We start from the raw sequence: 57,671 nt of genomic DNA, 5'->3' as shown, positions 1-57,671 counted from the left end.
ATGCCCACAAAGTCGGTCAAAAATTCGTAGCTATCTTGCTCATCTATACCAATGCGAGTTTTCACCGTGATGGGCACATCAGTCACTTCACGCATCGCAGCCACACACTGCGCCACCAGCTCAGGCTCCGCCATTAGGCACGCCCCAAACCGCCCGTTTTGCACCCGATCTGACGGGCAACCAACGTTGAGGTTAATTTCATCATAGCCACGCTCGGCCGCCAGCTTGGCGCACGTTGCCAGATCCGCCGGATCCGATCCCCCCAGCTGCAACGCCACCGGATGCTCCTGCTCGTTGTAAGCAAGATAGTCCGCTTTACCATGAATGATCGCACCCGTGGTGACCATCTCGGTAAACAGCAAAGTATGCCCTGATAATAAGCGATGAAAATAACGGCAGTGACGATCGGTCCAATCTAGCATGGGCGCAACAGAGAAACGCTGCATCACCGTTTTTGGCGTCACATCAGGGCTGGCGGCGGTTTTGCTGGGGTTAGTCATGGTCTCGAATCTCTGCAAATTACGTTAAACGACAGTCATTTTCGACAGGCGGTACGCCGATAGTACGCCTCAGAGCAGAGGAATAAACATAGACGAACACCCGCGAATGCCTTAAATACTGAAAGGCACCACCTGTAGATACACGCAACAGGCGGACGCGGATTATACACAGAGTGCCCAATACATTTAAGCAGAATCCACATGCAGTAACTTGAGAAAACAAGCCTCCCAGTCAGTGAGAAACCAACGTCATCGGCTACAAGGTGTCAGCAAAGGTTAGTGGTAACATTGATATGTTCTTGAATAAGCGAAGTGTTTGAGGTCACACAGAGCGTACCAAACAATACTTAATCCGCACGCTGCGAATGCTTCAGCTTGTGTGCAATGCGCTGCCCATTAGAGATTTGCAGCGCGAGGAGGGCCAGCCGATTGTTTGAGAAAGGTCACTCGATCGGGTGAAGTAGCGTAAGTGACAGCCCACAGGAAGTTAAACGCGCTGTGGACGGTGTACACGGAATTGTTTCCGCATAAGTTGCATGATAAGACCTAATTCACACTAAATGTTCTTGTTCGAACAATACTCATAGAAAGCCCAGCTCTTTATACACTAGAATGTACCTTATTTTGAAATGCCCAGTATGTGAATGTATTTATGCAAAAAATTACAGATATAGAGGTGGCAGGCTGGATAAATACTCTGGCAAGAAAGCGAACTGAATGTGCGGCTGCTATCCCTCCCTTTTTAAAGCCATTTCACCTAGCTAGCATGGCGGTACAAGCCAAACGACATAACGAAAGTATCGTTATGCCAGAAGGCTCCGATTTAGCAAGATATGCATCAAGAATGAAGTTGTGGGAAGCAATTGACCAACCGCCCCCAGTATGTACAGGTGAGAGGCCAGCTGCGGGAAGGTTTTCTCCAACTAGAGTTATCAAAAATGATGACCAAGTCCATCAGGCAGCAATAGATATCTCAGAAATGTTCAAGAGCACAGGCGCCAGCGATGAAACTTGTGACTCCTTACACATAATGATTTCAGAGTTATTGGGTAACACTTGCGCTCACTCGGGAGAGCAGTCTGATATTTTTGGAATAGTCGCTGGGCAAGTATGGCAAGGAGGCAGCCTAGCACAGCTATGTATCGCTGATTGCGGACAAGGGATACGTAACTCATTGTCGACCAACCCAGACCTAACAAGTGACTTACGGACGAATAATGCTTGCAGTATTGCTGTTAAATATGGAGTAACCGGCAAACCCCATGGCCCACACCAAGGTTATGGACTAACATTAACAAATGACTTGACATTGCAGAACAACGGATGTCTAGTTATAGCCTCCCATGACGAGTACTACATGGTCAGAGAGAGCGGCATTTCTACTGGGACATTGACCACTCCATGGGAAGGCACAATGATAGTGTTCGAATGGGACATCAATACTCCACTCGATATCAATAGTGTCTACAGAGAGTGGCCGAAAAGCCCGACGGAAGAGGAGGACGATCTATATGACAACCTGTTTGATTAGTCTTCCCAGAGATTTTCAGACCTTAGCAACGAGAAAAACTGGACAGCAAGCCCGCGAACAGCTTTTGAGCCAATTGGACTCAAATAGTGTGGTAACACTAGATTTCGAGAGCTCCTCTGTCAGCCCATCGTTTGCTGATGAGTTTGTAGGTCTTCTGGCTCAAGAACTTGGACTTAAAGAATTTAGAAGCAGAATCAAGATGATCAATGTTTCTGATTCAAGTCAAACTATCATCAAGCACGTTCTGAGAAAGCGCCTAAATTAGGAACAGTCGGCTTACCCGGCTGCACTTTCTAAGGTATGTTAAATTGTTCCCGCACGTACGGTTCTGCCGTAACGATGCTCTAAGACTACACTTGATGGGTGTAGCAAACCCTCGCCCCGGCGGGGGTTTTTGTTTTTCAAAGGAGGTGATTAGGTCAAAGTTATTAGTCACATAAACGCAAATGAAAAAGCATTATAAATAATAAAAAAGACACTCTATTCTTTCTTATCTTTCTTATACAGCATGTTTGCTTGGGCGATCTCTGCGGGGTTCATACCCATACCCGTAAGAAGTGACCCGTTTTCCATAAAATTTTCGTGTCGATATAACTTCATATTATCTAGAGCTATAAAAGCATCATCTTTCTCTTTCTTTACTTCTTTTAAAAGACGCTCGCCATCTTTAACTTGATTCATCAGCTCATTGTTCTTTTTTTCATGACTTTTAATTAACTCTTCTAATTGCTCTACCTTTTTACTAAGGTCTGCCTTTTCCTTTTCGAGATAATCACGTTCCAGACGGATAGCTTCTATATCATTATCATGCTCTTTTTCAATCCTCCTAGGTGCATATTGTTCCCTAGCTTTATTGTCTGCGATTTCTTGCCTAATAGAAGAACGCTCTCGCTGCCGTTCTAACCTTATAGATTCAATCTCACTCTTCTTTTCTTCATATTTCTTTTGCCTATGCGTGTTTTTATAAATAGGGATATATAAAAAAAGAAGAGAAACAACTAAAGGAAAGGCAAAGTCCCAACCAAAATGATACGTTGACTTCACATAGCTAATTTTTGTTACAGCATCCGATTTCGACGCATAAAGATAATAAAAAACGTCCCAGTTACATATAGCTAACGAAAATGTAAAGGCACCAAGGAAAGGTTGCTTCATCCGTTCTGTTGAATGATCTAACATTGATTTTAGAATATCTAACATGGAGTCACCTTGGCCTATTCTATCTCACCGGTTTCTAATAGTTTTTCAAACTCTGGAGGTGTAATAACAAAAGCGCCTTGAGCTTTTGCTTTTTCGAGTTTTGCGGAGCTTGCTCTAACACCATAGCAAATCGCATTGAGGTTCTTAGTGACACTCTTTCGCACGACCATACCTGCCTCTTCTGCCATTTCACTCAATTGCATTTTTTCTGCTTCTGGCAAACCGGTAAACGTAATCTCAAATGCGCCGCTATTCGTACTTCGTTTTTTACGAGGTGGTCTAGATGGTTGAGGCGTTGGAGATGCTATATCTAACCTGAGAAGATTAAAGCACCAGTCTTCAAAACTATACCTCTTACCCGTTGAGAAAACTTTTTCGATACGAGCAACTTTAAAGCTACGTTCTTCACCTTCTGTATGGCAAATACCGAAAAGGTACTGCTCTTTTTTGTCATTCACACATAACTTAGTTGGAGAGATTTCTCTGTGTGACCGCTCCCCTTGACTATCAGTGTAATCGAAAGAAACATCTGCTGTGCTTCCTTCCCATAGCGTACTTAATGTTTTTTCCCAGCGAGCAATTGCCCGAGCTTTCGATTCATCTTTTTCAAAGAGAGGTTTCTCATGATGTATTGAGGAGTCTATATCACGATGAGCCTTCGCAGAATGTTTGCCTTGGGATATTGATGATTTAAGGGATAAAATCTTACTTTTGACTAGGCATGTAAACTTATATATACCAAAGCCGATCGCGCACCATAAAATAAAGCCCACTAACGATTGGACATTACTACTTTCATGGTTACTGCCGGACGGCAGTAAAAGCAAAACACCCAGAAAAGACAGGTACCCGAATCCGATGACTCTTGCCTTCCTTGTGTAAGTACGACCAAGTAAAAACCATACGAAAACAAAGGGGAAAATGATGATACCAAGTATCAGAGCGATACTAGGTCTTCGACTTTCAACAGAGTTAGCCTCATCTACCATGACGATTCCTCCCTAAACCAACTGAAAAAGCGCCTCTTTGGGCGCTAGGACACACTCAACTGTACTATATATCAGTAATCTATGCCTCTATCACTTTCTCACTTCGCATACACGCTCAGTCAAAAAGCATCGTCAGTTCGTTCTCTGACTTGCTGCGAAAGCCGAAAGTATTTCTCTGCCACTAAGTAGCTGATCACTGCTTCTTTTTGTCGGTCGCGGAATTGATTTACCCACTGATGGGCATTGTGAATGATCGCTTGTGCTTCATGCGGATAGGTGAGGTAGTAGTCGATTACTGCCTCTAGGTTGGAAAAGTCTGCGTTGACCTCAGCATAGTGAACCCCGGGGATTAATTGGCCCTCCATAAACCAAGTTTCATACTCCAGCGGCGGTGAGAGGCACAGCGAGTTGGACGACAGTATCCATTTTAAATTGGTCGCAACGTCTTTCCCTTCCACACTGAGAATAAACTTATGCTGTAGCTGCGCCTGCGGTGTTAGCGGGGCTTTTCGGTAAGCTTGGTCAATATCATTCGCGGGGCGGGTATCCCCAACATCAATGATAGGATGCGTGTAAAAGCGGCGAAGAAGTTCGCGACGCTTGTGATTAAAGCAGCGTCCACGCCATACCGCGCTATCGCGTTTTTGCCCAAACGGTACGGGATCATCAATAAATTGAAAATGGCGCACCGCATTGAGCTTGAGTAGTACGGCGTTTTGATTGTCGCCATGAATGGGACGGCTTTTTACAAAGGCTGGCGTAAGTGGCGGTTGCGTGACATCGCCACCTAAGTAATGCAAAAACAAGCCGTTGGGGAACCAGCGCATCACTCGCAATATATCTAAAAAATACACCGAGCCGTGATCTTGTCTCACTCGGCCCGTCTGATGATCGCAATATTGCTCCGACAAACAAAAAGGGGCATTCAAACGGTTGTAATAACTGATACGTTGGTCGATATCAGATTGATGCTGCTGATAAATGGGCAACAGTTGCCGGCACATCCATGTGCGATACCAATCATTAGGGATCGCATTGAGTGCCAAGTTATAACTATAGTAGCGGAGTTTTTTCACCCTCTTGCTCCGTCAATCCGTCTGCGGACATCAATTTACCGTAAAGCCTAGTCGAGCAAGATGACGAACAAATGAAACGGGCGAGAGAGCCTGTTGCTCGCTCTCTCGCGACAAGACTTATTCGATGGTGAATTTGCCTTTCATCACAGTCCAGTGGCCTGGGAAAGAGCAGAAATAGGTTAAGTCTTTGCCTTTCAGTCCTTCGGTTGAGAAGGTAATCGTGGTGCTTTCGCCGCCGCCAATCAATTTGGTATGCGCCAAGATACGATCATCGCCTTGTGGCAGGTAATCGTTATTTGGGCCGGCACCCGCGCCTTTCATGGCAATGTCTTGAAGGTTAGACGTTTCTGACAGCACCCAGTTGTGGCCCATCGAGGTCACAGGCATGGAGCCTTGGTGCTCTAGGGTTAGCGTCACTTCACTGCAGCTTGCTGGTACGGATAGCGATGTTTGATCGTAGGCCATTTTATCACCGGTGGTGACAGTTAACTCACACTCGTTGGCAGCCGCTTGCGTGGAAACAGACGCGAACGCCAGTGCGGCGAGGGCTAACAGTTTTTTCATCGGTACATACTCCTATTATGGATGTAAAGGTATGTTTTTTATGCTTGTGGCACGGTGCCATCATACGGACTCACTACAAGAAAACAGTTAGCCGATTCAAAGATCAGCAGATTGTTAACTGTTTTTATTTTGCTCAATACTGTGAGAGGTCTGATCGCGATCAAGCGATACACGTAAAGGTGTTTACAGGTGTGTGATAACGCATAGGATTAAAGACAGACAGGGTGCGCTGACCAGTGGCTATGATAAGATAACAAACTGACTGTCAGCACTTTGAGGCGCTATGACCAATACCACTGGGTTACTGCACCGCGCACAGCAGCTTTGTGAGCAGCGAGGAGTAAGGCTTACTCCACAACGTACGCGCGTTTACGAAATTATTGCCAACTACTCACGCGCCATCAGTGCCTATGAGTTGCTTGATGTGTTGCGCGAAACAGAACCACAAGCCAAACCCCCAACTGTCTATCGTGCGCTAGACTTTCTATTAGCGCAGGGGTTTGTACATAAAGTGGAGTCAACCAACAGCTACATCGCTTGTTGCCATTTGGGGCACCAAGGACATTGCTCGCAACTGTTGATTTGTGATCAATGCGGTACGGTCGAAGAGTGCCACACCGAGGAGCTGTCGGATGCATTGCGTGAAAAGGCGCAGCAAGTGGGCTTTCACGTACAACACCATGTGATTGAAACGCATGGCACATGTGCACAGTGCTTGGCTCAATAACATTGAATTGATTAGGACGGACATTCTTTATGGAAGCACAATTCGTCAACCCATTCCTGACCTCGCTGATTAACGTGCTGCAAACCATGGCACAGTTAGATATTCAGCCTGAGAAGCCTCACCTAAAGAAATCCGAGATCGCTAAAGGGGATGTTTCTGGGTTAATCGGTATGGTTGGCCCACAAACCAAAGGGTCGTTCTCAGTGACTTTTGACGAAGATATGGCGCTGGAGATCATGTTTCGCATGCTCGGTGAGCGCGCAGACTCGATCAACGAGGAAGTCACTGACATGGTGGGTGAAATCACCAATATGGTGACTGGGGGTGCCAAGCGTATTCTGTCAGAAAAAGGCTTTGAGTTTGAGATGGCCACCCCAGTGGTGGTGTCTGGTAAAGGTCATACCATCAATCACAAAAGCGATGGGCCTGTGATTATTATGCCGTTTAAATCGCCCCACGGTACGGCCTTCATTGAAATCTGCTTTGATCACTAAGACGGCACACCTCGATATAAAAACGCCGCGCAATTGCGCGGCGTTTTCTCGTTTCACCGGTTAAGCGATTACGCTTGGCGCCATTGCTTAAAGGTGTTGATCAAGCCATTGGTTGAGCTGTCATGGCTGTCGATTTCGTTATTATCGTTCAGCTCTGGCAGGATGTTGTTTGCGAGCTGTTTACCTAGCTCAACGCCCCACTGATCAAAGCTGTAGATATTCCAAATCACACCCTGAGTGAAGATTTTGTGCTCATACATCGCAATCAACGCGCCCAAAGTATATGGCGTGATTTGATTGACCAGAATAGAGTTCGTCGGACGGTTGCCCTCAAACACTTTAAACGGTGCGATCGCAGCAATTTCATCGGCTGATTTACCCGCTTTTGCTAGCTCGGCTTCCACTTGCTCTCGACCTTTACCAAATGCCAGTGCTTCGGTCTGAGCGAAGAAGTTAGCCATCAATTTAGCGTGATGATCGCCAATCGCGTTATGACTATGCACTGGAGCAATAAAGTCACATGGGATCAACTTGGTGCCTTGGTGAATCAGCTGATAAAACGCATGCTGACCATTGGTGCCCGGCTCGCCCCAGATGATTGGGCCGGTTTGATAGTCAACCGGATTACCGTTGCGGTCCACATACTTACCGTTTGATTCCATATTGCCTTGTTGGAAATAGGCAGCAAAACGGTGCATGTACTGGTCGTAAGGTAAAATCGCTTCTGATTCTGCGCCGTGGAAGTTGTTGTACCAAATACCAATCAGTGCCAACAACACCGGCATGTTCTGCGCCATCGGTGCGGTTTTGAAGTGGTTATCCATTTGGTGCGCACCGTCAAGCAGTGCAACAAAGTTGTCGTAACCTACGCCCAAACAGATAGAAAGACCAATCGCCGACCACAATGAGTAACGGCCGCCAACCCAGTCCCAGAATTCGAACATGTTGGCCGTATCGATACCAAACTCAGACACCGCTTTTGCGTTGGTAGAAAGTGCGGCAAAGTGCTTAGCCACTTGGCTTTCATCCCCGGCTGCGTTCATAAACCAGTCACGTGCTGTGTGGGCGTTGGTCATGGTTTCTTGGGTGGTGAAGGTTTTTGACGCCACCAAGAACAAGGTAGTTTCTGGATTTAGCTCTTTTAACGTTTCGGCGATATGCGTGCCATCCACGTTAGAGACAAAGTGCAGGTTCAAATGGTTTTTGTAAGCGGCAAGTGCTTCGGTCACCATGTAAGGACCAAGATCTGAGCCACCGATACCAATGTTAACCACATCTGTAATCGCTTTGCCGGTATAGCCTTTCCACTCACCACTGATCACACGCTCGGAAAACGACTGCATCTGCGCCAGTACCGCGTTCACTTTTGGCATCACATCTTCGCCATCCACCATGATAGGTGTATTGCTGCGGTTACGCAGTGCTGTATGGAGCACGGCACGATCTTCGGTGCGGTTGATCTTCTCGCCGTCAAACATCGCGCTGATCGCGTCCGCCACGCCGGTTTCATCCGCCAGTGCCAGCAGCTTGGTCAGTGTTTCTTCACTGATCAGGTTTTTGGAATAATCCAACAGAATGCTGTCTTCGAATTGGGTCGAGAAATGGGCGAATCGCTGTGGGTTGTCGGCAAAAAGATCCGCCAGTGTGTAGTCCTGTGCTTCTTCAAAGTGGGCGGTCAGTGATTGCCACGCCACGGTTTGAGTGGGATTAGTTGTCTTTAGCATCATGGTCATCCAAATCGCGTTGTGAATGCCGCTGTTAGCGTAACAGCCGGCAAGGATCCTGTAGTGTCTCAGCGTCACCACGCTGTTCGCGGTGGCAATTGGAGTAATATTACATAATCACAGCCAGATTCTCACATGCAATTGCTGTGAGAGGGTTGCGATTAATCATAGAATAGTTGGATAAGCCTTGAGCTTTTCGCTCACGACGAGGATCACAACAAGGACTGCTTATGTGGTATCAAACTGAAATTCAATTGCGCCCACGTCCGCGGGGCTTTCACCTGATTACCGACGACATTGTCTCGGCACTGCCTATCCTCGATGAGATTGATATCGGGATGGTACAGGTGTTTATCAAGCATACGTCGGCGAGTTTGACCTTGAATGAAAATGCGGACCCCACGGTGCGCCAAGATATGGAAGCGCACTTTAACCACTCAGTGCCAGAACGCGCGCCCTATTATCAGCATACCTATGAAGGCGATGATGACATGCCGGCGCACCTTAAAGCATCGTTGCTAGGCGCAAGCGTCACGGTTCCCATCAGCCAAGGTCGACTTAATCTCGGTACATGGCAAGGGATTTATCTGGGTGAGCATCGCGATCATGGCGGTACACGCACCTTGGTGGTCACTGTGCAAGGTGCGCCCCGTACCGCTTAACATGAAAAGCTACACCGCGGCGTCATCGGCCGCGTTCAAGGGAAGATATTGACGAGGCACGCGGCCGGTGACTTGGCACACTAATTCATAACCAATGGTATCGACCAAGCGGGCAATGCGCTCAACAGGAAGCTCAGGCCCCCACAGGACCGCTTCATCACCCACTTTATCGGTCGCATCTGGGCCCAGATCAACGGTGATCATATCCATCGATACGCGCCCAGCCAGGGGCACTTCGCGACCATTCAGCCAAACAGGGGTACCGTCAGGTGCAGAGCGTGGGTAGCCATCGCCATAGCCGATCGCAATCACGCCAATCAAGGTATCGCGCGAACTGCGCCAACGCGCACCATAGCCTACCGGCTCGCCCGCTTTCAGTTCGCGAACGGCCATCACCCGGGACGTCAATCGCATTGCCGGTTTTAGGCCCAACTGTTCGCCGGTGAGTTCAATTCGCGACGAAATGCCATATAGACAAATGCCGGGACGCACCCAGTCAAAATGACTTTGCGGCCAAAACAAGGTCCCTGAGGAGGCTGCCAGCGACCGCTCTCCGCTTAGCCCTTCCGTCACCTCTATGAAGGTGTCTATCTGTGCTTGCGTAATCGGATTATCCAGCTCGTCCGCACAGCCAAAGTGACTGAGAAAGCCAATGTCAGCGGCCACATTGTCACAAGCATTAAGAGCGGCGAGTGCTTCCGGCACTTGCTCAGGCTGGAAACCTAAGCGGTGCATGCCTGAGTCAACTTTTAACCACACGGGTAACGGCTCACTTAACGAGGCTTGGGTCAGCATCGCTACTTGCTCTTTACAATGCACGGTTGCCGTCAATTGATGCGTGACCAATAACGGCAGTTCATCCGCTTCATAAAATCCTTCCAGCAAGACGATGGGCAATTGGATCCCGGCACGACGTAACGTCAATGCTTCTTCCACCCGTGCTACACCGAAGGCATCGCTAAACGGGGCCAAGGTGGTGGCAACAGACGCGAGCCCATGCCCGTAACCATCGGACTTCACCACCGTCATCACTTTACTGTTAGGCGCTTTACGGCGCATCACTTGGATGTTGTGCACCATCGCCTCGGGATCAATCAAGGCACGAGCTGCATTGGTCATGGTAGACAGATCACTCATCATCAAACGCGGGTCCTGCATAGTTATCAAATCGCGAATACTGCCCTTGGAAGGTGAGACGCACACTACCAATCGGACCGTTACGCTGTTTACCAATCAGGATTTCCGCAATCCCTTTCATCGCACTTTCTGGGTTGTAGACTTCGTCTCGGTAAATAAACATGATCAAGTCGGCATCCTGCTCAATGGCGCCCGATTCACGTAAGTCCGAGTTAACTGGGCGTTTATCCGCCCGTTGCTCCAACGAGCGGTTCAGCTGCGATAGCGCCACTACAGGCACGTTCAGCTCTTTCGCGAGCGCTTTGAGCGAGCGAGAAATTTCGGCGATTTCAAGGGTTCGGTTTTCTTGTAAACCCGGTACACGCATCAATTGCAGGTAGTCGACCATGATCATGCTCAGACCGCCATGTTCACGTGCAACGCGACGAGCTCGCGAACGCACATCGGTCGGTGTCAGACCGGAGCTGTCATCGATGTACATGTTCTTTTTCTGCATCAAGATCCCCATCGATGAGGAGATGCGCGCCCAGTCCTCATCATCAAGCTGACCGGTCCGGATCTTAGTTTGATCGACGCGCGAGAGCGAGGCCAACATACGCATCATCAGCTGTTCAGCCGGCATCTCGAGCGAGAAGATCAACACGGGTTTTTCTTGGTCCATCGCCGCGTTTTCACACAAGTTCATCGCAAAGGTGGTTTTACCCATCGATGGACGTGCTGCGACAATGATTAAATCAGACGGCTGTAGGCCGGCAGTTTTTTTGTTCAGGTCAGTAAAGCCCGTCGATACGCCCGTGACACCATCTTGCGGTGACTTAAAGAGCTCTTCAATGCGCTCCAGTGTTTTGCTCAGCACCGAGTCAATATGCTGCGGCCCTTCGTTTTCACTGGTTCGAGATTCGGCAATCGCAAACACCTTGCTCTCGGCCATATCGAGCAGATCTTCCGAGCTACGCCCTTGCGTGTCATAGCCCGCATCGGCGATTTCATTGGCGACCCCAATCAGATTACGCACCATGGCACGCTCTCGCACAATATCGGCGTAAGCAATAATGTTGGCCGCACTTGGGGTGTTTTTCGCCAACTCCGCCAAGTAAGCAAAACCGCCCACATCGTCGAGCTTGCCCGCTTTTTCAAGGTGCTCAGAGAGGGTGATCAAATCTAGTGGCTTGCCTTCATCGAGCAAGGTCTTGGTCGCATCGAAAATTAATCGATGGGGGCGACTGTAAAAGTCATGGCTGACGACTTTTTCCGCAACCGCATCCCAGCGCTCGTTATCCAACATCAAGCCACCCAGCACGGACTGCTCGGCTTCAATGGAATGTGGCGGCACTTTGAGGTTAGCGACTTGTTGATCTTTTGCGGGTTTACGATTGTCTGCCATAACGAACTCACCTATTACTGATGGGCGCCATTATACCCGCTGTCCTAGCGAGACGCTGCCCTGTCAGCCATTTTTTTCCAAACGCTGAATAATCACCGCGGATTTTAACCCAAATTTGACCGCTTCAACGCTGACGATCCCTATCATAGCGCGCCTGAGACAGTGTGAGGGTAAAGCCATGAAATCTGTTTATACGCCGCTTTGGATCTCACTATGTGTCGCGTGTATCAGTCCTGCCTATGCAACCGAGCAAGACGACACGCCAAGGTCACCTTGGTCATCCGATATTTCCATCGGTTATCAACGTCTGGGCGGCAATGCCGATTCACAAACGATCAACAGTGAGTTAAACGGCCAATACCAAATCGAACAATACAGTTATCAAGCCAGCGTCAGTCTGCTGCAGGTTGAAAAAGACGGCGAAGAGGACAAACGCAAAACGGAGTTCGAATCCCAAGCCAATATGAAGCTTAGCGCGCAAAGCTATGCGCTGCTGAACGCCACGTACGTCGCTGACCGTTATGGCCCTTACTTTGACGACTTTATGCTCGCAACCGGTCTTGGCTACCAATGGATCGAGCGTGACGCATTAAGTGTCAGCACAGAGATAGGTCCCGGTTTTCGTTACCAACGGCCAAATTTGGACGAAATTGATGACGATGATCTGATCATGCCCTATTCGGTCAGTGAGCCTGTCGTCCGCGCTCAAGCCAAATGGCAGTGGCGTTTTTTAGATAATGCCAGTATCGAGGGACGCACACAGGTGGTGTCTGGGGAAAGCAATACCAGTGTGGAAGGCGTGTTGTCGCTAGCTACCACCATTACCGAAAAGCTTTCAATTAAGCTGACGGGAAAACAAAACTACATGAGTGAAGTGCCACCGGGGCTGAAGCACAAAGACAGTGTGTTTACGGTCGGATTACGGTATCAGTGGCTTTAACGGTTATCTGTTCACAGGCATAAAAAAAGCCAGCCTTATCGGCTGGCTCTTTCACAAACATTGTCTTGGCAATTACGCAGCAACAACGTTCACTTTTACGGTTGCGAATACGTCAGAGTGCAGTTGCACGCTGATTTCGTACTCACCAGTGTTGCGCAGTGCGCCTTCTGGTAGACGAACTTCGCTCTTCGCGATTTCAACGCCTGCTGCAGTTACAGCGTCAGCGATGTCACGAGTACCGATAGAACCGAACAGCTTGCCTTCGTCGCCCGCTTTAGATGCGATCTCAACCGCTTCTAGCGCTTCAACTTTCTCAGCACGCGCTTGAGCAGCAGCCAGTTGCTCAGCAACTTTTGCTTCTAGCTCAGCACGACGTGCTTCGAAGTGTTCGATGTTTGATTTGGTTGCCATAACAGCCTTACCTTGTGGGATAAGGAAGTTACGCGCGTAACCAGACTTAACAGTTACCTGATCACCTAGGCCACCCAGGTTACCGATTTTATCAAGTAGAATAACTTGCATTCTTCAATCCTCTCTAACGTGGACAGTTCCGATTACTGATGCTTGTCAGTGTACGGCAGCAGGGCCAGGTAACGAGCGCGCTTGATAGCACGAGCCAGTTGACGCTGGTACTTAGCACGAGTACCAGTGATACGGCTAGGTACAATCTTACCAGATTCGGTAATGTAGTTTTTTAGAGTCGCTACATCTTTGTAGTCGATCTCTTGTACGCCTTCTGCAGTGAAACGGCAGAATTTACGACGACGGAAGAAACGTGCCATGGGCTTATCTCCTGATCTAAATGTCTATAATGTGGTCGGCATGCAATACCAATTTTCCCTCGCCTTGTCGGCTGGTCTGGTAAGCGAGAAAACCGCTTACCTTGATATGGCTGCCTAAAGCTAAATCGTGAGTCTGTTGTGTTGACCCTTGCCCGCTTACCACCACCGGCAGACGACAATACACCTGACGGGGAAGGTTCGCTTCGAGTTGCGTGGAACGATGCTCTAACACAAAGTGGCAGTGCGGGATCCCTGCAGGGCTCTGGCGGTGGACCGGAGCTTTACTGATAACACCAGCAAGTTCCAATCGATTGGTCATCACAGCAATTACTCAGCAGCGCTCTCGCCTTCAGCTTTCGCTTCTGGTTTCGCTTCTGCACGCTCTTCGCGCTCAGGGCGATCTTCACGCTTAGCAGTACGCTCTTCTTTAGCCTTCATCATGACAGATGGCTCAGTGATAGCGTCTTTGGTACGCATGATCATGTTACGGATCACAGCGTCGTTGAAGCGGAACGTGCTTTCTAGCTCGTCAATCACAGATTGCTCAGCTTCTACGTTCATCAGAACATAGTGTGCTTTGTGCAGTTTGTTGATTGGGTAAGCCAGTTGACGACGGCCCCAGTCTTCTAGACGGTGGATTTGACCACCCGCATCTTTGATAGACGCAGTGTAACGCTCGATCATGCCAGCAACTTGCTCGCTCTGATCAGGGTGCACCATGAATACGATTTCGTAATGACGCATTGAGTTGCTCCTTACGGATTAATCAGCTTCCACAATTGGCCCGGTCGTCCAGCGGAAGCAAGGAACGAAAAATAAAAGACCGAGAATCAGGCGCGAGATAGTACAGAATTGCAGCGCCATTAGCAAACAGATTTTCTCTTCATCGGCTCACCTTGCTGTCATCCTGTCACAACCAAACCAAAACGCCTCGCGACCTGTTCGATTATGGTCACTTCAATTCGTGTTTACTCGCACGACACAACCACTTAATTTGCGAAAAACAACAACTTACTGATAACAATTGGCGTGACATTGCGCCAAAAAACATGACGCATAGCAAAAAAATCAGGAAATCAACCCTGAAAATTGTCAAGTTTGTTTAAGTTTCAACCAACATCACGCTATTGATGCACTTCTTTTTTACCAATAATTAATTTCTGAACCCGCGCTCAAATTATTGCACTTCCGCCTCCATTTCTTGGCATCAATTGCCCAACATAGCGGTTTTATTGCCTATTGTTGATACTTAAGTCACCTATACAGGCAAAAAAGTAAGGAAAGGACACATCAAACGCTACCTGCATTGATGAAATTCGCTTCAAAAATTTTGGGAGCAAAATATGAAACTGATGACGCCATCACGTGCCGTCGCGCTAGGTTTGGCGGGACTCGCGTTAAGTAGCCCCAGCGTACATGCTGCGGTTGATTGCCAGCCCCTGCCCAATTGGCAAAGTGGCAATACCTACACCCAAGGGGATCAAGTTAAAGCGGACGATACCGCCTATGAGGCAAGGTGGTGGACGCAAGCCGATCCTGCCACCCAATCAGGGGAGTGGAAAGCGTGGAAAATCCTCGGCCAGTGCGCGGGCAGCGTCAACCAAGCCCCTACCGCAACCTTAACCGTCTCCCCGTCTGGACCCGTTAAGGTTGGCGACACACTCACCTTCACCCTCGCCGGAACCGACACGGATGGCACAGTAACCTCATTCGTACTCTCACAAGGCGAGACTGTCTTATATGAAGGTGCAGAAGCGACCACCATTGACTGGCAAGCCGAACAAACGGGGCGCTTTACGTTTACGCTCACCGTGACCGACGACAAAGGCGCGACCGATACCCAAACATTGCAACAGGTAGTGGGGGATGACCAAACCGGCGGCGATGAGTATGCCTGTCGCCCTGCTGGTTTATACACCACCCCAGATGTCGACGTGCCGTATTGCTCGGTGTATGACGAAAACGGCCTTGAAGACATGGGCGCCGATCACCCTCGCCGTGTCATTGGCTATTTCACCAGCTGGCGAAACGGTGCCAACGGCCAGCCAGCTTATTTAGTCAGCGATATTCCTTGGGACAAGATCACCCACATTAACTACGCCTTTGCCCATGTTAACGCGGACAACCAATTGTCTATCGGCGATCCCAACGCCCCTGATAACCCAGCGACCCAAATGACCTGGCCAGGCGTGGCCGGCGCAGAGATGGATCCAACCCTGCCGTACAAAGGCCACTTTAACTTGCTCAACAAGTATAAAAAGCAGCACCCCGACGTGAAAACGCTGATCTCCGTGGGTGGCTGGGCCGAAACCGGGGGTTACTTCGGTGAAAACGGCGAGCGCATCGACAGTGGCGGTTTCTACACCATGACCACCAATGCCGATGGCAGCGTCAACCAAGCTGGCATTAAAGCTTTCACCGACAGTGCCGTCGCCTTCTTGCGCCAATATGGCTTTGATGGTCTCGACATTGATTATGAATACCCATCGTCAATGAAAGACTCAGGCCACCCTGACGATTTCGAGTACTCCAACCCACGTCGTGCGCACTTGAATAAATCCTATCAAGTGCTGATGAAGTCGCTGCGTGAAGCGCTCGATAAAGCCAGTGCACAAGATGGCAAGCACTATATGCTGACCATTGCCGCACCGTCGTCGGGTTACTTATTGCGCGGGATGGAAACCTTCCAAACCACCCAATACTTAGATTACGTCAACATTATGAGCTATGACCTGCACGGGGCATGGAACGATCATGTTGGCCATCAGGCGCCGCTGTACGACACCGGCGAAGACTCGGAGCTTAAACAGTGGAATGTCTACCAAACCCCTGAGTTTGGCGGGATTGGTTATTTAAATACCGACTGGGCTGCGACCTACTTTATGGGCGGTATGTCTCCCGGCCGCATCAATATTGGTATCCCGTATTACACCCGTGGCTTTAAAGACGTACAAGGTGGCGATAAAGGCCTTTGGGGACGCGCGCCACTGCCAAACCAAAGTGAGTGCCCAGCCGGCACCGGTGTCGGTGAGAAAAACAAATGCGGCAACGGTGCCGTCGGGATAGATAACCTTTGGCATGATGTGGACGAGCTCGGCAACGAAGTGCCTGCTGGCTCTAACCCATTGTGGCATGTGAAAAACCTGCTCGACGGCAAACTACCGGCCTATGCGGCGGAATACGGACTCGACCCTGAGCAAGACCCCACTGATCGCCTTACTGGTAGTTATCAGCGTTACTACGATGACATCGCCAAAGCGCCATGGGTTTGGAACGAGGAAAAACGTGTATTTCTGTCGATGGAAGACGAAACCTCGATGGCCGAGAAAGTGGACTACGTCGTCAACAAAGGCCTAGGCGGGGTGATGTTCTGGGAGCTGGCGGGGGATTATCGCTATGATGATCAGCGTCAAGCCTATTTTATGGGTGACACCCTGACCTCGCTGGCGTACCAAACCTTTAAGCAATCCGGCAGCGACTACTCGCTACAACGTGGCGACGCCAACTTCCAAGTGCCAAGCGAGCAAGTGGATGTCACGTTTGACGCGCTGAACTTCCCAGTGGGCGATGACAACTACCCTATCCGCCCCACGTTCCGCTTTACCAACCATTCGGATCTGGACTTATCGGGCGCCACCATCAGCTTTGATGTGCCGGTGTCAACCTCGGCCATTTTTAAATCTGACTGGAACTCCCAGAAAAAGCTACGCATGGAAGTCGTGCGTGATAGCAGCAACGCCAGTGGTAACAACATCGGCGGGTTTGATGCCACGCATCATCGCTTTGCCATCACCTTGATCAACGAATGGGGTGGCATAGAGCAAAGCTTTAAGCCGGGTGAAACCTTGGACGCTCAGGTGATGTACTACATGCCGATCACTAACCCGACCAATATCACCATCGAAAAAGATGGCCAGCGCTATGCGGTAAAGCAGGAGTATCCAAGCCTTCCGCCTGCGCTACCCGGTAGCACCGGTCAAAGTGGTGGCGACACTCAGTGTCCCGGCGTCGATGTTGCCAGCCTGAGTACCTACCCCAATTGGCCCAATGGTGGCAACCATGCCAGCGGTGGCGACCAACTTATCTACCAAGAGGCGGTATGGGAAGCCAAATGGTGGACCCAAGCGGCACCCGGTGGTCAAGCTTGGCGCCAAGTCTGCAGCCTCTAATCCATTTCTGATCTTGAATGCGGGGGCTGCGTGCCCCCGTTAAGGAGTCGTTATGTTCAAGTCTTCGCTCACACAGTTTTCCTGCCGCAGCGCCGTGGCCCTTGCGCTGGTCGCAAGCAGTTCACAAGTGATGGCACATGGCTATTTAGAAAGCCCCAAAGCACGCCAAGCGATTTGCCATGAGCAAGGAGGCTATTGGTGGCCTTCAGATGGATCACGTATCCCTAACGCTGCCTGTCGCGCTGCGTTCTTAGAATCGGGGCACTACCCATTTGTGCAACACCACGAATCAGCGCAATTGGTGGCAGATTATCGCAATATGGATGCGGTGAAAGCGGCCGTTACCGATGGCAACTTATGCGGTGCCGGTGATCCCAATAAAGCCGGGATCAGTTTGCCCTCACCGGATTGGCAACGGACCGAAGTCACCCCAGATGGCAATGGGCAAATTGACGTGCGTTTTCGCGCCACCACACCGCACAACCCAAGCTTTTGGGAAATTTATCTGACCAAGCCAGACTACAACGGCGCGACCGATGCGCTGACGTGGGACGATCTCGAAAAGATCGACACCTTTGGCGACCTGCCCATTGTGGTTGGCGATAACGGTAACCGGTATTACGAGATGACCGTGACCCTGCCCGCCGATCGTCAAGGTGATGCCATTCTCTATAGCCGTTGGCAACGTATTGATCCGGCCGGAGAAGGCTTCTACAACTGTGCCGACATCACCATCACCCCTAGTCAGACCGCACCCGCCCAATGGCACGAGCTAGGATACTTTGTCCCACATCCACAAATGGCAGCATTGGGCGATCGCGTGCGGGCCCGCTTGCACAATCGCCAAGGCCAAGAAGTCGTGGATGTCACACTCACCCTGACGGACCAAAATGTGGCGAATTGGCCACACGCACTGGCCAGCCTTATTGAGCAACAGGCTAACGAGCCCTTACGTATCGGGGTGATGCGCCACGGTGAGATCCAGTTTAATGCCGATGACGTGGTGCAAAACCAAGTCTTTAGCCATCACGATAGCTATAGCTTCAATCTGTCGGTGATCCCGGCTACCGACGAACCCACCAGCAACCTGCCCGCTTGGAGTGCATCTGACGTCTATGTGGCCAAGGATCGCGTGCGCTATGGCGACAACATCTACCAAGCAAAATGGTGGACACGCAACGAGCAACCCGGCGCTGCCCTTGTTTGGCAACGCGTGACACAATAAGGAGCAAACATGAAGCCAATGACCCTACTCTCTCTGGCGATTGCTGGGGCACTGGGTGCCAGCCACGCCGTGGCGGCCCCCTCAACCCCAAGTTTGGACTGGAAGCCACAAAACTATTCTTTTGTTGAAGTCGACGAATATGGTCGCGGATCGTACAAAGATCTGGTGCAACGCGTGGATGAAGTCCAAATTGAGATTAAATGGAATGCGTGGTCCGGTGATGGCGGTGACAGCTACAAGGTGTACTTTGACGATCAAGTCGTCAATCAAGGCACCTTACCGGCAGGAACCAAATCCGGCATTGTCACTTTTCCCTATGACAAAGGCGGCCGCCACCAGCTTAAACTCGCCTTGTGTGAAGGCGGCGTGGATGGCCAGTGTGCGACCAGTGCCGCCAAACCCATCGTGATCGCAGACACCGACGGTGTGCATCTTGACCCACTGCCGATGAATGTCGACCCCAATAACAATGACTACCCCAAACAGCCTGATACCGTGGTGGGGGCATACTTTGTCGAATGGGGCATTTATGGCCGTAACTTCGATGTCAGTCAGGTGCCCGCGGGGAATCTCACCCACATCTTATATGGCTTTATCCCTATTTGTGGCCCCAATGAGTCATTGGGCGACATCGAAAATGGCAACAGCTTGCGCGCGCTTGAGCTTGCCTGCCAAGGCTCAAAAGACTATGAAGTGGTGATCCATGACCCTTGGGCTGCGATTCAGAAGAAACTGCCCGGCACACCAGCTCAAGATCCAATTGGTGGCACTTACGCGCAAATGATGGCGCTCAAGCAGCGCTACCCGGATCTGAAAATTCTCCCATCCGTTGGCGGCTGGACCCTATCAGACCCCTTCTATGATTTCACCGACAAAGCCAACCGTGATGTCTTTGTTGCCTCGATGAAAGAGTTCCTACAAACCTGGAAGTTCTATGATGGGGTCGACATTGACTGGGAATACCCAGGCGGTGGCGGTGCCAACCCAGATTTAGGCAATCCCGATAAAGACAGCCAAGCCTACGCGGCCTTAATGCGTGAGCTGCGTGCGATGTTGGATGAGCTCGAAGCCGACACGGGCCGTGAGTACCAACTCACCTCGGCCGTCGGGGCCGGTTATGACAAAATCGCCAACGTCGATTACAGCGCCAGCGCGCCGTACATGGATTACATCTTTGCCATGACCTACGACTTTTTCGGCGCATGGAATAATGTCACCGGTCACCAAACCGCGATTTACTGCGGCAGCCATATGAGCGCCGATGAATGTGATGGTACTGGTGTCGATGATAACGGCGAACCCCGTAAAGGTCCTGCCTACACGCTCGATAATGGCGTGCAATTACTGCTCGAAAGCGGCGTGCCACCGGAGAAAATGGTGATCGGTACCGCGATGTACGGCCGCGGCTGGGAAGGCGTTTTCCCTGCCAATGCAACCGATCCTAACAACCCGATGACCGCCCCCGGTAACGGCCCAATCAAAGGCAGTACCGCTGATGGTATTTGGGAAGCGGGCGTGATTGACTACAAAGGCGTCGTCAAATCAATGCTCGGTAGCGCGGGGAACGGTATCAATGGCTTCCAACCCGGTTATGATGAGCAAGCTGAAGCGGCCTACGTTTGGAACCCAGACAACGGCAAGCTAGTCACTTATGACAACCCACGCTCGGTCAAAGCCAAAGGCCAGTATGTACGCAACCACAACTTCGCCGGTTTGTTTGCTTGGGAAATCGATGCCGACAATGGCGATATCCTTAATGCGATGCACGAGGGCTTAGCACAGGATGGTCAACCACCTGTCAATAGTGCTCCTAGCGTCACCCTTGCGCAGCAAAGCTATACGCTGGCACCCGGATCGTCGTTAACCATTGCCGCCAATGGGCGTGATCGGGATGGCGATACCCTGACCTATCGCTGGCAAGGCGATACGGCGCTGACCCTGACTAATAGCGACACGGATTCGGTTACCGTGACCGCCCCCGATGTGAGCACCAGCACCGACTATTCCCTGTCGGTGACGGTATCGGATGGTCAAGCCAATGCCGAGGCCAGCACGACTATTAAGGTGGTGGTACCGGGTGAAAACCAAGCCCCTACTGTGGCACCTATCGCCCCTGTTAGCCTGAAAAGCGGTGAGCAAACCCGCGTGACGATTGAGGCAAACGACCCAAATGGCGATACACTCAGCTACACCTACCGTGCATCCGGCGATCTGGCCGTTGCTGGCAGCGGTGATCAGGTGACGCTGACCGCGCCCACCGTGACGGAGAATCGCGACTATGTGGTCACGGTCGAGGTCAGCGATGGCGACAAAACCACGCAAGCGCAATTCACGGTAACCGTGACGGCGGCCAGTGGCTTACCAACGTGGGATGAAAACACCGTGTATGTCGGCGGCGATCGCGTCCTGTATCAAGGGGTTGAGTATCGCGCCAAGTGGTGGACCAAAGGCCAGCGCCCAGACCAAGGCGAGCCATGGGAGCGCGTCGGGGATAGCCAAGCCAACCAAAGCAGTGAATGGCAAGCGACCGTTGCTTATTCCGGTGGCGATGAAGTTGAATATAACAACCAACGCTACCAAGCCAAGTGGTGGACGCAAGGCGAAAAGCCGGGCAGCGCCGCGGTCTGGCAATTGCTGTAACAGTTTTTCACTTCCCTCAATGACAAAACGCCCCAACAGGGGCGTTTTTCTTCAACGGTGGACAAAAGGCAAGGCACTTAACGACGCTGACGCACCGCTTCATACAAACAGACGCCAGTCGCCACGGACACGTTCAAGCTCGACACGCTACCCGCCATTGGGATCCGAATCAGCTCATCACAGGTTTCACGCGTCAAACGGCGCATGCCATCTCCTTCTGCGCCCATCACTAAGGCGAGCGGCCCCACCAATTTGGTATCGTAAACATCATGATCGGCCTCACCCGCCGTGCCCACAAACCACACGCCCTGCTCTTTGAGCGCACGCATGGTTCGCGCTAAGTTGGTGACGCGTACTAAAGGCACGACTTCAGCGGCGCCACAGGCGACTTTTCGCGCCGTAGCATTGAGCTGAGCGGATTTGTCTTTCGGGACAATCACTGCACTGACTCCGGCTGCATCCGCGGTACGCAAGCACGCCCCCAAGTTGTGGGGGTCAGTTACCCCATCAAGCACCAGCAGCAAGGGACTCTCGGTATTGGCGAGGATCGCCTCCAAGTCATTCTCGTTATACTGACGGCCCGCTTTGACACGTGCCACAATCCCTTGGTGCGACGCACCTTGGGTTTTGTCGTCTAACGCTTTGCGGCCGACTTGCTGAATACTGATCCCCAGCATCGCTAATTCGTTTAGTACAGGCACCAAGCGTTCGTCTTGACGGCCTTTTAGCACCATCACGTCAATAAAGCGAGATGGATCAGTCGCAAGCACGGCTTGGACGGCATGAATGCCGTAAATGGTTTCATTACTCATGGGTTACTTCTTTTTCTTGACCGCTTTAGGTTTTTGCTTCTTCGCCTTTTTCTTGCGTGCTTTTTCCGCAGGCGACTTACCTTTGCCCTTCTTGCCTTTTTTCTCTGCAGGGGCCTTGTCTTCTTCAACGCTAGGCACGGCGCCACGTTTCAGTTGCTGACGCACGGACATTCGCTCGCGACGGGCTTGTGGGTCTTTATTCGACTCCGCACGGCCTTTCTTGCGTTTGTCACGGGCTGTTTTCCCCGGGCGACGGGCTTTGCGCTCAGAGCCTACCAGCTCAAAGTCGATTTGTCGCTCATCCAAGTTAACGGCTAAGACTTTCACGGTCACCTGATCACCGAGTCGGAACACACGTCCCGAGCCTTCACCGACCAAGCGTTGACCCACCATATCAAAGCGATAGTAATCATTATCGAGGTTGGAAATATGGACCAAACCGTCGATGTGTAACTCATTGAGGCGAACAAAGAAGCCAAAACCAGTAACATTGGCAATCACGCCTTCCAACTCATCACCAACGTGATCTTGCATGTATTCGCACTTAAGCCAATCAGCCACATCACGGGTAGCATCATCAGCACGACGTTCGGTTTTCGAACACTGCTCGCCGAGCACATCCATATCGTCAAATGAGTAGTGGTAGCCACCGGTCGGGGTCCAACGGTCTTGGTTTTTACCTGCTTGTTTGGCAATCAAGTATTTGAGTGCACGGTGCAACAGCAAATCCGGATAGCGACGAATAGGCGAGGTGAAGTGTGCGTATTGCTTGAGTGCCAAACCGAAGTGGCCTTGGTTATCCGCTTGATACACCGCTTGCTTCATCGAGCGGAGCAACATGGTTTGGATCAGTTCACTGTCAGCGCGACCATGCACCACATGCATCAGTGCCGCGTAGTCTTTCGGCGTCGGCTCAAGGCCGCCGCTGAGACTCAAGCCTAACTCGCCTAAGAAATCTTTAAAGCCACTGAGGCGCTCTTCGCCCGGCGCTTCATGGACACGATAGAGTGCTGGCTCTTTGTGTTTTTCCACAAAACGCGCCGACGCGATATTGGCCAAGATCATACACTCTTCGATGATCTTGTGCGCATCGTTACGCTCCACCGGCACAATACGGTCGATTTTACGCTGTGCGTTGAAAATAAACTGAGTTTCCACCGTCTCGAACTCAATCGCCCCGCGTTGTTGGCGAGCCTCACTGAGCACTTTGTACATATCGTGCAAGGTCTCTAAGTGCGGTACCAGAGAACGGTAGCGCTCACGCAACTCCTCATCGCCTTCAAGGATGTGAGACACCTTGGTATAGGTCAGACGCGCGTGGGAATTCATCACCGCTTCGTAATGCTTGTAGCCAGATAACGCACCTGACTCAGAAATCGTCATCTCACACACCATACACAAGCGATCGACTTGCGGGTTCAGCGAGCATAAACCATTGGAAAGCACTTCCGGCAACATGGGCACCACTTGATTCGGGAAGTACACCGAGTTACCGCGGTTTTGCGCTTCTTTATCCAACGCCGAATCAGGTCGCACATAGTAGCTGACATCGGCAATCGCTACCCACAGACGCCAGCCGCCCGAGCGTTTACGCTCGCAATAGACCGCATCATCAAAGTCGCGGGCATCTTCACCATCGATGGTCACCAGTGGCAAATCACGTAGATCGACGCGGCCCTCTTTGGCTTTTTCTGGTACTTCCTCACTCAAGCTTTTCACTTGCTTGAGTACCGCATCCGGCCATTGGTGGGGAATATCGTGGGTGCGCATCGCAATTTCGATTTCCATGCCGGGCGCCATGTTCTCGCCCAGCACTTCAACAATCTTACCGACAGGGTTGGTTTGTCGAGTCGGGCGCTGCATGATCTCGACCACCACCACATTGCCCATACGCGCACCTTGGGTTTGCTCTTTGTCGATCACGATGTCTTGACCAAGACGGCTATCATCGGGCACGACAAAGCCCATGCCATCTTCCACAAAGTAACGGCCCACGATCTGACCTTGGCGTGCCTCGAGCACCCGTACTACACGGGCTTCTTTGCGGCCTCGCTTATCGGTGCCGACACCTTGGGCTAAAATCACATCACCGTGCATCACGCTACGCATTTGATGGTGCGGTAACATCCAATCATCGTGATTGCCTTTGCCTTCTGGGCGTAGAAAGCCAAAGCCGTCTCGGTGACCGATGACAGTGCCTTTAACCAAGTCTAATCGCTCGGGTAAGGCGTAGCACTGGCGACGGGTAAACACCAATTGGCCATCACGCTCCATAGCGCGCAGGCGTCGACGTAAGCCTTCATACTGTTCATCACCGGCGAGCCCCAAGTGTGCGAACAGATTGTCTCGACTTACCGGCGCTTTAAAGCTGCGTACGACCTCGAGCAGGTGTTCACGGCTAGGGACGGGATTGTCATATTTTTCTGCTTCACGAGCTTGGTGCGGATCGGCCGCAATGCCTGTGGGCGTATTTTTTGTCGAACCTGTGTCTTGCGACATAGACCTTTTCCTATTGGCGTATGTTGATTTCATTATATCTGTTAACTGACGCTAATGCGCCGCGATGATCGCAGTTTGACGTTTTGTTTCAGCGTCTTGCTTGTAAACAACGAGAGGAATATGGCGCAGGCACCATATCGAATCAGATTGGAAACAGATGAGTGGTAACGAGTATAACGAATTTGTGTGACAAAATCGCTTATTGTGCTTACCAATAACTGGTGCGACGTTTGGCGCGCGCAATAATGTTTTGTGGCATACGCGCTTCTAGCGCAGCACGCAGCTGAGCAATCCGGTTGCGGGTTTGGGTGTCCGCGGTAATAGTTTGGTACAACCAACGGTATGCATCTTCATAATCGAGCGGCGAGCCGACATCATCCACTAGCAGCTCAGCCAGTAAGATGCGTGCACGCGTATCCCCCAGCGAAGCCGCTTCACGCAGATAAGGAATGGCTCGGCGCTGGTCCTGCTGGACGAGCGTGCCATTGGCATAATAGCGTCCCAGTTGCTCGAGTGCCGCGGGCAAGCCTTGTTGTGCCGCCAGCTTCATGTAGTAAACACCCAGCTCCGCATCCTGATCCACACACACGCCCCACGCTAGCATATCACCGTATAAAAACTCATAGGCGGGCGATCCAACACGGGTGGCACGGGCTTCAATATCTTGGATCAATTGGCACTCGTCCTGCTTCACCCGTTCAAGGTGAGAGTTAGTTTCGAACAAGGCAATCAATTCGCTCTCTTCATACACAGGCACAGCGGGGCCGACGTCCGCTTTGGCCGCTGCTGTTGACAACAAAAGAGAAAAAACTAGCGTTCGAAACTTCATGCCTACTCGCTATCAAAACAAAAAACTAAGCAGCAGCGTCAGGGCTACCTGTGCCTTTTTTGTATCGGCGCTATGTGAAATGACTTTAGCAAAGGCGGCAAGTTTTTTCCGCTATCGCGCGATTTCGATTCCAAGCTGGGCGAAAAAAGCATTAAAAAAGCCAGCGACAAGGCGCTGGCTTTTATCATTCAAAGCAATTGCTTATTCAGCAAACGGATGTACTTTGATGATGGTTTCGTTACGGTCAGGACCGGTTGAAATAATATCAATCGGCACACCGGTCAGCTCTTCGATACGCTTGATGTAATCGAGCGCCGCTTGCGGCAGTTCGTCGAGAGATTTCACCCCAAAGGTGTTCTCGCTCCAACCAGGCATGCTTTCATAGATAGGCTCGATGTTTTCGTACGCGTCAGCGGCCAGAGGGGATACCTCAACAGTTGAACCGTCTGCCATCTTGTAACCGGTACAAATTTTGATTTCTTCCAAGCCGTCCATCACGTCAAGCTTGGTCAGACAGAAACCTGACACTGAGTTGATTTGTACTGCACGACGCATCGCAACCGCATCAAACCAACCACAACGACGTTTACGGCCGGTGGTCGCACCAAATTCGGCACCTTTAGTACCAAGGTGCATGCCAATCTCATCATCCAACTCAGTCGGGAATGGACCCGCACCAACACGCGTACAATACGCTTTAGCAATACCCAAGATATAGCCAAGGTGACGCGGACCAAAACCAGAGCCTGCAGCAACACCGCCGGCAGTGGTGTTCGACGAAGTAACGTACGGATAAGTACCGTGGTCGATGTCTAGCAAGGTGCCTTGTGCGCCTTCAAACATGATTTTGTCACCACGTTTGCGGGCATCATCAAGCTCTTGAGTCACGTCCATCACCATACCAGTGAGGATGTCCGCTTGCTTCATGACTGTCGCCAAGGTCTCTTCATAGCTCACAGGCTCAGCCTTGTAGAAATGCTCAAGCTGGAAGTTATGGAATTCCATCACTTCTTTTAGCTTTTCAGCAAAGGCTTCTTTGTCGAACAGATCGCCAACACGCAGACCACGACGTGCCACTTTATCTTCGTACGCAGGCCCGATACCGCGACCGGTCGTACCGATGGCTTTCTTACCGCGTGCTTGCTCACGTGCTGCGTCAAGCGCAATGTGATATGGCAGGATCAGAGGACAAGCTTCTGACAGGAATAGGCGCTCACGAACCGGCACACCGCGCGCTTCCAGCTCACCCATTTCTTTCAGCAGAGCATCCGGCGACAGCACAACACCGTTACCGATGATACATTTAACGTTGTTGCGAAGGATACCAGAAGGAATCAAGTGTAGGACGGTTTTCTCGCCGTCGATGACAAGAGTATGACCAGCATTGTGACCGCCTTGGTAGCGAACCACGTATTTTGCGTCTTCAGTCAAAAGATCAACGATCTTTCCCTTACCTTCGTCACCCCATTGGGTGCCGAGAACTACTACGTTATTACCCATCTTTTTCGATATGCAGCTAGTTAAAAATGGATTCTAGCACCTTCAAAAAACGGTTGCAGTTATTTTTTAACCATAATGTCGTTTTCTTACCATGGGCTTGTCACGTCAAGCTGACAGCCCCTTGGTTAACTCAAGAGGTAATAGGCCAATACCGCACCGATCACCACCAAGCAGCCTCCGATACGTCGCAACTGATTATCCGGCTGCTGGCTCAGCTCAGTCACCATTTGTCGCCATTGCTTGGGAAATAACATGGGCCCCAACCCTTCGACTACCAATACCAGCGCAAGCGCTCCCCATAATGTCGTCATGATTCATCCTCCTACATTGAATCTTGCTGTGCGCGATAAGCCGAAGACAAAAAAAAGACAAGGCGCAGTGCCTTGTCTTTTCTCGCGGTTATTGCGGTTTATTTATTGATCACGTCAGGCTGCTTCATGTATTTGAAGAAGTCACTTTTCGGATCAACCACCAGCATATCGCTCTTACTGTTAAAGCTTTTACGATAGGCTTGTAGCGAGCGTACAAAGCTATAAAACTCAGGCTCTTTCTTGAACGCGTTAGCAAACAGCTTCGCCACTTCTGCGTCAGCTTCACCACGGGTGATCCGCGCTTGACGCTCTGCTTTAGACAGAATGGTCGCCACTTCTAGCTCAGCTTGCGCGCGAATAATTTCCGCTTGCTCACGCCCTTGTGCACGATGACGACGGGCAACCGCCTCACGCTCAGCACGCATACGTGCATAAATAGACTCACTGATTTCACTCGGCAGGTTGATACGCTTGATACGCAAGTCAATCAACTCAATACCCAAATCACGTGAACCTTCGCTCGCCGCACGATCAAGGACACTTTTCATGACCTCATCACGCTTTTCAGACACGATTTCTTTAATGGTTTTGCTACCGATTTCGGCACGCAAGCCATCCGCGACACGACGCTGCAACAACGACTCGGCAGTCAGTTTGTTACCACCACCAGTGGACAGGTAATACTGGCCAAAGTCTTTGATACGCCACTTCACGTAAGAGTCAATAATGACGTCTTTTTTCTCGGCGGTAACAAAACGGTCAGCACGGTCATCCATGGTTTGGATACGCGCATCGAGTGTGTTGACGCGATCAAACAATGGCAGTTTGAAATGCAGACCCGGCTGATAGATTTTCGCCACGTCGTTATCCGTTTTAAGCACGCGCCCAAAACGGACCACGATGCTACGTTCGCCTTCACTCACCACGAAGATCGACATCAAAAAGACAACAACGGCTAGGACGACAACAGGGATCATCATCTTACGCATGCTTAGTATCTCCCTTCTCGTGATGAACCAGAACGCGGCGCCGACTCTTGCTGGGTTGGCTGTGCGCTTTGCTCAAGCTCAATACCATATTGGCTGCTCGACGTCTCTTTACGCTGGTTCGGTCCAACGGCTGCGCCTCCCATTAGCTTATCGAGTGGGAGATATAACAGATTGCTGTTGCCGCTTTGCGAATCCACCATCACCTTACTGGTGTTGCTGTAGACTTCTTCCATGGTCTGAATATACAGACGGTTACGCGTTACGCGTGGGGCTTCACGGTACTCAGGCAAGAGTTTCTCAAATTGAGACACTTCACCTTGTGCTTCGTTAACCGTACGCTCTTTGTAACCCAATGCGGCTTTTTTCAAGGTTTCCGCACGACCGGTTGCTTTTGGCAATACGTCATTACGATAGGCTTCAGCTTCACGGATAAAGCGCGCTTCATCCTCTCGTGCTGCAATCGCATCATCAAATGCGTCTTTCACTTGCTCCGGTGGGCGCGCATATTGGAAGTTCACATCCACCACCAACAGTCCCATGTCGTACTTATCGATGATTTTGTTGAGTTCCACTTGGGTACGCTCACGCACTTCTTGACGACCACGGGTGATGATATCGTCCATCAAGGAGTCACCGACCACCGCACGCAACGCTGAATCTGTGGCTTGACGCAAGCTATCGTCAGCATTGGTGACGCTGTAAAGATATTGCTGTGGATCCATCACGCGGTATTGTACGTCCATTTCAACGTTCACCACGTTCTCGTCTTTGGTCAGCATAAGACCCGAGCTGTTCAGAGAACGGATAGATTCAACGTTGACGGTGCTGACCGTGTCCACAAAGGTAGGTTTCCAGTTCAAACCAGGCTGCACGATCCGGTCATATTGTCCAAAACGCAGCACCACACCCCGCTCGGCTTCGCCGATGGTGTAGAACCCAGAGATCCCCCAAACAATCGCGCCAATCAGTGCAAGTACACCTAGACCGGCGACGCCTCCCCCAAAGGATGGGCCTTTGCCTTTACGGCCTCCGCCGCCTAAGCCACCGAGTTTGCGGCTTAGCTTGTTAAATAGTTCATCAAGATCCGGTGGGCCTTGATTCCGGCCACCACGATTGCCCCAGGGGTCTTTATCGGGACCGCCATTGTTTCCTGGCTCATTCCACGCCATTCGCGCTCTCCATCAAATTGATCTGACGATAGTTTTTTACTTTAGCAGCCTAGTCGCTGACGATAAAGTCGCCAAGGTGACTGCCTTCTCTTTTTTCCAGCCGATACCAATCTGTTTGTGGCAAACGCACATCAACGAGTAAGTGACCATCGTCTTGGTACTCCTCGTGCACAATGCAGCGCATCTGACAAAACTTACTGTGCATTCGGCCCGCCATGCTTGGTGGCAACCGCAGGCGATGTTTCACCATGGTGCCAGCCAAACGCTCGGTGAGGGCTTCAAATATCAGCGAAATTCCTTGTCCGGATAGCGCCGAGACCCATACCGCTTGTGGGATCCCCTCGTCGTCTCGTTCAATACGAGGTTCAGCGCGTTCTAGACTATCGATTTTATTCATGACAATCAGACGAGGCACATCAGCGGCGTCAATTTCTTCTAGCACGCTGTTGACCGCTTCCATATTGTCACGGTACCTGTCATCACTGGCATCGACCACGTGCAGCAGCAAGTCCGCTTCTTGGGTTTCTTGCAAGGTTGCTTTAAATGCAGCCACCAAGTCATGCGGCAGGTGGCGAATAAAGCCCACCGTGTCGGCAAGAATTGAGGGACCAACATCCTCCACTTCAATCCGGCGTAAGGTCGGATCGAGGGTGGCAAACAACTGATCCGCGGCATACACACCCGCTTCAGTGATGCGGTTAAATAACGTTGATTTCCCAGCGTTGGTATAGCCTACGAGTGAGATAGTGGGCACTTCCGCGCGCGCTCGCGCACGACGCCCCTGCTCTCGCTGCTTGGCGACTTTTTCCAACCGACGAAGAATCGCTTTTACCCGATCTCGCAATAATCGACGGTCAGTTTCCAACTGGGTTTCACCCGGCCCGCGCAAACCAATCCCACCTTTTTGCCGCTCAAGGTGAGTCCAGCCTCGCACCAAACGCGTTGACAGGTGGCGTAGCTGGGCCAGCTCTACCTGCAACTTACCCTCATGGGTGCGTGCACGTTGGGCAAAGATGTCGAGGATCAAGCCGGTTCGGTCTAATACCCGACACTTAAACAATTGTTCCAAGTTACGCTCTTGCGCCGGTGATAATGCGTGATTGAAGATCACGACATCGGCACCGACTTGGCGTACGGTGTCAGCGACTTCTTGCGCCTTACCCTCACCGACAAAATACTTGGGGTGTGGTGACTGACGGCTGCCGACAACAACTTGCAAGGCATCGACACCCGAGGACGACACCAGCATTTGAAACTCGCTGAGATCGTCCCACTCGCCATCATGGGTAAAATTGATATGAACGAGTACAGCCTGTTCACCGGCCTCGTAACGGTCAAACAAGCAAACAGCTCCTTAGCAAATGAATGCTCACTCCTCAGGTTTATCCTGCTGACGATCACCGTGTGAACGCTCGGCAGAACCCTGGTTATTGTTATGGTGGCTGACTGGACGTGCAGGCACGACGGTTGAGATCGCGTGCTTATACACCATCTGGTTAACCGTGTTTTTCAGCAGAATCACGAATTGATCAAACGATTCAATCTGGCCTTGTAACTTAATGCCATTCACCAAGTAAATGGAAACGGGAATACGCTCACGACGTAGCGCATTTAAGAATGGGTCTTGTAATGATTGCCCCTTAGCCATTATTTCTTTTCCTTATTTGTTTGTAATTGTAGTCAATCTAAGCGGTTAAGCAGCGTCCTTGTCAGGGACAGTATACATTAAGTCTCTGTCTCTGCCGCCAACGCTTTTGTCACCGTTTGTAAAGATAGTGACGGCGAGTCACTATCAAGCCAAGTCACATTTTCCCAGCCGCGAAGCCAAGTAATCTGACGTTTGGCCAACTGGCGCGTCGCGCAAATCCCACGATAAACGGCTTCTTCATGGGTGCAGCGTCCGGCCAAATAATCCCACATCTGGCGATACCCCACGCAACGAATCGACGGCAAATCCGGATGCAGATCACCTCTTTCGTATAGCGCGCGTACCTCCTGTTCAAACCCTGCCTCTACCATCTTGGCAAAGCGAAGTTCGATGCGGCGATGCAACTCTCCTCGATCCTGAGGAGTGATTGCGAATTGGTGAACCTGATACGGCAAAGGATCACCTTTCTTCTCCGTTAGCGCCGTTAATGTGTGTCCGGAAACCCGGAATACTTCTAACGCACGCATGATGCGCTGCGGATCATTGGGATGGATCCGCGCGCCCGCAACAGGATCAATATGGCATAACTGCTGATGCAATGCCTCCCAGCCTTGCTGCTGCGCCTCTTTTTCTATCGCGTCGCGCACCTCAGGATCCGCACTGGGTAGCGGTGATAATCCCTCAAGCAACGCTTTAAAGTACAACATTGTGCCCCCCACCAGCAGCGGGATTTTGCCTTGGGCAACAATCTCTGCCATCGCGGTGAGCGCATCGTCACGAAAGTCGGCCGCCGAATAGGCTTGCGACGGATCGCGAATATCAATTAGGCGATGCGGGGCCTGAGCCAATTCATCAGCCGTTGGTTTGGCAGTACCAATGTCCATGCCGCGGTAAATCAATGCCGAATCCACACTAATAATTTCCACCGGCAATGTTTTACGTAACGCTATAGCCAGATCCGTTTTTCCGGAGGCAGTCGGCCCCATCAGAAAAATGGCCTTGGGCAACGGATTAGTCATGCTGTAATGCTTCTATCGCTGTGGTCAAGTCAAGACGTTTAAACACGCGCTGATAGCCATGCTGTAACGCCTCGCCCTGCCAATATTGTTCAATTTCCGAAACGGTCTGTACCGCTTGCGCAAGGCTGACGTGATCCGATGCTACTGTCAACTGCTTTGCCAGCCAACTCCACATGCTTGAGCTGTGATCTTCATGGGGTTGATCTGGGGTTAATGACAATAAAAATGCCAACAAGTCGGGAATAAAAGCTTGGAGGTTGGACTGGCGCAGTGGCTGACATACTGTCATGACCATCAACTGTTGTCCTTTTACCTTTATATGGATCCCAAAGCGCCCTAATAAGGTTTGATAGTGCTCAACCGCCTCACATTCTTGAGGCGACGCCGACATCCGCTGCGGGATCAATAGCGGCTGTGCCACTAACCCTTCATCAAGGGCGGGTCGCAACGCTCCCTGCTGACGCCATGTCTGCAAGGCTTGATAATCCGCCAACCACAATGCATCACCACGCGCGATCAGCACATAGTGACCGTGAGTCACGGCGAGCACTTTGCCTAACCCACTTTCTGCGCTAGCGGGCCGATCGCTGACATCGGCGACCGTCGCCTCTACCGTTGGCACAGCCTCAGACGCGGCTGGGGCTGATGTTTCCGAGAGTGTAGCGGTCTGCGCGTGCGGCTTTTGTTCTGACGCGTAAGGCGTCATCAGTGCCTGATACGCGTGTGTCGCCTTTTTAGATGGTGGCGCGGGTGGCGAGGAAAACGCGCGATTCCCCGACCATTCGCCTGATTGCCCACGCTCGCGGACCGGCTCCTTGCGCTGGCCGGGATAATCTGGAAAACGGTTCACCGCGGTTTGGTAATCACTGGCCACCGCAGATGGCCGTGTCTGATAGCTAGCCTGTTCGCGGACCTCACCGGTTTCATTGTCCACCCCCTCTAAGACGGGAGAACTGGCCTGCTGTAACGCATCAAAAATAGCTTGGAAAATAAAGTCATGCACCAAGCGGGCTTGATGGAATCGCACTTCATGCTTCGCGGGGTGTACATTCACATCCACTTGGTGCGGATCCACATCAATGTAAAGAACAAACGCCGCATATTGGTCAGGGGCAAGGCTTTGCTCATAGCCTTGACGAATCGCATGGTTAATCAGCTTGTCTTTCATCATCCGCTGATTGACAAAGCAGTGCTGCATATCATTTTGCTGACGCGCACCTTCTGGCGTACAAATCCATCCCCGAAGCGTCATATCATGATGGGTCAGCTCCACGCGCAACGCATGGTCAACAAACTTTTGCCCACATACCGCTTTGAGACGACGTACCGGATCGCCCTGTTCAGGCACTCGCCGATACTGACGCACTGGCGTGCCGTTGTGACGCAAGTTGATAGTGATATCGAAACGGCTCAGTGCGATACGGCGCAACAGCTCATCAATATGGCCAAATTCCGTTTTCTCGGTACGTAAAAACTTACGTCGTGCGGGTGTATTGAAAAACAAGTCCACCACTTCCACGGTACACCCCACAGGGTGCGCCGCAGGCTTAACACTCACAGCCATATCACGGCCTTCGGCGTACGCTGACCACGCTTCTTGCTGTTCAGCAGGACGCGAGGTAATGGTCAGGCGAGAAACGGAGCTGATACTCGCCAGCGCCTCGCCGCGAAAGCCTAAACTCATGATCGCTTCGAGATCATCCAAGGTGTGGATTTTTGAGGTGGCATGTCGGCTTAACGCCAACTGTAAGTCTGCTTTACTAATTCCGCTGCCGTTATCACGCACACGGATCAGCTTACTGCCGCCTTTTTCAATATCGATATCGATACGGGTCGCGCCCGCATCAATACTGTTCTCGACCAACTCTTTGACCACAGACGCTGGCCTTTCGACCACTTCGCCCGCGGCGATTTGGTTGGCCAAGCGAGCCGGTAAAATCTGAATGGCCATATCAACTTCCCGGAATGATTAACGTCTGCCCCACCGCCAAGGTGTCAGAGCGCAGCGAATTAGCTTGCCGCAAGCTTTCAATAGTCACGCCATAATTCGCGGCGATTTTTCCTAAGTACTCGCCACGTTTGACTTTGTGCTTGCGATCCGGCGTCGTGGCACCGGGAATCGACAGTTTTTGCCCAACCCAAAGCGTATCCGATTTCAGACTATTGGCTCGGCGAATGGTACTGACCGACACCTGATAGTGCTCGGCAATCTTGCCCAGAAACTCGCCGCGGCTCACGGTATGGGTAACCGTACGCGTCGAAGAGGCAGCGTTATCCCCCTTACCGGCGAGTTTAGCGACATCGACATTAGGGATAGACAGCACTTGCCCGACCCGCAACGTGTTAGAGCTTAGCCCATTAGCTGATTTAATCGCCGCGACCGAGCTTTGGTATTTATTGGCGATCAAAGACAATGACTGTCCCGCCGTGACAGTATGTTTTACCCCATTTTTACGGGCAGCGAATAGGGTGCCATCGGGCGGGAAATGTTCAAAATAATTACGGATCCCGTGATAGACCGCATCGGCAAGCCGGCGCTGGTGATCCCGTTGGAACAGGAGTCGTTCTTCTTGTGGGTTAGAGATAAACCCAGTTTCAATCAGCAAAGAGGGAATATCAGGCGATTTGAGGACAGCCAAACTGGCGTGCTCAGGGCTTGATTTATGCAGCTTGGTAACTTTCCCCAACTCTTTAAGCACCCGGGTCGCCACGTTATAGCCTTCTTTTTGCGAGTTGCTGAACTGTAAATCCAGCACCGCGCGACTGAGGTATTCATCTTCGTTGTTTTGTGCCAATAAGGACCCACCACCCAATAGGTTGGACTGCTCTTCGTGCCTTTCAATCCAGCGACCAATTTCACTGTTCGCGCGGCGACGAGATAGCACCCATACCGATGCCCCTCGTGGTTGAGGCTTGTGGAAACCATCGGCATGAATTGAAACCAATAAGTGGGCTTTGTGCTGGCGGGCAATCTCTGAGCGTCGATTCAAATCGACAAAGTAATCACCGGTGCGCGTGAGTACCGCTCGCATCCCAGGTACCGCATTAATGCGGGCGGCGGTTTGCTTGGCGATCGCCAGCGTGACGTATTTTTCATATTTTCGTGTCGGGCCAACCGCGCCCGGGTCGTTGCCTCCATGACCGGCATCGATCGCCACGACGATGTCATCGGTGCCAAACGGCAACGCGGCCACCGTTTCTCGACGCTTCTTTTCCGCGGCACTCAAGTCGGGTTTATTCTTATCGACTTTATCAGGATGAGGCAAATCCACCACCAAGCGGTGGCCATACTCGCCACCCGGAGCCAAAGCGAAGATGTGCGGCTTGGCCGCGTCTTTTAACTCAAATACCAATCGATAGGTGGACTTGGCAGGCGGGCTACTTTTGCGAATTTTAGTCAGTATATCGCTGCCCTTGACCGGCTTTGGGAGCGAGGTCGCCAGTGAGCTCTGCTTTAAATCAATGACCAAACGGTCAGGTCGAGTCAATGAAAAGTAACTAAAGTCTGGCGTATCCGCTAAATCGACCACGACCCGTGTTTCATTGGGCGCAGGCCAAACGCGAATATTTTCAATCTGATTGGCCCAGCCTGTTACGCTGAACAGACCCGCGATCATCAAGGTGCATAGCCGCTGCCACATCATGCTAGTCATCCCATTCTAAGCGATTGATAACCGACACACCGACTTCGGTATTTGCGGTCAGCGCCACCGTGCGTTGCTCGCCGTCATACTGCAAAGTGATATCAAGATCCGCATGAGGTAACCAGCCCTGCCCTTTTTCCGGCCATTCAATCAGGCACAGTGCCTGTTCATTGAAATAATCCCGAATCCCCATAAATTCCAACTCTTCTGGGTCTGCCAAGCGGTACAGGTCAAAGTGATAAACCTGCCAAGGCGGGAGCTGGTAAGGCTCGACCAAGGTATACGTCGGACTTTTGACGTTACCCGTATGACCCATTGCTTGAACAAATCCGCGACAAAACGTCGTTTTTCCTGCGCCCAGATCGCCATGTAAATAACAGGTTGTGCTTTGCGTACAAGCACGGGCCAACGCTGCCCCAAGGGCAACAGTACTGTCGGCGTCTGCCAACTGGGTATGAAAAGTTTGGGTCATGCTACTACTGCGTCTCGTCTGTTGGCTTTATTAATCGATCAATCGCTGTAACTCGGGTAATAAATCACTGGCAAGCAAACCACGTTCACCGGCAAGTGCCGCTTGGTCACCGGCTTTACCATGAAGATAGCAGCCCATGGCCGCTGCATGAAATAAATCAACGCCTTGAGCGATAAAGCTGCCAATAACGCCAGATAACACATCGCCCATGCCGCCAGATGCCATGCCCGGGTTCCCCACATTGGCTACAGCATAATCTGTGCCATCATATACGATCGTGCCCGCGCCTTTAAGTACTACTACCCCGCCGTAGCGTGTCTGGATAGCTTTGACGGCGGCGAAGCGATCGAGTTCCACATCCGCCACTTCACAGCCCAATAAACGCGCAGCTTCTCCCGGATGGGGGGTTAATACCCAGTCGTCTCGCTGTTGCGGATGGCGAGCGAGTTTATTGAGTCCATCGGCATCAATTACTTTAGTACCACGCGCCCCAACCGCGATTTTCCACAGCGCGTCAGACCATGCACTGCTGCCAAGCCCCGGGCCAATCACCAAGTTTGTCGCCCATTCCAGTGCCTCACTCAGTGACTGCCCAGGTGCCCAACCTTGGGTCATTAATTCGGGTTGACGCGTCACCAACATCAGGGTGTGCTCCGCTTGGGTCACGACTTTGACTAACCCCGCTCCCGTCCGCAATGCCGCCTGTGCTGACAAAGTCACCGCACCGGCCATACCATGATCGCCGCCCAAACAAAGTACCCGACCGAACTGGCCTTTGTGCGCGGTGCGATCACGTTTGGGAAGATACCGTTGGCAAAGATCATCATTCATCAGCCAGCCGGCAGCCTGTGTCTGACGACCAAAGGCGGTGGCAACATTCAACCCTGCAAAAACGAGCTCGCCTCGGTGTGACATCGCTTTACCGGTCACTAACCCTTGTTTGAGCGCAATCAGCGTCACCGTGATGGTCGCATTGATTGCACATCCTTTGACACAGCCACTGTCTGCACACAACCCCGAGGGAATATCGACGGCAATCACAGGCACTTGGCTTTGATTGATGCGCGAGATCGCTTCGGCATAATCCCCCGTCACCGCACGGGAGAGACCTGTGCCGAGGATCGCATCCACAATCACATCAAATTGTTGCATGGTCGGTGCGCTGGAAACATTGGTGCCCCCGCAATCCCGCCATTCCTGAAACGCAGTGGCCGCATCCCCGGTCAGCCGCTCTGGATCGCCTAACGCCCACACGGTAACGTTCAATCCCGACGATTTAGCCAGCCGAGCAATCACATAACCATCGCCCGCATTATTGCCCACCCCACACACAATCAATATCCGTGCGGCATTCGGGTAACGCTGCGCTAACGTGTCAAAAACAGCTTGTCCGGCGCGGAGCATTAACTGGTACATCGGGATCTCAAGGGCCTTCGCCACGGCAATCTCACCCTCACGGACTTGCTCTGCACGATAAAAACTCTGTGGTAAACTTGCTGCCATCGAATGCCTCCATTCATTGTGCTTGCACCACTTCACGGCCCAGGATTTCTCGCTATGTCGCACCCCACGCCCGATGCTTCAATTGATTTCAACCAATTAGCCCAACGTATCAAGCAATGGGGACAAGCGCTAGGCTTCCAGCATGTGGGGATCACGGATGTTGATCTTACGCAACATGAAGCGCAACTGCAGCGTTGGTTAGATCTGGGATATCACGGTGAAATGGATTGGATGGCGCGTCACGGCATGATGCGCGCGCGTCCACAAGAGTTGGTGCCCGGCACCGTACGCGTGATCAGTGTAAGGATGAACTACTTGCCGCCTAACGCGGGCTTTGCCACTACATTAGCCAATCCAACGCTGGGGTATGTGAGTCGCTATTCGTTGGGGCGGGATTATCACAAACTGATCCGAAACCGCCTCAAAAAGTTGGGCCAGCAGATTGAGGCTGAAGTAGGCCCATTCGGATATCGTCCTTTTGTCGACTCTGCCCCTGTTTTAGAACGCCCGCTCGCGGAAAAAGCCGGCCTAGGCTGGACAGGCAAGCACTCGCTGATCCTCAACAAAGAGACAGGATCTTGGTTCTTTCTCGGCGAGTTATTGGTCGATCTTCCTTTGCCGGTCGATACTCCGGTCGAAAACCAGTGCGGTAAATGTGTAGCCTGTATGACCAGCTGCCCAACCCAAGCGATCGTCGCCGAAGGCGTGGTCGATGCACGTCGCTGCATCTCTTATCTCACGATTGAGTACGATGGCGTGATCCCACTCGAGTTTCGTCATGCCATCGGTAACCGTATTTATGGCTGCGATGACTGCCAACTGGTGTGTCCATTTAACCGCGATGCAGAATTAACCCTAGAGGCCGATTTTCATTGCCGCCCAAGCCTTGAGCAGCAGCCACTCACGACCCTTTTTAACTGGGATGAAGACACGTTTTTATCCCTGACCCAAGGGTCAGCGATTCGACGGATTGGCATACGTAAATGGCGGCGTAACCTCGCGATCGCGATGGGGAATGCCCCCTACGATGAAGATATCGTCAACAGCCTATCTGCACGACTCGGTGAAGATGACTTAGTCGATGAACATATTCAGTGGGCACTTAGCGAACAAGAGAAAAAGCGACTACAAATAGATGTGCAGATTTTACCCACTGGCACCAAACGGCTGGTGCGTATTATCGAAAAAGGCCTGCCTAGAGACGCCTAACCGGCGGCTTATCACGGAAAGATGACGCTATTCACACAATGTGGAAAAGTCCATAAGTAAGCGCCGTTTTGGTGCACTTCTTGATAGTTAAACACATTGGTGGTGCATTAAGCGAGCAAGATCACGGAAGTGAATAAGATTGTGGAAAAGCGTTAAGTAAACTGGAAGAAAAAGATAAAAAACCACTTAAAATCAAGGTTTTGGGCTTTAAATGTATCGATTAGCACTGTACTACAAACACAAGGCACTTGATCAATATCTCACCACCCCCTCTCGCCGGCAAGAATTCATCAACCAGTTTATCCACAAGCATATATCTGTGGATAACTCTGTGCAATAACTGACGAAACCGCGCTATCACGCCGCCTTGAGAAAGGTTTGACGAAATAGTTAGCGAAAAATCAGGAATGATGCTTCACAGCATTAAAGAGAACGTTATAAAAAACGTTGCACTGGTGTTTAACCAAGTGATTGGAGCGACACACGAGGTTCGAACTCGTGACCTCAACCTTGGCAAGGTTGCGCTCTACCAGCTGAGCTAGTGTCGCTTATACCGAGTTGTAATTTGGAGCGACATACGAGGTTCGAACTCGTGACCTCAACCTTGGCAAGGTTGCGCTCTACCAGCTGAGCTAATGTCGCATTGCCGATGCGTTACATCGAATTTTAAATTGGAGCGACACACGAGGTTCGAACTCGTGACCTCAACCTTGGCAAGGTTGCGCTCTACCAGCTGAGCTAGTGTCGCTTAGATCGACCTGATCCACATCAGATCGAACATTAATTTGGAGCGACATACGAGGTTCGAACTCGTGACCTCAACCTTGGCAAGGTTGCGCTCTACCAGCTGAGCTAATGTCGCTTTCAACAGACGTTTCACGTCGTTAGGGCTGCGAATTATACGAAGAAAAAACCGGGTTGCAAGTGCTGACGAGCAAAATTTTGGTTTTTTCTTTTGATCGCTCAAAAGAACACCAGATCGATGAAAATAAAATCAGATCGTCAGGATCCTTTCGCGATAGAACTGCAATTCTGCAATTGATTCACGGATATCGTCAAGCGCTAAGTGCGTTCCCTGCTTCGAAAAGTCATTCAATATCTCAGGCTTCCAGCGTCGGACTAATTCCTTCAAAGTACTGACATCCACGGTGCGATAGTGGAAATAGCGCTCTAGTGCTGGCATGTGACGATACAGAAAGCGTCGATCTTGCCCCACGCTGTTACCACAAATCGGTGAAGCGCCTTCTGGTACCCACTGTGATAAAAAGGCGAGGGTTTGCTCGATGGCATCTTGCTCACTAATGGTGCTTTGCTCGACGCGCGCCACTAATCCCGATTGAGTATGGGTGCGGGTACACCAGTCATCCATTTTGTCCAGTTCGCTTTGTGGCTGAGAAATCGCTAATACCGGCCCTTCTGCCAACACATTGAGCTGTGCATCGGTGACAATTGTCGCGATCTCAATGATCTTGTGGGTGTCAGGATCTAATCCAGTCATTTCCAGATCAATCCAGATTAAATTGTTTTCACTGAACGCCATTGAACTTGCCTTTTTTATGCGTAAACCATGTATCATACTGTGCTTGATATGAAAGCCAACTTAACCGATAAGAGTCATCGTGGCAAAAAAGAAAAAGCTTACCAAAGGCCAACTACGGCGCGTGCGATCCAACCAACAACGTCGGATCAAACAGCAAGATAATGATGTGCAATGGGATGACGCGCTGCTAGAAAATGCACGCGAGGGACGTGTGATCACGCGATTTGGCCAACACGCTGATATCGAGGATCCGCAAACTGGAATCATCCATCGCTGCAATCTGCGTCGTACCGTGCAAAGCTTGGTAACTGGCGACCGTGTGGTTTGGCGTCCGGGAAAAGAAACCCTGCATGGCATTGCCGGCGTTGTCGAGGCAGTGCATGAACGCCAATCGGTTCTGACCCGTCCCGACTACTATGATGGCGTAAAACCCGTTGCCGCTAACATCGATCAAGTGATCATCGTAGCCGCGATTTTGCCCGAGTTATCACTGAATATTATTGATCGTTATTTGATTGCCTGCGAAGTCTTGAATATTCGTCCTCTAATCGTAATCAACAAGGTCGATTTGCTAGATAGCGAGGGGCGTGAAATGGTGGACGAATTACTCGACATCTATCGCGATATTGGCTATCCCATCGTGTTGGTGAGTGCCGATACCGGCGAAGGGATAGAGGCGCTAGAACGCCATCTCGATCAACATGTGAGTGTCTTTGTCGGCCAATCCGGCGTGGGAAAATCAAGCTTGGTCAATACGCTACTGCCGGATGTGGATGCGCAAATTGGTGACGTCTCTGAAAACTCAGGGTTGGGCCAACATACCACCACCGCCGCGCGTTTGTATCATTTTGACCAAGGGGGTGATCTTATTGACTCCCCTGGCGTGCGAGAATTTGGTTTATGGCATTTAGAGCCGGAACAAATCGCACAAGGCTTTGTCGAATTTCGCGACTATCTGGGTGGCTGTAAATTCCGTGATTGTAAGCACGGCGATGATCCAGGTTGCTTGTTGAGACAAGCTGTGGAAGATGGCCATATCAGCGTCGAGCGGTTTGATAGCTATCACCGCATTATCGAGAGCATGAAAGAAGCCAAAGACAACCGTCAGTTTTCACGTAACAAGCAAAACTGATCCAACAACGCGCCTCTGTCACTTCGTCATCGGATTGGCTACACTGCGCGGCTTAGCCGCTGCAAGGCGCGTAAACATTCTTTAACCATTCAGGACATAACCGTGCGAGACGATTTGAAAGTCGGCCTGCAATATATAGCGCCGAAACATGCCCTTACCCGAATGATGGGGAAACTAGCCAGCCTTAAAGGTGGATGGTTGACCACTGCTGTGATCAAATGGTTTATCAAGCAATATCAGGTCGATATGAGTGAGGCCAAAGTCAGTGACCCTGCCTACTATCGCACCTTTAACGACTTTTTCGTGCGAGAGCTCAAGCCCGCGTTACGCCCCATTGATGGCGATGCAGAGACGTTGGTCTATCCCGCCGATGCGTGCGTCAGTCAAGCCGGATTGATTGAGCAAGGACGTATTATCCAAGCCAAAGGCCACTCGTTTGATGTCACTGAACTCGTCGGTGGCGATCACGCCCTTGCCGACCAGTTTAAAGAGGGTCACTTTGCCACCCTTTACTTGTCACCGCGTGACTATCACCGTGTGCACATGCCATGTGATGCCGTGTTACGTGAAATGGTCTACATCCCCGGCGATTTGTTTTCCGTCAATCCACTAACGGCAGAGAACGTGCCGAACTTGTTTGCCCGTAACGAGCGTGTAGTGTGCGTATTTGAGACTGAATTTGGGCCTATGGTGCAAGTTTTGGTGGGCGCAACCATTGTGGGCAGTATTGCCACTACATGGGCGGGTACAGTCACTCCGCCAACCGGTGGCAGCATTCGCCGTTGGGAATACCCGACAGAAGGCGAACAAGCTATCCGCTTTGCTCAGGGTGATGAAATGGGTCTATTTAAACTCGGCTCAACTGTGATTAACCTGTTCCCAGCAGGGGCAATCCGTTTTCATGATGACGTCGCTCCCGGCTCCCCAACACAAATGGGACAGCCTTACGCGCACCGCCAGGCATAACAGCTGAAAATTGTGAGATAAGGGGCATTTATGCCCCTTTTTTGTCGCCAAATTCGGAGACCTTTCCCGTTAATTCCCTCTTAAATCCGTATCATTGATCCCATCAATACACCTGTGATGCATCGGCGTGCTGGCGCATGGTCAGCCCGCACTCACAACATCAACCCTTATGAGGCGTATTTGTGGTCAATGCTCGTTTTACTAAGTTACTTGTCTCGCTCGGGCTGCCATTGTTGCTGCTCCTACTTCCAACCGACTGGTTACCTATCGCCAACCTCACTTTGATTCAGCACCGTTTATTGGCGATCTTCCTGATGGCGGCCTTACTGTGGGTTCTTGAACCTGTGCCAGTATTTTCAACCTCTTTGCTGATCATTACCCTGCAATTGGTGATGATCTCCGATAAAGGCTTACACTGGTTTCGCGGCGAAACGGCGCATCATCCGCGGGGCGAATTGATCCCTTATACCGATATTCTCAGCGCCTTTTCTTCCCCCATCATTATTCTATTTATGGGGGGCTTCTCGCTGGCTATTGCTGCTTCCAAATATGAGTTAGATATCAACCTTGCCCGCGTATTACTCAAACCCTTTGGCAAGCACCCCAAATTTATCATGCTGGGTTTGATGCTTATCACCGCCGTGTTCTCAATGTTCATGTCCAATACCGCCACCACGGTGATGATGCTGGCGCTACTGGCACCGATTTTGAGTGTACTCCCGAAAGGCGATCCTGCGATTAAAGCCTTGGTCTTGTGTATTCCGGTTGCCGCCAATACCGGTGGAATCGCAACGCCAATCGGGACGCCGCCCAACGCCATTGCTCTGCAGTATCTCACCGGCGAATACAGCATCTCATTTCTGGGATGGATGCAAATGGGCCTACCCTTTGTGGTGATCCAATTGGCGTTTGCATGGTGGTTACTACAGCGCTTATTCCGCAGTCCACAAACCGAAATCACACTGGCACTGGAAGGCAAATTTCTACGGGGCTGGCAAGCGTATACCGTCTATGCCACCTTTGCGCTGACCATTGCGCTGTGGCTAACCACCAGCCTACATGGCATGAATACCTATGTGGTCGCGGTGATCCCGCTCGCGTTGTTCACCCTGACAGGGATCATGGGCAAGGCCGAGTTAAAGCTGATTAATTGGGATGTCCTGTGGCTCGTCGCCGGCGGGATTGCGATGGGTATTGCGCTAGACGAAACCGGCCTTGCTGCCGCATTAGCGCATGCCGTGGACTACAGCGTATTAACGGCTATGACAGTATTGGTCACCCTCTCCATTATTTGTTGGCTCATGGCAAACTTTATGTCGAATACCGCGACAGCTAACTTATTGATGCCTATTGCGGCGGCCATTGCCACCTCTATGCCATCACTGGTGAATGTGGGTGGCATGCAAGGATTGCTCGTCGTGGTGGCTTTCTCCGCTTCATTAGGGATGATTCTGCCGGTTTCTACCCCGCCCAACTCTTTGGCGTATTCCACCGGCTTCATCGACAGCCGTGATTTAGTCAAAGTCGGTACGATTCTTGGGATCAGTGGCTTAGGCTTAGTCTATGCAGCCGTCCTCGCGCTAACATAGACGTAACATCTCAACATCAGCCAGGGTTGTTTGCGTTGCCTCCAAAACAAACAACCCTCTGTTTTGTCAGTGTTAAAAATATGATAACTAGAACAATGTGCATGCCAACAGCCTTAGGCGTCGCTTTGCACAGGGAGTTTTTTTATAAATTTATTATCACCCCTGGCTCAAGCTTTCTACAATTAAGCAAATACTCAATAAAAGAGTCGTAAACGTGGTAGTACGAGGGACGTTTCATGAAATTCACCATTAAGACCAAAATATTACTTGCTGTTGCTTTGGTCGTGGCCTTAGTTAGCGTGGTTCAAGCGTGGTTCTCCGTGACCCAGCTAAAAGACGAAACACAACAAAATGTCACCGCTCAAATGCGCGATACCGCCTTATCCACCAGTAACTTTATTGATGAGTGGCTAGATATTCGCAGTAAAATGCTCCTGGCCAATGTGCCGCTCATTGCCAGTCAATCTAATGTGGATCGCGAACTGCTCTTAACCAAACGACAAGGTAATTTCCTGACCGTTTACGCAGGTTTTTCCGACGGCTCCGTCGCGTTCGGGGATAAAACCGAAACCTGGCCGGCTAACTATGACCCTCGGACTCGCCCTTGGTACAAGAAAGCAAGCGCAGCGGATGGCTTAATCATCACCCCACCCTATATTGACGCCAATGGCGCAGGGATGGTTATCAGCTTTGCCAAAGCCTTTAACGACCGTTTCCAAGGTGTGATAGCGGCCGATCTATCGGTCAATGCCATTGTTGAAGAAGTGCTCAACGTCAAAATGCCGAATAACGGTTTCGCGTTTCTCGTAGACAGCAACAATAACGTTGTAGCCTACCGAGACACTACGCTCAGTAATAAACCGCTCACCCAAGTCGATGATGAACTCACGCCTGCGTTTATTCAACAGGCGCGCAATAGCAATGCGTTACAGAGTATAGTTTTTGATAGCGACGGTCGCAAAAAACTGGTCGCCATCACTCATGTCGAAGGGGCTAACTGGAGCTTAGGGGTGGTGCAAGACAGGGAGCTCGCCTTTGCATCCGTGTCTGAACAAATTATTTCGACCCTCATCACGTCCGTGATTCTGTTTGTCATCATTGCCCTGATTGCCGGTGCGCTTATCCATCGCATGTTGGCGCCGCTAACCCAATTGACGCACGCGGTCAGCTCACTATCGAAAGGGAGCGGTGACCTCACTCAACGCCTCGATATTGTGCGTCATGATGAGATTGGTGAACTGGCTGGCCACGTCAACGCGTTTCTAGAACAACTGCAATCCATGATTGGTCGTAGCGTCTCGCAAAGTGTGGCGCTTTCAGAGCGTGCTGAGCAATGTCGAGAACTGGCGCACCAATCAAGCGGCTTAGTCGGTCAGCAGCAAGGCGATGTGGATCAAATTGCCACCGCCATTCACGAAATGTCCACTACCGCGAATGAAGTCGCCAGCCATGCCGAGCTGACGGCACGCTCCGCGCAAGATGCAGAAAGTGCCTGCCGTGATGGGCTCACCGTGGTGGAAGATAACCGTGAGGCGATCACCCAGCTAGCTGAACACGTTGATCAAGCCACCAACGTAATTCGCGAATTAGACACCAACTCACAAAGCATCAATCAAATTATCTCCACCATTCAAGATATCGCCGAGCAAACCAACTTGTTGGCCTTGAACGCCGCGATTGAGGCCGCCCGTGCCGGTGAACAAGGGCGTGGCTTTGCGGTCGTCGCCGATGAAGTGCGCGTGCTCAGTCAGCGTACCCATGACTCTACCGAAGAGATCCGCAACATGATTGAAACACTACAAAGTACAACGCAGCGTGCGGTAGATGGCATGACACAAAGTAACGAAATGGCAACCTCCAGTGTCGAACGGGCTGCGTCAGCCAGTGACAAACTGAACGAGATCACCCGTGCGATTGGGGACATTTCCGAAATGGCAGCACAAATTGCCAGTGCGGCAGAGGAACAGCGGGCCGTCACCGAAGACATTAACCGAAATACCCAAGCCGTGCGCGATTTGTCACTGGAGATCCATCAAAAAGCGACCGACACCGGTGAGCAAGGAGAATATATGGCCAACGCCGCGCAAGAAATGCATGGCGACTTGTCCAAATTCAAAGTCTAGTCCAAACGGCAGCCTATCCACGTAGGCTGCCTCCTCCATCCACTGGCAGTAAGATCACAAATCCCACACCTCTCTACCTCTTTTCACTGCGCACTGACACAAATTGCATAACTGATCGGATTTTACTGCAAACGACACGTTTACAATCAGTCTAATCTCTTAGATGTGGAAATGTGTCTATGCCCAAACCAACCATAAAACTGAAAATCATTGTGGCCATCGCCTTGATCGTCGCCTTGGTCAGTGCGGTGCTTGCCACCATTTCAGTCCGACAATTACAAAACGAAACCACCAGCAGCATCACTAAACAGATGCAAGACGTCGGCGATGCCACTGCACAGTTCATCGATAGCTGGCTAAGTACCCGTGCGGATATGTTGTTGGCCAATGAATCCTTGATTGCCAATCAACCCAATGTTGACCGTGAGTTGCTCGTCACCAAGCGCGCCGGACACTTTTTGTCTGTCTATGCCGGGTTCAGTGATGGTCGTATCGCATATGGCGACAAAAGCGAAGATTGGCCTGCAGATTACGATCCTCGCACTCGCCCTTGGTATAAGAACGCCAATCAGAGCAGCGAGCTGATTATTACCGAGCCTTATCAAGACTTTGATGGCAGTCTGGTGGTCAGCTTAGCGAAATCCTTTAATGGCCGCTATCAAGGGGTGATTGCCGCTGACGTGACCGTCACCGACATTGTCGATCAGGTCCTAAACCTCAAGCTCAGCAATGGCTTTGCGTTTTTAGTCGATGGCAGCAACAGTATTGTGGCTTACCGTGATACCGAACTCAGTCGACAACCTCTCACCGAGCTCGATGCGGAACTGACGCCAGCATTTATAGACAGTGCCAGTCGTCAGGGCAAACTGGTGACCTTTGATTTAAAGGGTGAAGACAAGTTACTCGCAGCCATTGACGTGCCGAATACCGATTGGACCTTGGGGATTGTCGAAGATAAGAGCGACGCCTATGCCTCCGTGTCAGAGCAAATCACCTTTGTGGTGGTCGCCTCCGTGATCCTCTTTATCGTGATCGCGTTTATTGCCGGTGCCTTAATCAAACAGCTCCTGAAGCCATTAAGCGAGTTAACCGGCGCCGTCCATGCCCTTTCCGCGGGTGAAGGCGATCTGACCCAACGCATTAATATTGTTCGTCAGGACGAAATTGGTGAACTGGCCGAATACATGAACGCCTTTCTCGCCCAACTTCAGCAAATGGTCGGTAAAGCGGTCAATCAGAGCATGACCCTGTCGCAAAGCGCAGAAGAGTGTCGCACGCATGCCCTGCAATCAAGCCAATTGGTTGATAAGCAGCAAAATGATGTTGACCAGATTGCCACCGCTATCCATGAGATGTCCGCCACCGCCAATGAAGTGGCCAGTCACGCTGAAGACACCGCTACCTCCGCCCAACAAGCCGAACAGTCGTGTCAAGAAGGGTTAAGTGTGGTAAGCGATAACCGAAATGCGATCACCCAATTGGCCGATCAAGTAGAACGGGCCACCAATGTCATTCGTGAATTGGATGAAAATGCTCAGAGCATCAACCAAATCATTGCGACCATTCAAGGTGTCGCAGAACAGACCAACTTGTTAGCATTGAACGCCGCCATCGAAGCAGCACGCGCGGGTGAGCAAGGGCGTGGATTTGCCGTTGTGGCCGATGAAGTGCGAGTGCTCAGCCAGCGCACCCATGACTCGACCGAAGAAATTCGCAACATGATTGAGACCTTGCAGCACACCACCCAACGTGCGGTGGATGACATGATGCAAAGTAATAATATGGCGACATCGAGTGTTGAGCGCGCAGAAGCGGCCAGCGAACGACTCAATCAGATCACCACAGCAATCAGTACGATTTCTGAAATGGCGATCCAAATTGCCAGCGCCGCAGAAGAGCAACGTGCGGTGACTGACGATATCAACCGCAACACCCAAGCGGTGAAAGATCTCTCCTATGAGATCCACCAACAAGCAAGTGCAACCGGGGACCAAGGCGAAAGCATGGCGCAAGCAGCACGTGACATGCACCAAGACCTGTCAAAATTTAAAGTCTAGGTGAGTGCCCTTGCCTTTCAAACGCCACCGCGAGGTGGCGTTTTTCTTACGGCGCTACGCGCGTGAGACAGGAAACGCGGTCACCGCATCAATGTGATCACAACCGAGCGCGAGCATCACAAGGCGATCTATCCCTAGCGCGACCCCAGCACAATCCGGCAGCCCCGCTTCCAAGGCGGCGAGTAAGTGTTGATCGATAGGTTGCGGGCGCAAACCTCTTGCCACTCGCATCGCATTGTCCGCCTCAAAGCGGCGGCGCTGCTCCTGCGCATCTTGAAGCTCATAGAACCCATTAGCGAGTTCAATGCCTTGAAAATACACCTCAAAGCGGTGTGCAACACGTGGATCCGCCTCACTGATTTTGGCTAACGCGGCTTGAGACGCCGGAAAGTCGTAAACAAAAGCCGGCGCCTGCTGACCAATATTTGGCTCAACCATCACCGAGAAAAGCAGTTGCAACAAGGTGTCTTTGTCGGTTTCATCCTCAGTGATATCGGCAAGCCCTTGGGTAGCAGCAAGGGCTCGCAGCTGGTCAATATCCGCGCGTAATGGACAAAGTCCAGTGCATGATTGAAAAGCTGCTTGGTAGCTCATTCGCGTCGCACCTTGGCACTTGAGTACCGCTTGCAACAGCGCATCCATTTCATCCATCAACTGGTGATGGTCAAAATCCGGTCGATACCACTCGAGCATGGTAAATTCTGGATTGTGATAACGCCCCGCCTCTTCATTACGAAACGCCTTACTGATTTGATAAATGGCGCCGCTACCCGCCGCCAGTAATCGTTTCATATGAAATTCTGGACTGGTCATCAAATACAAAGGCAGCCCCTTGGCAAAGCCCGGGCCGACCAGTGAGGTGGAAAAACTGTGCAGGTGCACATCCGTCACCGCCGCTTGGCTCAACGCTGGGGTATCGACTTCCCATACCGCACGCTCAGCAAAAAATTGACGAATGCGGGCAATAATGGCCGATCGTTTTTTCAACTGTGTTATTGAGGCCGTTGGCTGCCATGAACAGGCTTGAGTCATGATATCAGTCTCTCATTACGCGAATGGCGTCAGTCTAGCGTCACGCTGGCGAATAACAACCAGCACGCCAAGATGAAGCACGACATAAACGTGGCACTATGCGCATTCTGTTTGTAAGCAAACGCTGTTTTTTCATGGTTCGCCGACACTTAACGACCCACCTCACAGTTTTATGCAATTTAACCCCCATGCCCGCAAAATCGCTGCAATTCCCCAACTGAATCAATTTTTACTCGGAGAGGATTGCCTACCATGTCGGCAGAACAATAAACAAGCCAAGCACTGGCTTTCCCTACACTGGAGGATGAACGTGCAGACCATCACCACAGATATTGCAGTTATTGGCGCCGGTGGCGCTGGACTGCGCACCGCCATTGCGGCCGCTGAGGCGGATCCGTCTCTCAATATTGCCCTGGTGTCCAAGGTCTACCCGATGCGCTCACACACTGTGGCTGCAGAGGGTGGCTCGGCTGCCGTCATCAAGGATGAAGACAGCCTAGACAACCATTTTAATGACACCGTTAGCGGCGGTGACTGGCTATGCGAGCAGGACGTTGTGGACTACTTCGTCAAGCACTGCACCGAAGAGATGATCCAATTAGAGCAATGGGGTTGCCCTTGGAGCCGTAAAGACGATGGCAGCATCAATGTTCGCCGTTTTGGCGGCATGAAAGTCGAGCGTACATGGTTTGCCGCCGATAAAACCGGCTTCCATATGCTTCACACCTTGTTCCAAACCTCGATTAAATACCCACAAATTCAGCGTTTAGATGAATACTTCGTGGTCGACTTAATCGTGGATAATGGCCAGATCCAAGGCCTCATTGCCCTGCATATGGCAGAAGGTGAACTGGTCTGCATTAAAGCCAAATCTGTGGTGCTCGCCACCGGCGGTGCTGGCCGGGTGTACAGCTGTAACACCAATGGTGGCATCGTTACCGGTGATGGCATGGCGATGGCTTATCGCCATGGTATTCCATTACGTGATATGGAGTTTGTGCAGTATCACCCCACAGGCTTGCCCGGCACTGGCATCTTGATGACCGAAGGCTGTCGCGGTGAAGGGGGGATTATTGTCAACAAAAATGGTTATCGCTATTTGCAAGATTATGGCCTTGGCCCAGAGACACCCGTGGGCGAGCCAAAAAACAAATATATGGAGTTGGGGCCGCGCGATAAAGTCTCACAAGCCTTTTGGCACGAGCAACAAAAAGGGAACACCATCAAGCATCCATTAGGTGATGTGGTGCACCTTGATTTGCGCCACTTAGGTGAAGACTTCTTACAAGAGCGGTTGCCGTTTATTTGTGAATTAGCCAAAGCGTACGTCAACGTCGATCCGGCCAAAGAGCCAATCCCAATTCGTCCGACCGTCCACTACACCATGGGGGGCATAGAAACCAATGCCCAGACCGAAACCCGCGTAAAAGGACTCTTTGCGGTGGGCGAATGCTCCTCCGTCGGCCTACACGGAGCCAATCGCTTAGGATCGAATTCACTGGCTGAGCTGGCCGTATTTGGTCGACTCGCCGGAGAAGGTGCCGCACAACGTACGCGTGAGTTTACGGGGTGGAATCAAGCGGCGATCGATGCCCAGATCCAAGACGTTAAAGCACGCATTGATAAGCTCTTGAGCCATCAAGGCGAAGAAAACTGGGCAGATATTCGCAAAGAGCTGGGGGACGCCATGGAATCCGGCTGTGGTATTTATCGTCGCGAAGATCTAATGCAAGCCACGATTGATAAAATCGCCGAACTGAAAGCTCGCTATCAACAGATCAGCATCCAAGATCAAGGCAGTGTGTTTAACACCGACTTGTTGTATGCCATCGAAGTAGGTTACGGGCTCGAAGTGGCCGAAGCCATGGCGCATTCTGCCATTCAGCGACGCGAGTCTCGTGGCGCCCATCAACGCCTTGATGATGGCTGCACAACCCGTGATGATGACAACTACCTCAAGCACACCTTGGCATTTTACCAACCCGAGGGTGGCCCACGGATTGATTACAGTGACGTGAAGATCACCAAGTCTCAACCGAAAGACCGCTTGTATGGTGATGCTGCGGAGCAGGCTCAAGCGGCCAGTGAGGGACAACAAGAGGAGCAAGCACAATGACGCAAGCTACCTATAGAGTTTCTATCCTTCGCTACGATCCTGCAAAAGATGATGCACCTTACGCGCAGGAGTTTGTCGTCCCCGGAGACGACACCTTCTCTGTGCTTGATGCGCTGGGCTATATCAAAGACAACCTCGACAAGTCATTGGCTTATCGCTGGTCATGTCGCATGGCCATTTGCGGCTCGTGCGGCATGATGGTCAATGGCGTGCCTAAACTCGCGTGTAAGGCTTTTTTACGCGATTACCCTAACGGCGTACTGATTGAGCCGCTAGCAAACTTTGCGATCGAAAAAGATTTGATTGTCGACATGACGCCATTTATTGAGCGCTTGGAAGCGATCAAACCTTATATTCTCGGCAACGACCGTCGTCCTGAAGACGGCCCTAACACACAAACCCCTGAGCAGATGGCGCGCTATAAGCAATTTGCCGCCTGCATTAACTGTGGTTTATGTTACGCCGCTTGCCCGCAGTTTGGTCTCAACCCAGACTTCCTCGGCCCAGCCGCACTGACCCTCGCCCATCGCTATAACCTCGATAGCCGAGATGGGGGACAACATGAGCGTATGCCACTGATAAACAGCGATAACGGGGCATGGGGATGTACCTTTGTGGGCTACTGCTCAAAAGTCTGCCCGAAAGGTGTCGATCCGGCGGGCGCGGTCAACCAAGGCAAGGTTGCCTCTACCCAAGATATGGTGATCGCCATGTTTAATCCCAATAAAGAAGGCAAGGAGATAACAGGATGAGTAACCGTAAACCTTATGTGCGGCCCATGCCTCGTACTTGGTGGCTGCATCATCCGTTTTATCGCTTTTATATGGTCCGCGAGGCCACGGTACTGCCTTTGGTCTTTTTCACACTGAGCCTCACTGCGGGTTTGATTTGTCTCGTACAAGGCCCTCAAGCGTGGCAAAGCTGGCTGGATTATATGGCCCACCCTGTGGTGATCCTATTAAACGTGGTCGCTCTAGCGGCAAGCCTGTTTCATGCCACGACATTTTTTAGCATGATGCCGCAAGTGATGCCGATTCGTATCAAAGGAAAATTGCTCGACGGCAAGTGGGTGATTGGGGCGCAATGGGGAGCCGTTGCGGTGATTTCGTTACTGGCCTTGGTGCTCATTTAGGAGGCGTTATGATTGATTTAAAACCTAAGCGCTCCGACGAGCCGGTATGGTGGAGCTTGTTTGGTGCAGGCGGTACATGGTTTGCCATGTTCACACCAATTACTGTCTTGATTTTGGGTGTTTTGATCCCACTTGGGATCATCGACCCATCCGCCCTAAGTTACGAACGTGTGATGATGTTCGCAGAGCACTGGTTAGGTAAGTTGCTGATCTTGGCGACCCTTGCCTTACCGATGTGGCATGCCATGCACCGCATCCATCATGGTTTACATGATCTTAAACTGCACGTGGGGCTGGCAGGGAAAGTGGTTTGCTATGCCATCGCCTTTGCCGTCAGCGTCGCTGCCGCGCTACTCGTCCTTGTCGTATAGCGCCTAAGCATACAAAAAAGCCCTGAGCCATTTCGGTCAGGGCTTTTTTATCGGACATTCGCAATGCCAGTTATTTTACGCGGCTCACGTACTCACCCGAGCGCGTATCCACTTTGATGACTTCACCGATTTGAATAAACAAAGGCACACGAACAACGGCCCCTGTGATCAGTGTCGCGGGTTTACCGCCAGTACCTTGGGTATCCCCTTTTAGGCCCGGATCGGTTTCAGTCACTTCAAGTTCGACGAAGTTAGGTGGGGTAACCACGATTGGGTCACCATTCCACAACGTGAGTGTACAGGTGTTGTTTTCAACTAACCATTTGACGTTATCACCCACTGCACTCTCGTTGGCAGCGATTTGCTCAAAGGTTTCGTTGTTCATGAAGTGATAGAACTCACCATCTGTGTAGAGGTAGTCCATTTCCACATCGATCACATCGGCAGCTTCAACGCTGTCACCTGATTTGAATGTTTTCTCTAGAACCTTACCGGAAATCAGCTTACGGATTTTAACCCGGTTGAAGGCTTGGCCTTTACCCGGCTTCACGAACTCATTTTCGGTAATGACACACGGCTCGTTATCGAGCATAATTTTCAATCCGCCGCGGAATTCATTGGTGCTGAAAGACGCCATCTTGATCCTCTTAACATCTTCGAGTTTTCACAAATGTCGCACATCATAACCCGAATCCAGCCTGCTGTTGAGCGAAACTGGATCAAAGAACTCGCAGAGGGGATCACAGATCCCAAGGAACTGCTGCAACTGCTTGAAATTTCACCATCCGACTGGGAGGCAGGATTTAGTGCTCGTCGCCTTTTTGCCCAACGTGTGCCACGCAGTTTTGTGGCTAGGATGGAAAAAGGAAACCCTGATGATCCACTGCTAAAGCAAGTCCTCCCTATTGCCGACGAGTTTAATGACGTTGACGGGTTCAGCGCTGACCCACTGGAAGAGCAAGACAATGCGATTCCTGGGTTGTTACACAAGTACCACAACCGTGTCTTACTGATCGTTAAAGGAGGCTGTGCAATCAATTGCCGTTATTGCTTCCGCCGCCATTTCCCTTATCAAGACAACAAAGGCAGTAAACGCGTATGGCAAGGGGCGCTGGACTATATCGCCGCCCATCAAGAGATTGATGAAGTGATTTTATCCGGTGGTGACCCGCTGATGGCCAAAGATGAGGAGCTCGATTGGCTCATCAGCGCCATAGAAGGCATAACGCATGTTAAGCGACTCCGCATTCATTCACGGCTACCTGTGGTGATCCCCGCTCGTGTCACCTCTGCGTTTACCGAGCGCTTATCACGCTCACGTTTACAAGTGGTGCTCGTCACCCACATCAACCACGCCAATGAGATTAATGCAGAATTAACCCACAAACTCCACATGCTGCGACAAGCAGGCATCACGCTACTTAATCAAAGCGTGCTTCTCAAAGGCGTGAATGACAGTGCGGATGCGTTGGTGGCACTGAGCCAACGGCTGTTTGAGGCTGGCGTTTTGCCTTACTACCTGCATGTATTGGATAAAGTCCAAGGCGCCGCTCACTTTTTAGTCTCAGACGATAAAGCGCGCGCCTTAATGCAAGACATTATCGGCCAGCTTTCCGGCTATTTGGTCCCCCGACTGACCCGAGAGATTGGCGGGCGAGCGAGTAAAACCCCGCTTGATCTGCATTTAGAGTGAATAATCAGTGACTTAATTAATATAAGCTGTTGATTTATTTTTGCTTCCATGGCTTATTAGAGAGAAAGCTCACCACAAGGATGTGTTATGTCTCTGATTATTCGTCAATACCACGCCGACGACATTCCGGCGATACGCGATATCTATGCGCAACCCAAGGCGCAAGCAGGCACCTTACAATTGCCGATGCCAAGCCTCGCCATGTGGGAAAAACGGCTTAATAACGTGCCAGATGGCGTATACCCATTGGTTGCCGAGCTGGAAGGTAAAGTGGTCGGTAATCTCGGCTTCGTCATTGCCGCGAATCCTCGCCGTCGCCACGTTGCAGATATTGGCATGGGCGTTCATGATGCCTATCAAGGCCGCGGCATAGGCAGTGCGCTCATGGAAAAAGCGATCGATTTAGCCGAAAACTGGCTGAACGTATCACGGATAGAGCTAACCGTTTATACGGATAACCCGGCTGCGATCCACCTCTATCAAAAATTTGGCTTTGAAATTGAAGGCACCGCCAAACAGTTTGCGTTCCGCAATGGCGAGTTTGTCGATGCCCACTACATGGCGCGCACCCGCTAATCAAGCCACTCGGGGAAACAATCCGGTTTGGCGTAGCTAAGCCGACCAATGCGTGCGGTACGGTGGTAGCTATCTAAACCGCTAACCGCAACGCTGCCTGCTTGTTCAATATCTACGTAGCCATCATCTTTGACACACGATTCTGGCACATGAACTTCGCTGATTTCTCCGATCAGTAAATGTGTACCATTAATTGCCAGCGTATGCTCTTCTCTCAACACTAATCCCAAGCGCACCGCAGCTTCTTGCACGTAAGGGGCATTGAAGCGCTCTCGCCATAATGGCGTCAGACCCACTTGATCAAATTCTGAGACGTCGTGAGGATAGCGTGCAGATGTTTGATGCGCGGCAGTGAGCATCGCCTCACTCACATGGTTGAGTGTATACACACCTAACTGACGAATGTTTTCAAGAGAGTCCCGCACCACGGTATCAGGTCGGATAATCACTCCCATTAACGCCGGATTCGCGCCCAAGTGGAAAGCAGAGCTAACCATACACAAGTTCGTTTGTCGTTCAGCGTCGCAGGTACCCAATAAGTTTGCTGACTTAAAGCCTGACAAACTATTGATAAAGGCTGCGCGATAACGCTTTTCCATGCTCATGATGTCATCATGGCCGAACACACTCAAAGACATAACCTTCCTTATTTCAGTTGGCACTGTTGGCAACGCGCCTGCCCGGTTAATAATGCAGAGATCCGATACCGGTGGCGGGCAAAAAACAAATAAGCTTTGTCCGCAAACCAAGCGATCACGGGCCAGCGTAACCAACTCACCCAATACCCCTTGCCTACCGCGTGCCATGCAGCATAGGTTGCGTCTAAACCATACACCATCTGTCCTTGACTATCTTTGGCGTGCAAAATGCGATTAGCGGCTTTGGGATCCACATCGGGGAAACGTGCTGCAAAATCGGGATGATGGATATCTTCCAGTATGAGCTGTTGGTTTTTATCCCAACGTGACAGCTTGCGCATTTCCTTGACGCATAACGGGCACAAACTGTCATAAAATAGCGTCACCATAAACGTCCCTCCTAATCTCGTTTTAATACGCATAACGACATCGGTACGATCAGGTGTTTACGCCTATCCAGCATGGATAAAACCCACGTCAGCCAGTTCTCAGCATAGCGATCCAAGCCTTATACGGCCTATTAGGTAGTCAGAAATGTGGAAAAGTGTCGGTTGGTGTCTGTGTGATGAGCATTTGCAGCGAGACGCATAGGGCTGATACACCCTCAAGATACAAAAAAGCCCCGACCGTGAGGTCAGGGCTTGGTGTTTCTGCTAATTAAAGTCTTACATTTAGCAGCTTTAATTAGGTTATCTTATTTGATGCGATGAGGATGTTGAATCGAGACGCGCAGGGCTGATGCACTCTCAAGATACAAAAAAGCCCAGACCATAAGGTCAGGGCTTGGTGTTTTCTCATCAAAGTCTTACGCATATCCGCTTTGATGCTTAAATTGTGTCTGTGTGACGGGAGTTTTGAAGCGAGACGCGCAGTGTACGTCAGTACATGAGCATCGTAGCTATCAAAAATCGCAAGCAACAGTCACAATTTATAATCAAAGCCTGGCGATGTCCTACTCTCACATGGGGAGACCCCACACTACCATCGGCGCTGCTTCGTTTCACTACTGAGTTCGGCATGGAGTCAGGTGGGTCCAAAGCGCTATGGTCGCCAAGCAAAATTTTGTCTGGAACAAAATTTAACGCACTTCAGTGCGGCCCGTCAGGGTCAAATACAAGGATGTATTTGATAAATTCGTTCCTAAATCTAGAAAGCTGTTTGTTCTCGCCACAATCAACTGGCTTATTTTAAGTCCAACCCAAAACCTCTTGGGTGTTGTATGGTTAAGCCTCACGGGCAATTAGTACAGGTTAGCTCAACGCCTCACAGCGCTTACACACCCTGCCTATCAACGTCGTCGTCTACGACAACCCTTTAGAGAGCTCGAAGCTCTAGGGATGACTCATCTCGGGGCCAGC

At 51.1% G+C, this 57,671-nt stretch carries 52 protein-coding genes, 4 tRNA genes and 2 rRNA genes (1 of these 58 running past the window's edge); 21 read left to right on the top strand and 37 right to left on the bottom strand.

Features of this window, described 5'->3' with window-relative positions; all coding sequences use genetic code 11:
- Nucleotides 1–500: the start of a tRNA dihydrouridine(20/20a) synthase DusA gene (gene dusA, locus BZG82_RS06815; protein ID WP_077662821.1), read on the bottom strand. 529 nt of this gene lie to the left of the window's left edge; the window shows 500 of its 1,029 coding nt (coding positions 1–500); it begins with the start codon at nt 498–500; the stop codon falls past the left edge of the window.
- 652 nt (nt 501–1,152) lie between these two features.
- Here dusA and BZG82_RS06805 point away from each other — a divergent pair.
- Both BZG82_RS06805 and BZG82_RS16725 read left to right on the top strand, forming a co-directional pair.
- Nucleotides 1,153–2,031 (top strand): ATP-binding protein, encoded by an 879-nt coding sequence (locus BZG82_RS06805; protein ID WP_077765459.1) that lies wholly within the window; start codon nt 1,153–1,155, stop codon nt 2,029–2,031.
- Complete coding sequence (locus tag BZG82_RS16725) at nt 2,012–2,296, top strand: STAS-like domain-containing protein (RefSeq protein WP_077765458.1); 285 nt, start codon at nt 2,012–2,014, stop codon at nt 2,294–2,296. Before BZG82_RS06805 ends, BZG82_RS16725 begins: the two co-directional genes overlap by 20 nt.
- Before the next feature lie 215 nt (nt 2,297–2,511).
- On the opposite strand, the gene BZG82_RS06795 is transcribed toward BZG82_RS16725, so the two are convergent.
- From BZG82_RS06795 to azu, 4 genes are all read right to left on the bottom strand, one after another.
- Nucleotides 2,512–3,231 (bottom strand): coiled-coil domain-containing protein, encoded by a 720-nt coding sequence (locus BZG82_RS06795; RefSeq protein ID WP_077765457.1) that lies wholly within the window; start codon nt 3,229–3,231, stop codon nt 2,512–2,514.
- 14 nt (nt 3,232–3,245) lie between these two features.
- Nucleotides 3,246–4,220, bottom strand: coding sequence for a WYL domain-containing protein (locus BZG82_RS06790; protein WP_077765456.1), 975 nt, complete (start codon nt 4,218–4,220; stop codon nt 3,246–3,248).
- A 119-nt stretch (nt 4,221–4,339) separates the two neighbouring features.
- Nucleotides 4,340–5,296, bottom strand: coding sequence for a glycosyl transferase family 90 (locus tag BZG82_RS06785; RefSeq protein ID WP_077765455.1), 957 nt, complete (start codon nt 5,294–5,296; stop codon nt 4,340–4,342).
- 117 nt (nt 5,297–5,413) lie between these two features.
- Nucleotides 5,414–5,860, bottom strand: coding sequence for an azurin (gene azu, locus BZG82_RS06780; protein WP_069589685.1), 447 nt, complete (start codon nt 5,858–5,860; stop codon nt 5,414–5,416).
- A gap of 283 nt (nt 5,861–6,143) precedes the next feature.
- Between azu and zur the strand changes: the two genes are divergently transcribed.
- Nucleotides 6,144–6,587: a zinc uptake transcriptional repressor Zur gene (gene zur, locus BZG82_RS06775; protein WP_069589686.1), complete on the top strand. Its 444-nt coding sequence runs from the start codon at nt 6,144–6,146 to the stop codon at nt 6,585–6,587.
- Between the two features lie 29 nt (nt 6,588–6,616).
- Nucleotides 6,617–7,081 (top strand): chemotaxis protein CheX, encoded by a 465-nt coding sequence (locus BZG82_RS06770; RefSeq protein ID WP_069589687.1) that lies wholly within the window; start codon nt 6,617–6,619, stop codon nt 7,079–7,081.
- Between the two features lie 68 nt (nt 7,082–7,149).
- Here BZG82_RS06770 and pgi read toward each other — a convergent pair whose 3' ends face one another.
- Entirely contained in the window at nt 7,150–8,805 is a 1,656-nt protein-coding gene (gene pgi, locus BZG82_RS06765; RefSeq protein ID WP_077480292.1) for a glucose-6-phosphate isomerase, read from the bottom strand.
- A 230-nt stretch (nt 8,806–9,035) separates the two neighbouring features.
- Here pgi and BZG82_RS06760 point away from each other — a divergent pair, with 230 nt between their 5' ends.
- On the top strand, nt 9,036–9,467 hold the full coding sequence (locus BZG82_RS06760) for a secondary thiamine-phosphate synthase enzyme YjbQ (RefSeq protein ID WP_069589688.1): 432 nt from the start codon (nt 9,036–9,038) through the stop codon (nt 9,465–9,467).
- A gap of 9 nt (nt 9,468–9,476) precedes the next feature.
- Here BZG82_RS06760 and alr read toward each other — a convergent pair whose 3' ends face one another.
- Together alr and BZG82_RS06750 are read right to left on the bottom strand one after the other, a co-directional pair.
- Nucleotides 9,477–10,607 (bottom strand): alanine racemase, encoded by a 1,131-nt coding sequence (gene alr / locus BZG82_RS06755; protein ID WP_077765454.1) that lies wholly within the window; start codon nt 10,605–10,607, stop codon nt 9,477–9,479.
- A complete protein-coding gene (locus BZG82_RS06750) occupies nt 10,597–11,988 on the bottom strand; it encodes a replicative DNA helicase (RefSeq protein WP_077765453.1) in 1,392 nt (463 codons plus the stop codon). Before BZG82_RS06750 ends, alr begins: the two co-directional genes overlap by 11 nt.
- A 178-nt stretch (nt 11,989–12,166) precedes the next feature.
- On the opposite strand from BZG82_RS06750, the gene BZG82_RS06745 reads away from it, so the two are divergent.
- Nucleotides 12,167–12,928 (top strand): DUF481 domain-containing protein, encoded by a 762-nt coding sequence (locus BZG82_RS06745; RefSeq protein ID WP_077765452.1) that lies wholly within the window; start codon nt 12,167–12,169, stop codon nt 12,926–12,928.
- Between the two features lie 72 nt (nt 12,929–13,000).
- Here BZG82_RS06745 and rplI read toward each other — a convergent pair whose 3' ends face one another.
- The 4 genes from rplI to rpsF are packed head-to-tail and all read right to left on the bottom strand — an operon-like array spanning nt 13,001 to nt 14,454.
- A complete protein-coding gene (rplI, locus tag BZG82_RS06740) occupies nt 13,001–13,450 on the bottom strand; it encodes a 50S ribosomal protein L9 (protein ID WP_069589694.1) in 450 nt (149 codons plus the stop codon).
- A 32-nt stretch (nt 13,451–13,482) separates the two neighbouring features.
- Nucleotides 13,483–13,710, bottom strand: coding sequence for a 30S ribosomal protein S18 (gene rpsR, locus BZG82_RS06735; protein ID WP_069589695.1), 228 nt, complete (start codon nt 13,708–13,710; stop codon nt 13,483–13,485).
- A 16-nt stretch (nt 13,711–13,726) separates the two neighbouring features.
- Nucleotides 13,727–14,029 (bottom strand): primosomal replication protein N, encoded by a 303-nt coding sequence (priB, locus tag BZG82_RS06730; protein ID WP_069589696.1) that lies wholly within the window; start codon nt 14,027–14,029, stop codon nt 13,727–13,729.
- 8 nt (nt 14,030–14,037) lie between these two features.
- Nucleotides 14,038–14,454: a 30S ribosomal protein S6 gene (gene rpsF, locus BZG82_RS06725; protein WP_069589698.1), complete on the bottom strand. Its 417-nt coding sequence runs from the start codon at nt 14,452–14,454 to the stop codon at nt 14,038–14,040.
- A 599-nt stretch (nt 14,455–15,053) separates the two neighbouring features.
- Between rpsF and BZG82_RS06720 the strand changes: the two genes are divergently transcribed.
- Genes BZG82_RS06720 through BZG82_RS06710 form a run of 3 tightly spaced genes read left to right on the top strand, consistent with a single transcriptional unit; the run spans nt 15,054 to nt 21,744 of the window.
- Nucleotides 15,054–17,879, top strand: a complete 2,826-nt coding sequence (locus BZG82_RS06720; RefSeq protein ID WP_077765451.1) for a glycosyl hydrolase family 18 protein — start codon at nt 15,054–15,056, stop codon at nt 17,877–17,879.
- A gap of 52 nt (nt 17,880–17,931) precedes the next feature.
- Nucleotides 17,932–19,104: a lytic polysaccharide monooxygenase gene (locus BZG82_RS06715; RefSeq protein WP_077765450.1), complete on the top strand. Its 1,173-nt coding sequence runs from the start codon at nt 17,932–17,934 to the stop codon at nt 19,102–19,104.
- A 9-nt stretch (nt 19,105–19,113) separates the two neighbouring features.
- The gene (locus BZG82_RS06710) at nt 19,114–21,744 is read left to right on the top strand and encodes a glycosyl hydrolase family 18 protein (RefSeq protein ID WP_077765449.1); all 2,631 of its coding nucleotides are present in this window, start codon (nt 19,114–19,116) and stop codon (nt 21,742–21,744) included.
- 77 nt (nt 21,745–21,821) lie between these two features.
- Here the strand turns inward: BZG82_RS06710 and rlmB are convergent, their stop codons facing one another.
- The 14 genes from rlmB to BZG82_RS06640 form a co-directional block, all read right to left on the bottom strand.
- A complete protein-coding gene (rlmB, locus tag BZG82_RS06705; protein ID WP_077457597.1) occupies nt 21,822–22,556 on the bottom strand; it encodes a 23S rRNA (guanosine(2251)-2'-O)-methyltransferase RlmB in 735 nt (244 codons plus the stop codon).
- Between the two features lie 3 nt (nt 22,557–22,559).
- Nucleotides 22,560–25,055, bottom strand: coding sequence for a ribonuclease R (gene rnr, locus BZG82_RS06700; RefSeq protein ID WP_069589703.1), 2,496 nt, complete (start codon nt 25,053–25,055; stop codon nt 22,560–22,562).
- A 208-nt stretch (nt 25,056–25,263) separates the two neighbouring features.
- Nucleotides 25,264–25,884: a flagellar protein MotX gene (motX, locus tag BZG82_RS06695; RefSeq protein WP_069589705.1), complete on the bottom strand. Its 621-nt coding sequence runs from the start codon at nt 25,882–25,884 to the stop codon at nt 25,264–25,266.
- 201 nt (nt 25,885–26,085) lie between these two features.
- Nucleotides 26,086–27,384 carry an adenylosuccinate synthase gene (locus tag BZG82_RS06690; RefSeq protein WP_077765448.1) on the bottom strand — a complete coding sequence of 433 codons (1,299 nt, stop codon included), beginning with the start codon at nt 27,382–27,384 and terminating at the stop codon, nt 26,086–26,088.
- A 125-nt stretch (nt 27,385–27,509) separates the two neighbouring features.
- The gene (locus BZG82_RS06685) at nt 27,510–27,695 is read right to left on the bottom strand and encodes a DUF2065 domain-containing protein (protein ID WP_069589707.1); all 186 of its coding nucleotides are present in this window, start codon (nt 27,693–27,695) and stop codon (nt 27,510–27,512) included.
- Nucleotides 27,696–27,793: 98 nt separating this feature from the next.
- The gene (gene hflC / locus BZG82_RS06680) at nt 27,794–28,684 is read right to left on the bottom strand and encodes a protease modulator HflC (RefSeq protein ID WP_069589708.1); all 891 of its coding nucleotides are present in this window, start codon (nt 28,682–28,684) and stop codon (nt 27,794–27,796) included.
- A 2-nt stretch (nt 28,685–28,686) separates the two neighbouring features.
- Nucleotides 28,687–29,853 carry an FtsH protease activity modulator HflK gene (hflK, locus tag BZG82_RS06675; protein ID WP_069589710.1) on the bottom strand — a complete coding sequence of 389 codons (1,167 nt, stop codon included), beginning with the start codon at nt 29,851–29,853 and terminating at the stop codon, nt 28,687–28,689.
- A gap of 49 nt (nt 29,854–29,902) precedes the next feature.
- Nucleotides 29,903–31,195 carry a ribosome rescue GTPase HflX gene (gene hflX / locus BZG82_RS06670; protein ID WP_069589711.1) on the bottom strand — a complete coding sequence of 431 codons (1,293 nt, stop codon included), beginning with the start codon at nt 31,193–31,195 and terminating at the stop codon, nt 29,903–29,905.
- A 27-nt stretch (nt 31,196–31,222) separates the two neighbouring features.
- Nucleotides 31,223–31,501 (bottom strand): RNA chaperone Hfq, encoded by a 279-nt coding sequence (hfq, locus tag BZG82_RS06665; RefSeq protein WP_069589712.1) that lies wholly within the window; start codon nt 31,499–31,501, stop codon nt 31,223–31,225.
- Between the two features lie 77 nt (nt 31,502–31,578).
- Complete coding sequence (gene miaA / locus BZG82_RS06660) at nt 31,579–32,520, bottom strand: tRNA (adenosine(37)-N6)-dimethylallyltransferase MiaA (protein WP_077765447.1); 942 nt, start codon at nt 32,518–32,520, stop codon at nt 31,579–31,581.
- Nucleotides 32,513–34,471, bottom strand: a complete 1,959-nt coding sequence (mutL, locus tag BZG82_RS06655) for a DNA mismatch repair endonuclease MutL (RefSeq protein ID WP_077765446.1) — start codon at nt 34,469–34,471, stop codon at nt 32,513–32,515. Before mutL ends, miaA begins: the two co-directional genes overlap by 8 nt.
- Nucleotide 34,472: 1 nt before the next feature.
- Nucleotides 34,473–36,164, bottom strand: a complete 1,692-nt coding sequence (locus tag BZG82_RS06650; protein ID WP_077765445.1) for a LysM peptidoglycan-binding domain-containing protein — start codon at nt 36,162–36,164, stop codon at nt 34,473–34,475.
- A gap of 1 nt (nt 36,165) precedes the next feature.
- The gene (tsaE, locus tag BZG82_RS06645) at nt 36,166–36,636 is read right to left on the bottom strand and encodes a tRNA (adenosine(37)-N6)-threonylcarbamoyltransferase complex ATPase subunit type 1 TsaE (protein ID WP_069589718.1); all 471 of its coding nucleotides are present in this window, start codon (nt 36,634–36,636) and stop codon (nt 36,166–36,168) included.
- A gap of 30 nt (nt 36,637–36,666) precedes the next feature.
- Nucleotides 36,667–38,139 carry a bifunctional ADP-dependent NAD(P)H-hydrate dehydratase/NAD(P)H-hydrate epimerase gene (locus BZG82_RS06640; RefSeq protein ID WP_077765444.1) on the bottom strand — a complete coding sequence of 491 codons (1,473 nt, stop codon included), beginning with the start codon at nt 38,137–38,139 and terminating at the stop codon, nt 36,667–36,669.
- Nucleotides 38,140–38,220: 81 nt separating this feature from the next.
- On the opposite strand from BZG82_RS06640, the gene queG reads away from it, so the two are divergent.
- Nucleotides 38,221–39,348: a tRNA epoxyqueuosine(34) reductase QueG gene (gene queG / locus BZG82_RS06635; RefSeq protein WP_158075983.1), complete on the top strand. Its 1,128-nt coding sequence runs from the start codon at nt 38,221–38,223 to the stop codon at nt 39,346–39,348.
- A 472-nt stretch (nt 39,349–39,820) separates the two neighbouring features.
- On the opposite strand, the gene BZG82_RS06630 is transcribed toward queG, so the two are convergent.
- The 5 genes from BZG82_RS06630 to orn all read right to left on the bottom strand — a co-directional run bounded on the left by BZG82_RS06630 (nt 39,821) and on the right by orn (nt 40,888).
- A tRNA-Gly gene (locus BZG82_RS06630) sits at nt 39,821–39,896 on the bottom strand.
- Nucleotides 39,897–39,914: 18 nt separating this feature from the next.
- Nucleotides 39,915–39,990 (bottom strand) — tRNA-Gly (locus tag BZG82_RS06625).
- Between the two features lie 30 nt (nt 39,991–40,020).
- Nucleotides 40,021–40,096: transfer RNA gene (locus tag BZG82_RS06620), tRNA-Gly, on the bottom strand.
- Nucleotides 40,097–40,134: 38 nt separating this feature from the next.
- Nucleotides 40,135–40,210 (bottom strand) — tRNA-Gly (locus tag BZG82_RS06615).
- A gap of 132 nt (nt 40,211–40,342) precedes the next feature.
- Entirely contained in the window at nt 40,343–40,888 is a 546-nt protein-coding gene (gene orn / locus BZG82_RS06610; protein WP_077765442.1) for an oligoribonuclease, read from the bottom strand.
- A gap of 79 nt (nt 40,889–40,967) precedes the next feature.
- Here orn and rsgA point away from each other — a divergent pair, with 79 nt between their 5' ends.
- The 5 genes from rsgA to BZG82_RS06585 all read left to right on the top strand — a co-directional run bounded on the left by rsgA (nt 40,968) and on the right by BZG82_RS06585 (nt 48,755).
- Nucleotides 40,968–42,020, top strand: coding sequence for a small ribosomal subunit biogenesis GTPase RsgA (rsgA, locus tag BZG82_RS06605; RefSeq protein WP_077765441.1), 1,053 nt, complete (start codon nt 40,968–40,970; stop codon nt 42,018–42,020).
- 102 nt (nt 42,021–42,122) lie between these two features.
- On the top strand, nt 42,123–42,986 hold the full coding sequence (gene asd / locus BZG82_RS06600) for an archaetidylserine decarboxylase (protein ID WP_077765440.1): 864 nt from the start codon (nt 42,123–42,125) through the stop codon (nt 42,984–42,986).
- A 182-nt stretch (nt 42,987–43,168) separates the two neighbouring features.
- Nucleotides 43,169–44,575 (top strand): SLC13 family permease, encoded by a 1,407-nt coding sequence (locus BZG82_RS06595; RefSeq protein ID WP_077480413.1) that lies wholly within the window; start codon nt 43,169–43,171, stop codon nt 44,573–44,575.
- Between the two features lie 236 nt (nt 44,576–44,811).
- Nucleotides 44,812–46,698: a methyl-accepting chemotaxis protein gene (locus BZG82_RS06590; RefSeq protein ID WP_077765439.1), complete on the top strand. Its 1,887-nt coding sequence runs from the start codon at nt 44,812–44,814 to the stop codon at nt 46,696–46,698.
- Nucleotides 46,699–46,877: 179 nt separating this feature from the next.
- The gene (locus BZG82_RS06585; protein WP_069589729.1) at nt 46,878–48,755 is read left to right on the top strand and encodes a methyl-accepting chemotaxis protein; all 1,878 of its coding nucleotides are present in this window, start codon (nt 46,878–46,880) and stop codon (nt 48,753–48,755) included.
- A 54-nt stretch (nt 48,756–48,809) separates the two neighbouring features.
- On the opposite strand, the gene epmA is transcribed toward BZG82_RS06585, so the two are convergent.
- Nucleotides 48,810–49,787, bottom strand: a complete 978-nt coding sequence (gene epmA, locus BZG82_RS06580) for an elongation factor P--(R)-beta-lysine ligase (protein ID WP_077662837.1) — start codon at nt 49,785–49,787, stop codon at nt 48,810–48,812.
- Between the two features lie 310 nt (nt 49,788–50,097).
- On the opposite strand from epmA, the gene frdA reads away from it, so the two are divergent.
- From frdA to frdD, 4 genes are read left to right on the top strand one after another with little or no spacing between them, the layout of a single operon-like run.
- Nucleotides 50,098–51,903, top strand: a complete 1,806-nt coding sequence (gene frdA, locus BZG82_RS06575) for a fumarate reductase (quinol) flavoprotein subunit (RefSeq protein ID WP_077765465.1) — start codon at nt 50,098–50,100, stop codon at nt 51,901–51,903.
- Nucleotides 51,900–52,655, top strand: coding sequence for a succinate dehydrogenase/fumarate reductase iron-sulfur subunit (locus tag BZG82_RS06570; RefSeq protein ID WP_069589731.1), 756 nt, complete (start codon nt 51,900–51,902; stop codon nt 52,653–52,655). Before frdA ends, BZG82_RS06570 begins: the two co-directional genes overlap by 4 nt.
- Entirely contained in the window at nt 52,652–53,035 is a 384-nt protein-coding gene (gene frdC, locus BZG82_RS06565; RefSeq protein WP_077765438.1) for a fumarate reductase subunit FrdC, read from the top strand. Before BZG82_RS06570 ends, frdC begins: the two co-directional genes overlap by 4 nt.
- 8 nt (nt 53,036–53,043) lie before the next feature.
- Nucleotides 53,044–53,406: a fumarate reductase subunit FrdD gene (gene frdD / locus BZG82_RS06560; protein WP_077458292.1), complete on the top strand. Its 363-nt coding sequence runs from the start codon at nt 53,044–53,046 to the stop codon at nt 53,404–53,406.
- A gap of 70 nt (nt 53,407–53,476) precedes the next feature.
- Here the strand turns inward: frdD and efp are convergent, their stop codons facing one another.
- The gene (gene efp / locus BZG82_RS06555; RefSeq protein ID WP_069586864.1) at nt 53,477–54,043 is read right to left on the bottom strand and encodes an elongation factor P; all 567 of its coding nucleotides are present in this window, start codon (nt 54,041–54,043) and stop codon (nt 53,477–53,479) included.
- A gap of 33 nt (nt 54,044–54,076) precedes the next feature.
- On the opposite strand from efp, the gene epmB reads away from it, so the two are divergent.
- Together epmB and BZG82_RS06545 are read left to right on the top strand one after the other, a co-directional pair.
- Nucleotides 54,077–55,099 (top strand): EF-P beta-lysylation protein EpmB, encoded by a 1,023-nt coding sequence (epmB, locus tag BZG82_RS06550; RefSeq protein WP_077480418.1) that lies wholly within the window; start codon nt 54,077–54,079, stop codon nt 55,097–55,099.
- 87 nt (nt 55,100–55,186) lie between these two features.
- A complete protein-coding gene (locus BZG82_RS06545) occupies nt 55,187–55,675 on the top strand; it encodes a GNAT family N-acetyltransferase (RefSeq protein WP_077765437.1) in 489 nt (162 codons plus the stop codon).
- Here the strand turns inward: BZG82_RS06545 and BZG82_RS06540 are convergent.
- The 4 genes from BZG82_RS06540 to BZG82_RS06525 form a co-directional block, all read right to left on the bottom strand.
- Complete coding sequence (locus BZG82_RS06540; RefSeq protein ID WP_077480419.1) at nt 55,672–56,313, bottom strand: flavin reductase family protein; 642 nt, start codon at nt 56,311–56,313, stop codon at nt 55,672–55,674. The two genes, BZG82_RS06545 and BZG82_RS06540, sit on opposite strands and share 4 nt — an antisense overlap.
- A gap of 8 nt (nt 56,314–56,321) precedes the next feature.
- Nucleotides 56,322–56,702 (bottom strand): thiol-disulfide oxidoreductase DCC family protein, encoded by a 381-nt coding sequence (locus tag BZG82_RS06535; RefSeq protein ID WP_077674704.1) that lies wholly within the window; start codon nt 56,700–56,702, stop codon nt 56,322–56,324.
- Between the two features lie 550 nt (nt 56,703–57,252).
- Nucleotides 57,253–57,368, bottom strand: a 5S ribosomal RNA gene (gene rrf / locus BZG82_RS06530).
- 164 nt (nt 57,369–57,532) lie between these two features.
- A 23S ribosomal RNA gene (locus BZG82_RS06525) occupies nt 57,533–57,671 on the bottom strand; the annotation flags it as partial.

The organism is Salinivibrio sp. PR5 (genome assembly GCF_001996085.1).
GTDB lineage: Bacteria > Pseudomonadota > Gammaproteobacteria > Enterobacterales > Vibrionaceae > Salinivibrio > Salinivibrio proteolyticus.
This window is presented reverse-complemented; position numbering and strand designations above follow the sequence as displayed.

Excerpts from the sequence above, each read along its gene's own strand:
- BZG82_RS06805 (WP_077765459.1), top strand. The coding sequence starts at position 1,153 with ATGCAAAAAATTACAGATATAGAGGTGGCAGGCTGGATAAATACTCTG.
- BZG82_RS16725 (WP_077765458.1), top strand. The coding sequence starts at position 2,012 with ATGACAACCTGTTTGATTAGTCTTCCCAGAGATTTTCAGACCTTAGCA.
- BZG82_RS06795 (WP_077765457.1), bottom strand. The coding sequence starts at position 3,231 with ATGTTAGATATTCTAAAATCAATGTTAGATCATTCAACAGAACGGATG.
- BZG82_RS06790 (WP_077765456.1), bottom strand. The coding sequence starts at position 4,220 with ATGGTAGATGAGGCTAACTCTGTTGAAAGTCGAAGACCTAGTATCGCT.
- azu (WP_069589685.1), bottom strand. The coding sequence starts at position 5,860 with ATGAAAAAACTGTTAGCCCTCGCCGCACTGGCGTTCGCGTCTGTTTCC.
- zur (WP_069589686.1), top strand. The coding sequence starts at position 6,144 with ATGACCAATACCACTGGGTTACTGCACCGCGCACAGCAGCTTTGTGAG.
- BZG82_RS06770 (WP_069589687.1), top strand. The coding sequence starts at position 6,617 with ATGGAAGCACAATTCGTCAACCCATTCCTGACCTCGCTGATTAACGTG.
- pgi (WP_077480292.1), bottom strand. The coding sequence starts at position 8,805 with ATGCTAAAGACAACTAATCCCACTCAAACCGTGGCGTGGCAATCACTG.
- BZG82_RS06760 (WP_069589688.1), top strand. The coding sequence starts at position 9,036 with ATGTGGTATCAAACTGAAATTCAATTGCGCCCACGTCCGCGGGGCTTT.
- alr (WP_077765454.1), bottom strand. The coding sequence starts at position 10,607 with ATGATGAGTGATCTGTCTACCATGACCAATGCAGCTCGTGCCTTGATT.
- BZG82_RS06750 (WP_077765453.1), bottom strand. The coding sequence starts at position 11,988 with ATGGCAGACAATCGTAAACCCGCAAAAGATCAACAAGTCGCTAACCTC.
- BZG82_RS06745 (WP_077765452.1), top strand. The coding sequence starts at position 12,167 with ATGAAATCTGTTTATACGCCGCTTTGGATCTCACTATGTGTCGCGTGT.
- rplI (WP_069589694.1), bottom strand. The coding sequence starts at position 13,450 with ATGCAAGTTATTCTACTTGATAAAATCGGTAACCTGGGTGGCCTAGGT.
- rpsR (WP_069589695.1), bottom strand. The coding sequence starts at position 13,710 with ATGGCACGTTTCTTCCGTCGTCGTAAATTCTGCCGTTTCACTGCAGAA.
- priB (WP_069589696.1), bottom strand. The coding sequence starts at position 14,029 with ATGACCAATCGATTGGAACTTGCTGGTGTTATCAGTAAAGCTCCGGTC.
- rpsF (WP_069589698.1), bottom strand. The coding sequence starts at position 14,454 with ATGCGTCATTACGAAATCGTATTCATGGTGCACCCTGATCAGAGCGAG.
- BZG82_RS06720 (WP_077765451.1), top strand. The coding sequence starts at position 15,054 with ATGAAACTGATGACGCCATCACGTGCCGTCGCGCTAGGTTTGGCGGGA.
- BZG82_RS06715 (WP_077765450.1), top strand. The coding sequence starts at position 17,932 with ATGTTCAAGTCTTCGCTCACACAGTTTTCCTGCCGCAGCGCCGTGGCC.
- BZG82_RS06710 (WP_077765449.1), top strand. The coding sequence starts at position 19,114 with ATGAAGCCAATGACCCTACTCTCTCTGGCGATTGCTGGGGCACTGGGT.
- rlmB (WP_077457597.1), bottom strand. The coding sequence starts at position 22,556 with ATGAGTAATGAAACCATTTACGGCATTCATGCCGTCCAAGCCGTGCTT.
- rnr (WP_069589703.1), bottom strand. The coding sequence starts at position 25,055 with ATGTCGCAAGACACAGGTTCGACAAAAAATACGCCCACAGGCATTGCG.
- motX (WP_069589705.1), bottom strand. The coding sequence starts at position 25,884 with ATGAAGTTTCGAACGCTAGTTTTTTCTCTTTTGTTGTCAACAGCAGCG.
- BZG82_RS06690 (WP_077765448.1), bottom strand. The coding sequence starts at position 27,384 with ATGGGTAATAACGTAGTAGTTCTCGGCACCCAATGGGGTGACGAAGGT.
- BZG82_RS06685 (WP_069589707.1), bottom strand. The coding sequence starts at position 27,695 with ATGACGACATTATGGGGAGCGCTTGCGCTGGTATTGGTAGTCGAAGGG.
- hflC (WP_069589708.1), bottom strand. The coding sequence starts at position 28,684 with ATGCGTAAGATGATGATCCCTGTTGTCGTCCTAGCCGTTGTTGTCTTT.
- hflK (WP_069589710.1), bottom strand. The coding sequence starts at position 29,853 with ATGGCGTGGAATGAGCCAGGAAACAATGGCGGTCCCGATAAAGACCCC.
- hfq (WP_069589712.1), bottom strand. The coding sequence starts at position 31,501 with ATGGCTAAGGGGCAATCATTACAAGACCCATTCTTAAATGCGCTACGT.
- miaA (WP_077765447.1), bottom strand. The coding sequence starts at position 32,520 with ATGACTAATCCGTTGCCCAAGGCCATTTTTCTGATGGGGCCGACTGCC.
- mutL (WP_077765446.1), bottom strand. The coding sequence starts at position 34,471 with ATGGCCATTCAGATTTTACCGGCTCGCTTGGCCAACCAAATCGCCGCG.
- BZG82_RS06650 (WP_077765445.1), bottom strand. The coding sequence starts at position 36,164 with ATGATGTGGCAGCGGCTATGCACCTTGATGATCGCGGGTCTGTTCAGC.
- tsaE (WP_069589718.1), bottom strand. The coding sequence starts at position 36,636 with ATGACCCAAACTTTTCATACCCAGTTGGCAGACGCCGACAGTACTGTT.
- BZG82_RS06640 (WP_077765444.1), bottom strand. The coding sequence starts at position 38,139 with ATGGCAGCAAGTTTACCACAGAGTTTTTATCGTGCAGAGCAAGTCCGT.
- orn (WP_077765442.1), bottom strand. The coding sequence starts at position 40,888 with ATGGCGTTCAGTGAAAACAATTTAATCTGGATTGATCTGGAAATGACT.
- BZG82_RS06590 (WP_077765439.1), top strand. The coding sequence starts at position 44,812 with ATGAAATTCACCATTAAGACCAAAATATTACTTGCTGTTGCTTTGGTC.
- BZG82_RS06585 (WP_069589729.1), top strand. The coding sequence starts at position 46,878 with ATGCCCAAACCAACCATAAAACTGAAAATCATTGTGGCCATCGCCTTG.
- epmA (WP_077662837.1), bottom strand. The coding sequence starts at position 49,787 with ATGACTCAAGCCTGTTCATGGCAGCCAACGGCCTCAATAACACAGTTG.
- BZG82_RS06570 (WP_069589731.1), top strand. The coding sequence starts at position 51,900 with ATGACGCAAGCTACCTATAGAGTTTCTATCCTTCGCTACGATCCTGCA.
- frdC (WP_077765438.1), top strand. The coding sequence starts at position 52,652 with ATGAGTAACCGTAAACCTTATGTGCGGCCCATGCCTCGTACTTGGTGG.
- frdD (WP_077458292.1), top strand. The coding sequence starts at position 53,044 with ATGATTGATTTAAAACCTAAGCGCTCCGACGAGCCGGTATGGTGGAGC.
- efp (WP_069586864.1), bottom strand. The coding sequence starts at position 54,043 with ATGGCGTCTTTCAGCACCAATGAATTCCGCGGCGGATTGAAAATTATG.
- epmB (WP_077480418.1), top strand. The coding sequence starts at position 54,077 with ATGTCGCACATCATAACCCGAATCCAGCCTGCTGTTGAGCGAAACTGG.
- BZG82_RS06545 (WP_077765437.1), top strand. The coding sequence starts at position 55,187 with ATGTCTCTGATTATTCGTCAATACCACGCCGACGACATTCCGGCGATA.
- BZG82_RS06540 (WP_077480419.1), bottom strand. The coding sequence starts at position 56,313 with ATGTCTTTGAGTGTGTTCGGCCATGATGACATCATGAGCATGGAAAAG.
- BZG82_RS06535 (WP_077674704.1), bottom strand. The coding sequence starts at position 56,702 with ATGGTGACGCTATTTTATGACAGTTTGTGCCCGTTATGCGTCAAGGAA.